The following is a 57671-nucleotide window of genomic DNA, read 5'->3' on the forward strand; positions in this document are numbered from 1 at the left end:
GGTTTAAGAAACAAACAAAATAATAAAGAAGGAAAAATCATCGCTTTTCCTTCTTTATCCGTTTGCATGCGTGTTACACGGCAGGAATATTGCGGCCGTAGTAGATTTCCCGCATCTCTTTCCAGAGCAGGTCGGTAATGGCCTTGCGCTCGTCTTCGCTCAAATCTTCTGGACGGGTGTGGAACATGTAGTGCTTAAGGTCAAACTCCTTAAGTAACATCTTGGTATGGAAGATGTTTTCCTGATACACGTTCACATCCATCATGTCATACAGCGACTTCATGTCGTCAGACATAAAGTTCTGGATGGAGTTGATCTCATGGTCGATGAAGTGCTTCATCCCGTTGATATCGCGGGTAAAGCCGCGCACGCGATAATCAATGGTCACGATGTCCGATTCCAGCTGGTGGATTAAATAGTTCAGCGCGTTCAGCGGGGAAATCACGCCACAGGTCGACACTTCTATGTCAGCCCGGAAAGTACACAACCCACCTTCCGGGTGGCTCTCCGGATAGGTGTGCACGCAGATATGGCTTTTATCGAGGTGCGCGACGACCACTTCCGGCAGCGGGCCCGGATGCTCCGTTTTGTCGATAAGCTTAGGGTCGACCGGCTCTTCGCTGACCAGAATGGTCACGCTGGCACCCTGGGGTTCGTAATCCTGACGCGCGATGTTCAGGATGTTGGCGCCAATGATTGAACAGGTTTCTGTCAGGATCTCGGTCAGACGGTTGGCGTTGTAGAGTTCGTCGATATAGGCGATGTAACCATCGCGTTCTTCCGCTGTTTTGGCATAGCAGATATCGTAAATACAAAAACTCAGGCTTTTGGTCAGGTTGTTAAAGCCATGCAGTTTAAGCTTTTTCAATTAGCTCACCCCCTTAGTGGATAATGCGTCTTGCAGGTACTGCGGCAGCGCAAACGCGGCGGTATGAATTGCCGGGTTGTAGTAGCGGCATGTGAGCCCAGCCTGATGGAAGCGGGCCTGAATAATTTCAGTCGAGAGGTGGCGCAGCACGTCGTTATCCGTCGCCCAGGCAAAGGTCATGATCCCGCCGTAATAGGTAGGAATGGCCGCCTGATAGAAGCTGACGTCAGAAAAATAGGTGCTGAGCTTGCGATGGCTGTCGAGCGCTTCATCCTGCTGCAGGAAGCAGACGCCGTTTTGTGCGACAAAGATCCCGCCAGGGTTCAGGCAGCGCTTACAGCCTTCGTAGAACGAGGAGGTAAACAGCGATGCACCCGGGCCGATAGGGTCGGTGCAGTCGGAGATAATGACGTCAAAGGTCTGCGAGGTCTGGTTAACGAAGTTAACGCCGTCGTCAATCACCAGGTTAAACCGCGGATCGTCATAGCTACCGGCATTGTGGTTGGGCAGGTACTGACGGCAGAAAGAGACCACACCCGCGTCGATCTCGACCATCGTAATGGTTTCAATCGATTGATGACGGGACACTTCACGCAGCATTGCGCCGTCGCCACCGCCGATAATCAGAACGTGTTTCGCGTGCCCGTGCGCCAGCAGCGGAACGTGGGTCATCATCTCGTGATAGATAAACTCGTCACGCTCGGTCGTTTGTACGACGCCATCCAGTGCCATGACGCGGCCAAAAGCGGCATTCTCAAAGATGATGAGATCCTGGTGATCGGTTTTCTCATAATAGAGCACGTTATCAACGGCAAAATACTGACCAAACTGGTCATGCAGTGTTTCATGCCACAACGTGTGGTCGGCCATACGCGGACTCCTCCTTTGTTAACATCCGTAACACTCATAAAAAATGAGCGAAACATGATAGCTAACTATAACCATGGTTGCACGGTTATAGGGTGAACAGGGGGCGTCGGGAAGATTATTTCACGTAGGCGAGCAGGCTAAGTGAATCACGAGCCAGCGCTTTGCATTTTTTAGCCGTGGGAATGCCAATACCGCTCAAGTCACGGTAACTGTCTTCACCGAGCGCCTTCATGTCAAAGCTGTCGTAGTTGCTGAGATCCCATTGGTTCTGCTGGGCGAAAAAGACCAGCGCACGGCGAATTTGCCCGTTGGGTAAATTCTGGTAGCCACAATCATTTTTCAGGAATACAAAAACCGCCGTCAGGTCGGCCATATCTTCCGCTTCATTTTCACTGAGCGCATAGCTGTTCGCACACATTGCCATCAGGCTACCGAACAAAATTGTCCTGAAAAACGTCTTCATTGCTTCTACCACTTCTTCACGGAAAATTAACGTTAGCATACTTGATGCCAGTGCGACGATCTTTATTATTGCCGCCCGACTTGACCTTCCGGTAAGGGGAGGGTTTATGCTCAAAAGATCGCCTGCTGGAAATAAGGAAATGAACATGCAACGTCGTGATTTTTTAAAATATTCCGTTGCGCTGGGGGCTGCCAGCGCACTACCACTCTGGAGCCGCGCCGTTTTCGCGGCTGAAAGACCTGCCTTACCCATCCCTGATTTACTGACCGCTGACGCCCGTAGCCGTATCCAGCTCGTTGTTCAGTCCGGTCAAACATCCTTTGGCGGGCACAACGCCACGACGTGGGGCTATAACGGCAATTTGCTCGGTCCGGCGCTTCAGCTACGTAAAGGGAAAGCGGTGACGGTGGATATCCACAACACGCTCGCAGAAGAGACGACGCTCCACTGGCACGGGCTGGAAGTGCCGGGTGAAGTCGACGGTGGACCACAGGGCATTATCAAGGCCGGTGGTAAACGTAGCGTGACTTTTACGCCCGAGCAGCGTGCGGCGACCTGCTGGTTCCATCCGCATCAGCATGGCAAAACCGGCCATCAGGTTGCGATGGGGTTGGCCGGGCTGGTGCTGATTGAAGACGATGAAAGCCGCCTGCTGCGTCTGCCGAAACAGTGGGGCATCGATGATGTGCCGGTGATTGTGCAGGACAAAAAATTCACCGCAGACGGGCAGATTGACTACCGGCTGGACGTCATGAGCGCGGCGGTCGGCTGGTTCGGGGATACGCTGCTGACCAACGGTGCGATTTACCCTCAGCACGCCGCGCCAAAAGGCTGGCTGCGTTTACGTCTGCTTAACGGCTGTAACGCGCGTTCCCTTAATTTTGCGACCAGTGATAAACGCCCTTTGTACGTGGTCGCCAGCGACGGGGGGCTTCTGCCCGAGCCAGTTAAAGTGGATGCGCTGCCGATGCTCATGGGGGAGCGCTTTGAGGTGCTGGTGGATATCAGCGACGGCAAGGCGTTTGACCTGGTGACCCTCCCGGTCAGCCAGATGGGGATGGCGGTTGCGCCATTTGATAAGCCGCATCCAGTGTTACGCATTCAGCCGTTACTGGTTACCGCGTCGGGCACGCTGCCGGATACGTTAACCACGCTGCCTGCACTCCCGTCGCTTGACGGGCTCACGCAACGCAAGCTTCAGCTCTCCATGGATCCGATGCTCGACATGATGGGCATGCAGGCGCTGATGAAGAAGTATGGCAATCAGGCAATGGCGGGAATGCATCACGGTCAGATGATGGGCCATATGAATATGGACCACGGCAAAATGGGCGGCATGGATCATGGCGGTCATGGCTTTGATTTCCACAACGCCAATAAGATCAACGGTAAAGCGTTTGATATGAACACGCCGATGTTTGCCGCTACAAAAGGGCAGTTTGAGCGCTGGGTGATTTCAGGCGAAGGCGACATGATGCTGCACCCGTTCCACATCCACGGCACGCAGTTCCGCATTCTTTCTGAGAACGGCAACGCGCCGGATGCGCATCGCGCAGGCTGGAAGGACACCGTGAGAGTGGAGGGCGGCGTGAGCGAGGTGCTGGTGAAGTTTGACCACGACGCGCCGAAGGAGTTTGCCTACATGGCGCATTGCCATCTGCTGGAGCATGAAGATACGGGGATGATGCTCGGTTTTACCGTATAAAAAAAGCCGGGTGGCGGCTTCGCCTTACCCGGCCTACTTTTCGCTGGTGCGGCCTGATGCCCTCACCCTGACCCTCTCCCACGGGGAGAGGGAACACACACTAAAAACGGCAACTTTCGTTGCCGTTTTGCTTTTACCTTGCGTCGTCAGGCAGCGCATACGCGACGATATAGTCGCCCATCTTCGTGCCAAACGAACCGTGACCACCCGCAGAGATGACAACGTACTGCTTGCCATTCACTTCATAGGTCATCGGCGTTGCCTGTCCACCCGCAGGCAGACGGCCTTGCCACAGTTTCTCACCATTGGTCATGTTGTACGCGCGCAGGTAGTTATCTGCGGTTGCCGCGATGAACAGCACGTTACCGGCGGTAGAGATTGGGCCACCCAGCATTGGCATACCCATATTGAACGGCACCGGAACCGGCATCGGGAACGGCATGCTGTCCTGTGGCGTACCAATACGTTTTTTCCACACAATCTGGTTGGTTTTCAGATCCAGACCGGAGATGTAACCCCAGGCAGGCTGTTTACACGGCAGACCAAACGGTGACAGGAACGGGTTCAGGGTCACGCCATACGGTACGCCATACTGCGGCTGGATACCGGCTTCGGTACCGCTACCTTTCGCATCTTTCGGCTGCTCCATTGGGTTGCCCGGACCGCGTGGGATCAGGCGGGAAACGAACGGCAGCGCCATTGGGTTGGCGATAGCAACCTGACGGTTCGGGTCGACGGAAATACCGCCCCATTCGAACATCCCCAGGTTACCCGGGAAGACCAGCGTGCCCTGCTCAGAAGGTGGTGTGAAGATGCCTTCATAGCGCAGCTGATGGAACATCACGCGGCATACCAGCTGGTCAAACATGGTGGCACCCCACATGTCTGCCCCGCTCAGGTCTTTCTTCGGACGGAAGCTCAGGTCAGAGAACGGCTGCGTTTTAGAGACGTAATCGCCTTTCGCCGCGCCCTGCGGAACCGGTTTTTCCGGCGCAGGCACAACCAGCTTGCCGTTGCTGCGATCCAGCACGAAGATGTTGCCGGTTTTCGCCGGGGCGTAAATCACCGGCACGGTTTTGCCGTTAACGGTAATGTCGGCCAGCGTCGGCTGGGACGGCATATCCATATCCCACAGATCGTGGTGAACGGTCTGGTAGCTCCATGCCAGCTTACCGGTCGTCGCGTTCAGCGCCACGATGGCGCTCGCATAGCGCTCCTGCTCCGGCGTACGGTTACCGCCCCAGATATCTGGCGTGGTCACACCCATCGGCAGGTACACCAGGTCCAGCTTCGCGTCATACGCGGCAGGCGCCCAGGAGTTTGGCGAGTTGAAGGTAAACGTGTGTTCGTCTGACGGGATCGCGTTAGGATCTTTCGCGCCCGGATCGAAGGCCCACAGCAGTTTACCGGTATTCACGTCGAAGCCGCGGATCACGCCCGAGGTTTCACGCGTGGAGAAGTTATCCGTCACTGAACCGGCAATCACGATGGTTTTATCGGTGATGATTGGCGGAGAAGTCGGTTCATACAGACCCGGCGTGGTGTCCGGCATGTTGGTCTGCAGATTCAGGATACCTTTGTTGGCGAAGGTTTCGCACAGCTTGCCGGTTTCTGCGTTGATGGCAAACAGACGGCCATCGTTCACAGGCAGCATAATACGGCGAGGACAGTCGGCAACCACTTCCGGGCTCGCATTATCCGCACGCGCTTCGTGGTAAGAGACGCCACGGCAGGTCACGTGCTGGAATGACGGGTTGGAATTCAGCTGTGGATCGAAGTGCCATTTTTCTTTACCGGTGGCCGCGTCGAGCGCGAACAGACGCTGGTGCGCCGTACACAGATAAAGCATGTTGCCGACTTTAATTGGCGTCACTTCGTTGGTCAGTTCGCCCGGATCGTTCGGCATCTTCAGGTCGCCGGTGCGGAATACCCAGGCTTCTTTCAGGTTTTTAACGTTGTCCGCGTTGATCTGCTTAAGCGGGGAGTAACGCTGACCTTCCTGGTTACGGCCATAGGCCGGCCAGTCACCGTCAGCAACCTGCGAGATAGCCGCCGCAGGGGTAGACTCCGCATTCAGCGTCCCGTTGATCTCCTGCGGATCGTTAAAACCGGCCCAGGTGAGCATACCGCCGCTGATGAGCAACGCCACCAGCAGTGCCGCCACGGCACCGCGGGAAGGCACAATCAGGCGACGCCAGACGAACGGCAGGATCAGCCAGATACCGAAGAAGACCAGGATGTCGCTGCGCGGCGTCAGTGCCCAGAAGTCGAAGCCGACTTCCCAGACGCCCCAGATCATGGTTGCGAGGAGTAAAACTGCATACAGCCACAGTGCAGATTGTTTTCTACGCCAGAGCAGGACGGTTACGCCAAGCATAACCAGGCCCGCGATTGGGTAGTACCAGGAGCCGCCGATCGCGACCAGCCAGACGCCACCGATTAACAGGTACAGGCCGCAGAAGGCGGCGAATAACGCTGTTAGTGTCACCAGTAGACGCGGCTGTTTAGAGTGTGTTTCAGCCATAGAAAGTGTACTCGTCAGTTTTTGTTAATAATTTGCTAGCAACTAATTATAGGTATTAACAAGTGTGATCGGAATCACAATATTTGCTTTTTATAACTCATACGCCAGGCTTATCCATTTGCTGATATAATGGCTGGCTTGCGTATCAATGCCTGAAGTGAGTTCATCTGCATTGAGAGATTTTCATTAAAATCATATGGTTAGTAATATGAAACATACTGTTGAAGTGATGATCCCGGAAGCCGAGATCAAAGCGCGTATCGCCGAACTGGGTCGTCAAATCACCGAACATTACAAGGACAGCGGCAGCGAAATGGTGCTGGTTGGTCTGTTGCGTGGCTCTTTCATGTTCATGGCGGACCTGTGCCGTGAAGTGCAGGTGCCTCACGAGGTCGATTTTATGACCGCCTCCAGCTACGGCAGCGGCATGTCCACAACCCGTGATGTGAAAATCCTGAAAGATCTGGATGAAGATATTCGTGGCAAAGACGTGTTGATCGTGGAGGATATTATCGACTCCGGTAACACGCTCTCTAAAGTGCGCGAGATCCTGAGCCTGCGCGAGCCGAAATCACTGGCAATTTGTACGCTGCTGGATAAACCTGACCGTCGCGAAGTGCAGGTCCCGGTAGAGTTTGTCGGTTTCTCCATTCCGGACGAATTCGTGGTGGGTTACGGCATCGACTACGCACAGCGTTATCGTCATCTGCCGTATGTGGGAAAAGTGGTATTACTGGACGAGTAAACGAGTTGGGTGCGGCCTGATGCCCTCACCCCGGCCCTCTCCCACAGGGAGAGGGAGCAAACCCAAAAAACGGCAACCTGGTTGCCGTTTTGCTTTTACCTCGGCGCCACCCGGCTTTTTAACGTGCACTTATTTGTGGTTCACATGCTTAAGCTTGAGGTTGGCAATCCCTGAGCGGTAACGCTGTTCCAGCGTTTCGCGGTTGGTGGCGGTGACTTCCAGATTGCGCAGCAGACCATCGTGAATACCGTACGCCCAGCCGTGGATAGAGACCTTCTGCCCGCGTTTCCACGCTGACTGCATGATGGTCGAATGCCCAAGGTTATACACCTGCTCCATCACGTTGAGTTCGCACAGAGTGTCCATGCGACGCTCCTGCGGCATTTCGCCCAGCAGTGAGCTATGTTTGAACCAGATATCGCGGATGTGCAGCAGCCAGTTATCAATCAATCCCAGTTCCGGGTTTTCAACCGCCGCCTGCACGCCGCCGCAGCCGTAGTGGCCACAAATAATGATGTGCTCGACTTCCAGAACGTCAACGGCATACTGAACCACAGACAGGCAGTTGAGATCGGTGTGAATCACCAGGTTGGCGACATTACGGTGAACAAACAGTTCTCCTGGCTCAAGGCCAGTCAGACGTTCCGCCGGCACGCGGCTGTCGGAACAGCCAATCCAGAGAAAGCGCGGGTTCTGGGCTTGTGCGAGTTTTCCAAAAAATCCGGGGTCTTCCTCCACCAGCATTTTTGACCATAGTGCATTGTTGCTAATGAGTGTATCTATGTCGTTCATGGAGGTTAGCGACCTGTAACCAAGTAATTGCGTTGCGCTACTATAGGGTAACCCGACTTTTAATGAAACCACACAACGTGTGTAAGAACTGAAGGTAAGTTAAATTCATGGCAATTGCACTGGAGCTTGAGCAGCTTAAAAAAACCTATTCGGGTGGCGTTCAGGCGCTACGCGGGATAGATCTTAAAGTAGAGGCCGGGGATTTTTACGCGCTTCTGGGGCCGAATGGGGCAGGGAAATCTACCACCATCGGGATCATCAGCTCGCTGGTGAACAAAACCTCCGGCCGCGTTAGCGTGTTCGGATACGATCTGCAAAAAGATGTGGTTAACGCCAAACGCCAGCTGGGGCTGGTACCGCAGGAGTTCAACTTCAACCCGTTCGAGACGGTGCAGCAGATCGTCGTTAACCAGGCGGGTTATTACGGCGTTGAGCGCAAAGAGGCGCTGGAGCGCAGCGAAAAGTACTTGAAGCAGCTCGACCTGTGGGAAAAACGTAACGAACGTGCGCGGATGTTGTCCGGCGGGATGAAACGTCGCCTGATGATTGCCCGTGCGCTGATGCATGAGCCAAAACTGCTGATCCTCGATGAACCGACCGCGGGTGTGGATATCGAACTGCGCCGCTCGATGTGGGGCTTCCTGAAGGATCTGAACGATAAAGGCACCACCATTATTCTGACTACCCACTATCTGGAAGAGGCTGAAATGCTGTGCCGCAACATCGGCATCATTCAGCACGGCGAGCTGGTGGAAAACACTTCGATGAAAAACCTGCTTTCCAAGCTGAAATCAGAAACCTTTATCCTCGACCTGGCGGCAAAAAGCCCGCTGCCGAAGCTGGAAGGGTACCAGTATCGTCTGGTGGATACCTCGACGCTGGAAGTGGAAGTGCTGCGCGAGCAGGGGATCAACAGCGTGTTCTCTCAGCTGAGCGCGCAGGGGATTCAGGTTTTAAGTATGCGTAACAAAGCGAACCGACTGGAAGAGCTGTTTGTCTCTCTGGTGCAGGATAAACAAGGAGACAAGGCATGACGCATCTTTATTGGGTCGCGCTGAAAAGCATCTGGGCGAAAGAGATTAACCGCTTTATGCGTATCTGGGTGCAAACCCTGGTGCCACCGGTGATCACCATGACGCTCTATTTCATCATCTTCGGTAATCTGATTGGTTCCCGGATTGGTGAGATGCACGGTTTTACCTATATGCAATTTATCGTGCCGGGTCTGATCATGATGGCGGTGATCACCAACGCCTACGCGAACGTGGCGTCGTCGTTCTTTAGCGCCAAATTCCAGCGCAATATTGAAGAGCTGCTGGTGGCACCCGTGCCGACGCATGTGATTATCGCCGGGTACGTGGGCGGCGGCGTGGCGCGCGGTTTGTGCGTGGGGATCCTGGTGACGGCGATTTCACTGTTCTTCGTCCCGTTCCAGGTCCACTCCTGGCTATTTGTCGCGCTGACGCTGCTTCTGACGGCAATCCTGTTCTCGCTGGCCGGTCTGCTGAACGCGGTATTTGCCAAAACGTTTGACGACATCAGCCTGATCCCGACCTTCGTGCTGACGCCGCTCACCTACCTCGGCGGGGTTTTCTACTCCCTGACGCTGCTGCCGCCCTTCTGGCAGGCGCTGTCGCACCTGAACCCGATCGTCTACATGATCAGCGGCTTCCGCTTTGGCTTCCTCGGTATTACCGATGTACCGCTGTTTACGACGGTGGCGGTGCTGGGGGTATTCATTGTCGCGTTCTACCTGCTGTGCTGGTATCTGATTCAGCGCGGTCGCGGTCTTCGCAGCTAACCTTTTGCCCGGCGACGCTCTGTTTGCCGGGCGCTTTCTTTGACAGTTATCACCGTAAGCTAACCTTCACTCCGCTAAACTACTTGCCTGCTAAGGAGAGAGTTATGCTGGGATGGGTTATCACCTGCCACGATGAACAGGCGCAGGAAATGCTGGACAAGCTTGAGGCCAGATTGGGTCCGCTGGTGCAATGCCGGGCGGTTAATTACTGGCGTGGGTTAAGCACCAACATGCTCAGCCGGATGATGTGCGATGCGCTGCATGAAACAGACACCGGCGACGGGGTAATTTTTCTGACGGATAAATCAGGCGCTGCACCTTATCGGGCCGCCGCGTTGCTGAGCCACAAGCACGATAATTGTGAAGTGATCTCCGGTATCAGTCTGCCTTTACTCGAAGCCATGTATCCCCTTCGCGCCTCATTAAGCAGCGCGGAGTTTCGTCACGCCATTGTGGGGGAGGGAATGCCTGGAGTGAGCAGCTTGTGGCACCAGCAGCAGAAGAATCCGCCTTTCGTTCTGCTTCACGATCTGTATAAACATTAAACATTGGTATTGATGTCGCTTTTGCTACAATGGCGACTGATTTTCCGTGTCGATTTATATCCTATGTTCATGCGCGTTATCTTTATCCTTTTGCTGCTGGTGTCCGGTGGGGCGTCTGCCAGCCTGGTGAGTCAGCAAGGTCTCCCTGCTCACTATATGCAAACCACTGAGGATGCAGCCATCTGGGCCCAGGTGGGTAACGACGTGGTTAACGTGGGCAATGTGCGCGCCGGGCAGATCCTCGCGGTCTTTCCCGCCGCGGCGGATTATTATGAATTTCGCTTCGGGTTCGGCACGGGGTTTATTGATAAAGCGCACCTTGAAAACGTGCAGGGAAAGCAGCGTGTAGAGGACAGTCTGGGGGATCTGAATAAGCCGCTCAGTAACCAAAACCTCATCACCTGGAAAGATACGCCCGTCTATAACGCGCCCAGTAGCGGAAGTGCGCCCTTTGGCACCCTTAGTGCCAACCTGCGTTACCCCATTCTGAATAAGCTCAAAGACCGTCTGAATCAGACGTGGTATCAAATCCGCATTGGCAATCGCCTGGCGTGGATCAGCAGCCTGGATGCGCAGGAAGATAACGGCATCCCGGTTCTCACCTACCACCATATTCTGCGCGACGAAGAAAACACCCGTTTTCGCCATACCTCCACGACCACCAGCGTACGTGCGTTCAGCAACCAGATGACCTGGCTTCGCGATCAGGGATACGCGACGCTGACGATGTACCAGCTGGAAGGCTACGTGCGTAACAAGATGAACCTGCCCGCGAAGGCGGTGGTGATTACGTTTGACGATGGGCTGAAGTCGGTGAGCCGTTACGCTTACCCGGTTTTGAAAGAATATGGCTTCAACGCGACCGCGTTTATCATTTCGTCACGCATCAAAGGTCATCCGCAGAAGTGGGACCCAAAATCGCTGCAGTTTATGAGCGTTCAGGAAATTAAGGGCATACAGGACGTGTTCGACATTCAGTCTCACACTCACTTCCTGCATCGCGTGGATGGGTATAAACACCCGATTTTATTGAGCCGCAGCTATCACGTGATCCTGTTCGATTTTGAACGTTCCCGCCGTGCGCTGTCGCAGTTCAACCCGCGCGTGCTGTACCTTTCTTACCCGTTTGGCGGCTATGACAATAAAGCGATCAAGGCAGCGAACGACGCCGGTTTTCATCTGGCGGTAACGACGGTGAAAGGGAAGGTCAAGCCGGGGGATAATCCGTTCCTACTGAAACGCCTCTATATCTTAAGAACGGATTCGCTGGAGACGATGTCGCGGCTGATCAGCAATCAGCCGCAGGGGTAGGATTAATTGTAGGAGATGGTGAACACGCCGGAGGCGCTAAACGCGCCGGGGGTGATCATGCTGCCATCTGCGATCAGTTGGGCCACGAAGTTTATCTGCGTCGACGTGGGGACGCCTGTTTCCGTCATAACATATGACGAGTTCGCATCATTGGGAATAAGCTGCGAGTTTCCGTTGTTATACAAGATCTTCACGCCCGCACCTTGCGCCCCTGTTGAAAGCGTATTGCCGAGAAGGTCATGGTCTATACCCGTCAGTTTGGTTGTCGTGAGCTTAGTGGTATATTGCGCCACGCTGGTGCAGTCGTTGAAATTTATGCTAAAAGGCACGTCCTTGACGCGCTTGTATCTGATGTCGGAAACAAAATAATCTCCCAGATCCACCGTGTGCGTGCCGTTACCCAGCATGACGATATCACAGGTAGGCAATACGATAGGTACCTGGAATGAGTTCTCGTCCACTGTGAACGTCCAGGGCTTGTTATTGCTGTCCGCGGGATCGCCTATCGACATTTTCCCCAGAGTACCCGGTTTCGGTTTTATGACGGTTTCCCTGTTCGGGTTACCTTGGTAGTCATAACCGACGTAGAGGTATACGAAAGTGTTAATCCATCTGTCCTGTATAGGGGTATTTTGCCCCCATGCTGCAGTGGTATACCAGCCGGAAGTATTCGTTCCAAATAGGCCGCCGATTCCAGTGTCGGAGGTTTTTACCTTCACGCTGTAATAGATGCCGGGGATATTGGTCGCAAACATGCCCTCGTTGTACTTGCTGCCTGCCAGTAGTTCAGGGCTGGTTTGCGCCATCAGATTGTAACCGTCATTCCCGGGGCCACAATGTATCTGGATGCCCGGCGTGATGTTAACGGTAAAGATTTCATTGATATACGCCCCCTGATCGGGTAAGCGAATTGTTGCCCCCGAGTATTCAGAGTTGACCAGTTTTGTTGTACCGCCATAGCCATCACCCATTCGGCATTCTGCTGCCCAACCTGACTGGCAAAAAGAGAAAAGCAGGCCGGTTAAGGCAACCTTCGCAGCACCGCTAATAATGGGGCTGTGTGTGAATTCTTTGAACATTCTCATCCATTTCCTGTTCTGGTTATTATTCATAAGTGACGTCAACGCGTATTTTGCTGGTCACCGTCCCGCCAGTAACAACGCCTGTGTTTTGATATCTGACGTAGAATTCATAATCCGTTATATATGCAGAACCCTCACCACTCACGTCGTAAACGACTTTTGACGTTCCGTCGTTATTTAATACGTTGGCTTTATTTTTTCCGGAAAAAATCACCACGCCGACGTTTCTCGCCGTTCCTGCAGCAGTATCATCGCTTTTAAATACCTGGTTTTGTCCCGGCCAGAATCCTGATTGAGGAGAGAAGCTGAAATTCAGCTTTGCAGGGTTGCCGCTTTCACCATAGCAGTCATCGACATGAATCTTAAAAGGTGTGCCGCCTGCATCATCTCCAGGAACATAGCGATCGCTACCATCAGCGTTATAAAACCAACTACGTATAACCGTGGGGAGATAGATTTCTCCTCCATTATCAACGGTTACCTTACAACTGCTATTAACAATGTTGGCGGTAATGTTCGTATCCAGGCCTGAATTTGCCCGGCCTACGTCAGGTAAAAGCCCACCAGCCAGGCCGACAAGCAACACAAGACCGGGCTGGCGAAAGAGAATCGGTAATTGTTGCATGACAATTCCTGTATTACTGATAGGTTACGGTGAAGGTCACAGGCGCAGTTACCGAGCCTGTACCCACATCAGCGATGGTCTTATCCTTCGCGATCACGATACGGGAGTTCATCGGGAACTCACCCACGCCGCTGGTGATGGTAACCGCCTGCGCTGCGGGGGGTGTTTTACAGTTCAGTTGAAGGCCGGAATCCACCGCGCCAGACCAGAGCTCAAAGGCGGTGTTCTGGCCGGCGGCATAAGCGTCACCGTCCAGGTTATTACCTGAGCATGAGCCGCCTGTACCGGACGCCGCAGACACCATGGCTTTTTTCACGCCTGCACAGCCAGTAAATGAGATCTTCAGCGGTTCTACGCGACTTTTGTTTTCCAGGTCAGCTTTATACACATCACCAAAGTTCACCTCAGTGGCATCCGCGCCCGCGCTGTTGGTCATTTTCGCCGTACAGGTGCCAGCGGTGATGGTTGACTGGACGGTTAGCTTTGCGCTGGGGGTGCCTGTAATCGCTGCATTTGCCGTGCCGGTAGCGAAAAGGGCAGCAACGGACAGGGCGAGTAAAGTTGAGTTAAATTTCATTTGAGTGCTCCGTTATCTGCACAAATCATTCGTAGCTGAATTCAAACGTCACTATGGCTTCGAAATCGCCTGTGGTCATTTTGCCGGTTTGGGTTTCTTTCAGAGTCGCCACCAGGGGGATTTCCTTGCTGGTGATTTCCGCCGCGGACCAGACCAGACGCTGAGCATCGTTGGTCGAGTTAATGGTGAACGGTGCGTCCGGGTCGGATGCACGGGCAATGGTGACGGCTGCATAATCTGCACCGCCGCTGGCGGTCGTTTTCGAGTTACTTACACCCGTTAACAGATCGGTGTTCTGCGTACCCTTCACCGTGGTTTTCAGGTCGCTCAGCGAGGACGGACATTCAACGATGGCCAGCTTGAATTCAGCTGTCGCTGTACCGGCCTGCACCTGGTCGAGACGGATTTTGCCCTGTGAGTCTCCGATTTTAAGCGTCTGCTCGGTATTGGAACCTGAGCCGCCAACCAGCTTCATATCACAGGTCGTTTCACGAAGGTTGGCGGTAAAGTTAACCGTAAGATCGGTACTGTGTGCCGTCCCTGAAAGCGTCAGCGCTGTCATGACAATGACAGACAGGCTGAGAAGCATCTTTTTCATATGATTTCTCTTAATTTCCCGGATTACATTTCACATGTTTGGTTATTGAGGAGGGTAATGAGCCCGGCTTTCTCTAAATCGGGTTTCAGCTGATAGCGCACTGTGCAGGAGCCGTCCTTGTCACCGCTCCAGACCACGCGGAGCACGCCGCTGTTCTCGATACCGCGAACATAGGCCTGACCGGCCTGGCCCACGGAACCCACCGATTCATTTTTTTCATTCAGCACGTCAGCGCCCAGTGGAATAAAGCCGTTATCGTTACGCTTAAGCTCAAGAACGACCGAACGTCCTTCGTCGGTTTCAAAATTCACCAGCACGACAGAACCGCTGCGCGGTACGGTGGTGGTGGTGGTATTTTTCACTTCAACGTCGTTTTCGAGGGTCCTGATATCCAGCGAAACCCGGTTTTCCCGATACGCGGACATATACGGCAGAATGCCGTAGCCGGAGTCGTCAATTGTGCCTGCGCCGTAGCCCACACCCGCGCCCTTCGCACCGCTGGCCTTGACTACCGCGATGGCATCGTTATCGCCAATGCTGCCCGGTGCGAAGGCGATGCCGCCCGCGTGTGCGACCATCCCGCCGCTGTAAGAGGCGGAGAACTGCTTGCTATTGTCGTCACCAAACGAGGCGGAAACGCCGAGCGGACCATAGCTGCTATTTAGCGAGCTATAACCACTGATTTGGTTCAGGTTGCCGTAGTTACCGCTGCTGGACGACGTACTGACGGAGTAGCTGACCTTGTTATCCTGAGTGTTGCCACTCGCGGAGCTGTTGAAGTTAGTACCGCCTTTAAGATCGGAACGCAGGCCCATGTTGACGTTCGAGAACCCAGCTAAACGCGAGTTGTCCTGCGAGAAGACGCTCAGCGGCACGCTCAGGCTGAGGTAAACGCTGTCATCCTGTTGACCGCGCTGGTCGTAAGTCCGCTGTAACGACAGGCTATAGCTACCGTAGGCGAAGCTGTTGTTGTAGCCCACGTTGTAGTTAGAGTTAGAGCCTTCCCCGTTCCAGTAATCTTGCCAGGTTCCGCTGACGTACAGCGAACCGTAATCCTTTTCAGCCGCCCTCAGAGGCTGGTTGAGGCTGATTTGGATCTGGTTTTTAGTACGCTGGTAGTCATCGTAAAGAGCCGTATTTGACTCATAGCTACGGTTGGCATAGTTCTGCTGTTTGATGCTGTTACGCAGTTGCGCGGCATCGTTCAGGCTCAGATAGTCTTCGGTAGAGAAGCGATAGGCCGCCACGTTGAACGAGGTGTTCGTGGCTTCAATGCGCTTACTGTATGTCAGACGATAACTCTGCCCACTGCGCGTGCCCAGGTCTTCGATATCCGCGTGCGACTGGGTGATGTCCAGCGCGAAAGCACCGATGGGGGTGTTCATGGCCAGGCCGAGGATGCCTGCATAGAAGTCCATGTCGGTGTACTGGGCGCCAGCATAACCCGTGAAGGTATTGTTGAGGCCGTAGTAGAGCGTACCGTAGCCTACCTGGGGCTTGTCGATCAGCGAGTCGTCATTCAGTTCACCCATGCCAACGTCCCAGCGTGAGGATCCAGGGCGTAGCATCTGGGTCACGGACGAGAACGGCACCGTGAACGTGCGCTTGCTTCCGTCCGCCTCTTCAATGGTGACCAGCAGATCGTTACCGTAGCCCGTGGTGCTCAAATCGTTGATCTCAAACGCGCCCGGCGGCACTGAGGTCTCATAAATTTTATTGCCGCTCTGCGTGACGCTGACTTTGGCATTGCTGTTTGCCACGCCGCGAATCACCGGTGCATACCCCGTCGAACCGTTTGGCAGCATACGTTCGTCGCTATACAGACGTGTTCCGCGCAGGCTCAAGGAGTCGAAGGCTTCTCCGTTGGTAAAGGAGTCACCGAGTACCCATTGCGCGTCAAGAGAGGTGATGTCACGCTGAAGATAAATATCCTGGCTGCTGTAGTGCGTGCCGTTGTCTTTATCCCAGTTCAGACTGCCGCGCGATCGCAGGCGCCATGGTCCCATGTTGAGACCATAGCGCAGGCCCGCATAGGCGCTTTCAGAGGTTGAACCGCTGTTTTCGCTGTGCCAGCCGTTGAGATCGTAAGACAGAAGCGCCGCCGGAATGCCGTTATCCCAAAGGGACGGGTCGACATAGCCTAACGGGCGCTTAACCACGTAAATTTGCGGGAAGTTGAGGTTCAACACCTGCTTAGCACTGTCGTAGTTGACCGACGCTTCAGGATAGAATTTTTTTACATCGATGCAGGTCTCGTTGTCGTCGTCGTCCAGCTCGTCTCCGAGTGCGCGGGTATCCACACCGGACTGAGAGAGCAAAAGCCTCGTAATACAAGGTGTCGCGCGCGGCGTCCCGTTATCTTTAAAGATAATGTCAACCGTCGATTTTAACGTGCCGTTTAAATTGACCCTGGTACGGTACGTACCCGGCGCCACCGGGTTACCATGCGCAAAGCGGCTTACGTCAATATTTGCGCTTCTTGAGAGAAGAAACTGTTCGTTAAATTCGACCGCATCTTCGTTTTCCTGCGCGGTGTCATTAGCTGCGTGACTGTCTGCACAAACATGTAAGGGGAATGCCGTGCCGATCGCAAGGCATAAAAGAGAACGTCGGAACACCATGGCACATCCATTTATCAGTGCGGATAAACATATCCGCAGAGCTCATGCTATCTATTGTTATGTTGTCGGGTGGCAAATTACTTCAACGTAGTTTCGTGGTTGTCGACCCCACCGTTATCGTTAATTGTTTCGTATGCCACTTTGCCGGTTGTGGTGGTGGTTAATCCTTTGACCAGCATGGCTTTCTCGCTGAAAGGCAGAACAGACTGGTGGGCTACCTCATAGGTCTTTTGGCCCGACTTAAGTTTGACCATTGAAATCGCTACGTTGTACGGGGACTCGTTATGGGCGACGAGGCTGACGCCGTTGCCGTCTTTCTTCATGGTCCAGGTGACATGGTCGGCGGCTTCCAGCGCTGAGCCTTTCAGTCCGTCTGGACGGAAGAAGAATTTAATGCGGGTGCGGAACGCCAGCTGAAGCTGGTTTGTATTTTCGGCGTTGGCATTTTTAGGTTTTGGCGGAATTTCTAATACGTTAAACCAGAACAACGATTCGCGGTCTTTTGGCAGCGAATGACCCATGTAGGTAATACGCAGAGACTGACCTTGCTTAGGGTCGATACGTGAAACTGGCGGGGTGATCACGAACGGGAGCTTAAGTTCTTCCGGGCTTTTTTCGTCGCGACCGTCGTCCAGCCAGGACTGAACCAGCAAAGGTTTTGCACCACGGTTATCCAGGTTAACGATGACGTCTTTTGATGACTCAGGGTAAACAATGCGGGTGCCAGAAATAACAATATCGGCACTGGCGTGTGATGCTGAAAATAAAACAGCAGTAAACAGCGCGGTCTTTAATCCTTTAATTACGGATGCGTTAAACATAATTTTTCCACTTCCTGTTGGAATGATAAGAATAATCCCCCAGAAGCGGGGGATTATTTAAAACCTGCAAAACAAAGAGGTTTATTCGTAGTTCATGGTGAAGGCAACTTGTGCCTGCACGGTACCGGCGGATACTGGGTTAGTGGTTTGATCCCAACCCTGGCCCTGGGTATAAGCTACTTTGTAGTACAGCTTAGCCGCGCCGCTTGTATCAACAGTGGCCTGCTGAGTGTTGTTAGTCTGGTCGATTTTCACCAGATCGGTTTTGGTGTTGCCATCGTTGCTCAGTACGAGGTTAACGTTCTTCGCAGAACCCTGAGCGTTTGCTGGTGGAACCAGCAGGCCGCCTTCGGTAGAAGTAGAACCCGCCCAGGAGTTGAACTGTGCAGATGCTTTAGCCACGGTAGCAGTATCACAACCGGTCAGCGCCAGGTTGAATTTTTTCTGGCCCAGGGTGCTGGTAGTACCCAGTGCAGTGGTGCCAAAATCAGCAACAGATACGGTGTCCAGGGTGACATCGAAATCGTTACCACTCTGGTCAATTTTCTGATCCAGGGAAACTTTACAAGTGGTGTTAGACACCATGCCGTGGAAAGTTATCGTACCTGTGTCACCTGGAACAGCTGCAATTGCGGAACCTGCGCTCAGAGCCAGTGCAATTGCCATACCCATGCTAACTTTTTTAAAAGACATACCAATATCCATATTTTGAAGTTAAAACATTTAAATCAATAATTTTTTTTTGGAACTATTGATTTAAAATCTGAAATGTTATTTCGTGGCGGATTCTAGAGATTTATTTAGGATAAGACTAGTCAACGGGGGTGATTAAAACTGCAGGTTGGTTTAAGTTTTTCTTAATGGGTGGGAGTTATGATTTGAGAATTATATAATATAATTCTCTGAGATTTCTTTGGTTATTTATTTAAATCCTATTAAATGCGCTATAATTGATCGTGGCTTGCACAAAAAAGACTGGACTCATTTTGATAGTGAATGGGATAAAAATGAGTCCAGGGAAAAGAAATCAGGCGACCTGAACAGGAATAGCTTTTGCCGTGCGCTTCATTTCGTTATCGCCTTCAAAATAGGCTACTCTGGGCTGCCAGCGACGCGCTTCTTCGTCAGACATCATCACGAAGCTGGCGATGATCACGATATCGCCCACCTCTGCGCAGTGTGCTGCCGCGCCGTTGACGGAGATGATTTTGGACCCGCGTTCGGCGGCAATTGCATAGGTAGAGAAGCGTTTGCCGTTATTGACGTTCCAGATATCGATCGCTTCGTTCTCAAGAATACCCGCCGCGTCGAGGAAATCCTGGTCAATGGCGCAGGAGCCTTCATAGTGCAGGTCTGCCTGAGTCACTTTCACACGGTGAAGCTTACCTTGCAGCATTTTGCGAATCATTACGTTTACCTTTCATCTTCCGGGTAGAAAAACTACGCCAGCTCAACCACTTTGTTGTCAATCAGGCGAGCCTGGCCAAGCCATGCCGCCACCAGAATTACCGCACGTTTGCTTGTCTCTGCAAGTTCGAGCAGCGTATCAGCATCGCGGATTTGTACATCGTCAGCCCGGAGACCTTTGTCGTTCAGCGCCTGTTCCGCAAGAGCAATAATCTCTTCTGCGGTTAATGCTTTCGCCAGAAGCTGATCTGCCATGCTGTTCATGACCTTGCTTAACGCCGGGGCGATTTTACGCTGCTCGGCGGTCAAATAGCCATTGCGGGAGCTGAGCGCCAGCCCGTCTTTAGCGCGCACGATCGGCACGCCCACAATCTCAATATCATATCCCATGTCCGCCACCATTTTGCGGATCAGCGCCAGCTGCTGGAAATCTTTCTCGCCGAAGCAGGCGATATCCGGCTGCACCAGGTTAAACAATTTGCTGACGATGGTGGAGACGCCGCGGAAATGGCCCGGACGGCTGGCGCCTTCCAGCATGGTCGAAATTCCCGGAACGTCCACGTAGGTTGCTTCGCCGGTTCCCTGAGGATAAACGTCTGCCGGAGACGGCGCGAAAACAATGTCCGCCTGACGCTTTTTGAGCTTCTCGCAGTCTTCCTGCAGGGTTCGCGGGTAGCGCGCCAGGTCGTCTGCGCGGTCAAACTGCATGGGGTTTACGAAGATACTGACCACCACGATATCTGCACGGGCTCTTGCTTCGTCGACAAGCTTCATATGGCCGTCATGCAGGTTGCCCATGGTCGGGACCAGTGCAATACGTTTACCTTCCTGACGCGCGCGACGGATGTGCTGGCGAAGCAGCGGCAGGGTTTCAATGATTAGCACAACGAGACTCCTTAATGGAAACTGTGTTCTTCACCCGGGTAAACACCGGATTCAACGTCGGCAATATACTGCCTGACCGCGGCGCGCATGTCGCCCGCTTCGGTAAGGAAATTTTTCGCAAATTTCGGGATATGCCCGCCGGTAATACCAAAGGCGTCGTGCATCACTAAAATTTGCCCGTCGGTCACGTTGCCAGCACCAATACCAATCACCGGAATCGACAGCGCTTCAGTGATACGTTTCGCCAGTTCAACAGGCACGCACTCCAGCACCAGCAATTGCGCGCCTGCAGCTTCCAGCGCCAGGGCATCATCAAACAGCGTCTGTGCCGCATCGCCACGGCCCTGCACCTTGTAGCCGCCAAAGATGTTGACGGACTGCGGCGTCAGGCCCAGATGGCCGCACACCGGCACGGCGCGTTCGGTGAGCATCTTCACCGTATCCACCAGCCAGGCTCCGCCTTCAATTTTGACCATATTGGCCCCGGCCCGCATGACCGCCGCCGCGTTTTCGAATGCCTGCTCCGGTGTGGCATAGGCCATAAACGGCAGATCGGAAAGCAGGAGGCAGGCTGGCGCACCGCGGCGCACGGCGCGGGTATGGTAAGCAATATCCTCAACCGTGACCGGCAGGGTGGAATCATGTCCTTGTACCGTCATCCCTAACGAATCTCCGACCAGCATGACGTTGATACCCTCTTCGGCAAACAGTTTGGCGAAGCTGTAGTCATACGCGGTGATGGTGGCGAAGCGTTTTTTTTCCTGTTTGCATTTCTGCAGTAAGGAGATGGTGGTTGGTTTCATACTGTTTCCTGATAGCCCAAAGCGAATCTTTGCGCATTCTAACAGTAACATTCCGGGGAACAATGATTTTAGGCAACCGATTAACCACAATTATTTAGCGGCCAACCGGTGGGGGAGAGGTTTACCAGCGAGCGGGTTTTTCCGCGTTCAGGTTGTCCAGAACGGTCTTTAACGAGGTACCGTCCGGGAAGGTGATATCGGGGGCGACTTCAAAGAGCGGCCAGAGCATAAATCCGCGATTTTTCATATCATAATGCGGTACGGTGAGGCGATCGGTATGAATCACCTCCTGGCCAAACAGCATGATGTCGAGATCGAGGGTGCGCGGTCCCCAGCGTTCGGCTTTGCGCACGCGGCCCTGCTGGAGCTCAATGCGCTGGGTATTATCCAGCAGCGCTTCTGCATCAAGGGCTGTTTCCAGCAACACGGCAGCGTTCAGATAATCAGGCTGATCCTGTGGGCCGAGCGGCGGGGTACGATAAAACGACGAGACGGCGACGATCCGGCTTTGCGGAATCTCGCCCAGCGCCTTTACGGCAGCGTTAACCTGCTCCAGCGGAGAGGCTAAGTTACTGCCGATGGCGATACAGGCGAGTGTCATGCTGAACCTTCACGACGCGGCGCACGTTTGCGCGGACGACGATGACGGCGACGCGGTGCGGGCTCTTCATCCAGCCCGGTCAGCATATCCTTCTGTTCCGGCGGAGCGGAAACCTGGAATTCAGCCCACCACTGCGCCAGACGCTGCAGCTCCTGATTGCGTTCAATTTCCGCACGCAGGGACAGCAGATCGAACGCGGCGCGGAACTTTGGATGTTCCATCAGTTTCCAGGCGCGTTTGCCCTGGCGACGGGACATGCGCAGCTGAAGCTGCCAGATGTCGCGCACCAGCGTGGTAATACGTTTCGGGATCGCCAGCGTACGGCACCCTTCGTCCAGCACGTCGTTTGCGGCCAGCGCGAAGGCATCGTAATAGGCCAGGCCGCTCTCCTGAGTAATTCTTTGCGCGGTTTCCAGCAGGGGATACCAGAACATCGCCGCAAACAGGAATGCCGGGTTCACGCGCATGTCATTCTGGATGCGGGTGTCGGTATTTTTCAGCACCTGCGCAATCATGCGCTCCATCGGGCTGTCACCGTTTTCGGTAAAGTAGCGCGTAATGGTCGGGAACAGCGGCTGGAACAGGTTGTATTCGCGCAGCAGCTTGTAGGTTTCAAACCCGTAGCCAGCCTGCAATAGCTTCAGCGCTTCTTCAAACAGACGGGCAGGCGGCACGTCGTTGATCAGCGTCGCCAGACGCGGGATCGGCTCTGCCGTCTCCGGGCTGATGCGCATGTTGAGCTTGGCGGCGAAACGCACGGCACGCAACATACGCACAGGATCTTCGCGATAACGCGTTTCTGGCGTGCCGATCAGGCGGATCAGGCCCTCTTTCAGGTCCTGCATACCGCCCACGTAATCACGCACGGTGAAATCCGCCACGCTGTAATAGAGGCTGTTGATGGTGAAGTCGCGGCGCTGGGCATCTTCTTCGATAGAACCGAAAATATTGTCACGCAGCAACATACCGTTCTGGCCGCGCTGGGAGGTCGTGCGATCGGATGCGCCCGCTTCGTGGTGGCCGCGGAAGGTCGCCACTTCGATAATTTCTGGCCCAAACATGACGTGAGCAAGACGGAAACGGCGGCCAACAAGACGACAGTTACGGAATAACTTGCGCACCTGCTCAGGCGTGGCGCTGGTCGTCACGTCGAAATCTTTTGGTTTTTTGCCCAGCAGTAAATCACGCACCCCACCGCCAACGAGATAGGCCTCGTAGCCCGCTTTATTCAGACGATAGAGCACCTTGAGGGCATTTTCACTGATATCTTTGCGGGAAATAGTGTGCTGCTCACGCGGAATAACCGACATGTGTGGCTGTGCAATAGCATCGTTCGCCATGCTCTCTTCGCGGCTTAGCACTTTACGGCAAAAATTAGCGACTCGGGTAAAAATGGTACACCTCGTAGTGTGTTTTGTTATGAAAAAAGCGGCTAATCATAGCTCAGCGCAACGCATTTGAGAATGCTGGATTTTTGGCACCGCCGTGAGCGTCCATTGCGCGATGGCCATTTTCAGCAGTTCGTCAATACGCAGATCCTGCCATTCGTGGGTTACATTTTGGTTGAGAAATCGCAGCGCGTCGATCAAAACAGGACGCGGATCGCCGTCTGGCAGGGCTGGGGCGTGGTTTTGCTTGGACAGTTTAATGCCCTGCGCATTGACCGCCAGCGGCAGATGAAGATAACCCGGTACCTTCCAGCCAAACTGCTGATACAGCGATATTTGCCGCACGGTAGGTTCGACCAGGTCTGCCCCACGCACAATTTCCGTGACGCCCTGGAAATGGTCGTCGACGACCACGGCCAGGTTATAAGCAAACAGACCATCACGACGGTGAATAATAAAATCTTCGCGCGCCAGACGTTCATCGGCACGGATCTCTCCGGAGAGCAGATCGTGGAAACGGATGACGGGCGCACGTTGCAGCAGGCGCACGGCGGCGTTCTCCGGGGGATGATTGAGCGTACGGCAGTGCCCGTCATAGACGCCGCCAACGCTCTGGATACGCGCGCGGGTGCAGGTGCAGTTGTAGGAAAGCCCTTGCTCAGCGAGCCAGGCCAGACGCTCCCGATACGCCTCGTGGCGTTTTGATTGCCAGAGAACCTCGCCGTCCCAGTGCAGGCCGTAATGTTCCAGCTGACGCAGTATGGTCTCTGCAGCACCGGGAACTTCACGCGGCGGGTCAATATCTTCTATGCGGACGAGCCATTTGCCCTGGCTGGCGCGAGCCTGCAGGTAGCTGCCGAGCGCGGCAATTAATGAGCCGAAGTGTAATTCACCGGAGGGAGATGGCGCGAAGCGCCCGATATAGTGTGATTCAGACATATCAACGTTAACAAGGCGGGAGAGACTCCCGCCTTTGGAGTGGGTAAACAGCGCTGGTATTAACCGGCCATCTGTTTTTCGCGGATTTCGGCCAGCGTTTTACAGTCGATGCACAGATCGGCGGTTGGACGCGCTTCCAGGCGACGAATACCGATTTCAACACCGCACGATTCGCAGTAGCCAAAATCTTCGTCTTCGACTTTTTTCAGCGTTTTCTCGATCTTTTTGATCAGTTTGCGTTCGCGGTCACGGTTACGCAGTTCGAGGCTGAACTCTTCTTCCTGAGCGGCACGGTCTACCGGATCCGGGAAGTTTGCAGCTTCATCCTGCATATGCGTAACGGTGCGATCGACTTCATCCCTGAGTTGATTACGCCATGCTTCAAGAATACGCTTGAAGTGCGACAGCTGGGCTTCGTTCATATACTCTTCGCCCGGTTTCTCTTGATACGGCTCCACCCCAGCGATGGCGAGAATACTCAGGGACGATGTTTTACGGTTTTGCCCTTCTTGCATGTTGCTTCTCCTTAACACGCACTATCGATCCCCGTGTTGGGGGAAAAATCAGGTCGCTATAAATAGCAGATGCTTTTCCGTATGGCAATTATCTAAACGTAACACTTGACAAGCCTGTGAGGAAAAGCGTATTTGCGCACGCGGCCAGAACACATAATCATCAATCGTCTAATCCCTTATAAGACAATGGGAAGAGAGGATCTCAGAGTCATATTATCGGCAGAAAGTTCCGCCTTATAAGCGAAAACCTCTACCCCCTGCTTTTGTGCCTCATTCAACAATTGCGCGTATTTAGGGTCAATATGGCGGGCAGGTGAGAACCGTTCAATGGCTGAATGCAGTACCGCAAACAGCAGTACGGCGCGTTTGCCCGCCGCCGCAACACTCATTAGCTCCCGCAGGTGCTTCTGTCCACGTAGCGTAACCGCATCCGGGAAGTAGCCATTTTCCTGTTCCGCTAACGTCACTGATTTTACTTCAATATAGCACTCCGGCCTGTCTTCCGCCTGTAACATGAAGTCAATTCTGCTGCTTTCATCGCCATATTTCACTTCACTTTTATGCGTACCATAACCCACCAGTTCGGGAATAGTGCCATGGGTCAGCGCTTCCTTAACCAGTTGATTGGCGCGCAGGGTATTAACGCAAATAAATGCCCCACTTTGTGTCTCAGTTATTTCCCAGGTATGGGGATATTTGCGTTTAGTATTTTCTGAAGTGGAATACCAGACCGTGTCACCCGGCGTGGCGCAACCGGTCATGGCTCCGGTGTTGGGGCAGTGCAGAGTGAGCGTTTCCCCCTCAGGTGTCACCACGTCGGCGAGGAAGCGTTTGTAGCGTTGGATCAGCGTGGCGGGCTGGAGTGCAGGGCTAAACTTCATCAGGATTCCTTCATCGTGTCGCCCAGCGTCCAGCGCTGTAGCGGCGCGTAGCGTGTGCGTCCTTGAGCAAAGACAGATTCATAAAGCGCGAATGCATTGACCGGGAAAGCCCAGTGAAAACCCGGGGCCGGGAGGGCAACGGCCTGACCGGCATCGCGCAGCAGCGTGATATGCGGATGAAATGGCTGCGGGCTCTGATAACAGCCGCTGCGCGCCGCCTGCGCACGTAGCATATTTGCCAGCTGCAATAATCCGCGCGGTGGCTGGCGCGTGCCCAGCCAGACCACGCGCGAACGTAGCCATTGTCCTGCATCGTCGAGGTGCAGCGTAAACGGCGGCTGAGAAATCCGCCCGGCCATGGCGGCTAACGCCCGCTGTTTCCCGGCACTTACGTCGCCCAGGAATGCCAGCGTCAGATGCAGGTTCGCGGCTGCAACGGGCCGACCTGCTTCCGGTGGAAAATGTTCAGCGCGCCAGCGAACGATTTGCCGCTGAACAGGGGCGGGCAGCTCAATGGCAAAAAACAGTCGTTTTGACTCAGACATACGGGGGACTCGGTAATGATATGCGCCGATGCTACAATGTACGCCGACTAATGTTAACCCTCTGGAGCTGTTAGTGTCCTCATTGCCGGTCGCCGTCGTCCTTCCCGAGCTTCTTGCTGCCTTACACCACGCCCCGCAGGTTTTGCTTAACGCGCCTACGGGGGCGGGCAAATCCACCTGGCTGCCGCTACAGATCCTCAAAGAAGGGAAGATTGCCGGAAAAATCATCCTGCTGGAGCCGCGCAGGCTCGCCGCACGCAACGTGGCGCAGCGACTGGCGGAACTGCTGAACGAAAAACCAGGCGAAACGGTAGGTTATCGGATGCGTGCCGAAACCTGCGTTGGCCCGTCCACGCGCCTTGAAGTGGTTACCGAGGGCATTCTCACCCGCATGCTGCAAAACGATCCGGAACTGACCGGCGTGGGGCTGGTGATCCTGGATGAATTCCACGAACGCAGCCTGCAGGCGGATCTGGCCCTGGCGCTGTTGCTGGACGTCCAGCAGGGGCTGCGCGACGACCTCCGGCTGCTCATTATGTCGGCGACGCTGGATAACGCGCGGCTGCAGCAGACGCTGCCTGATGCCCCAGTGATTGCCTCCGAAGGTCGTGCATTCCCGGTGGAGCGGCGCTATCAGCCGCTACCTGCCCATCAGCGTTTTGACGAAGCGGTGGCTGTCGCCACGGCTGAACTGCTTCGTCAGGAGCCGGGGTCGCTGCTGCTATTTTTACCCGGTGTGGGAGAAATCCAGCGCGTACAGGAGCAACTGGCATCACGGGTGAGTAGCGACATTATTCTGTGTCCGCTCTATGGCGCGTTGTCGCTGGCCGATCAGCGTAAAGCGATCCTTCCCGCCCCGGCGGGGCAGCGCAAAGTGGTGCTGGCGACCAATATCGCGGAAACCAGTTTGACCATCGAAGGCATTCGCCTGGTGGTGGATAGCGCCCAGGAGAGGGTGGCCAGTTTTGACCCGCGCACCGGGCTGACTAAGCTGCTCACGCAGCGCCTCAGCCAGGCGTCGATGATCCAGCGTGCGGGCCGTGCCGGGCGTCTTGCGCCGGGCATTTGTCTGCATTTGACCAGCGCGGAGCAAGCTGAGCGTGCCGCACAGCAAAGCACGCCAGAAATTTTACAAAGTGATTTGTCTGGCCTGGTGATGGATCTCCTGCAATGGGGCTGTCCTGATCCTGCCCAGCTCACATGGCTCAACCCTCCGCCAGCGGTTAACCTCACGGCGGCGCGCAGCCTGCTGACTCAGCTTGGCGCGCTGGAAGGCGAGCGTCTGACGGCGCGCGGGCAGAAAATGGCGGCGCTGGGTAACGATCCGCGTCTGGCTGCTATGCTGGTGGCCGCGCAGGGGAACGATGAAATTGCCACGGCGGCAAGGCTGGCGGCTATCCTTGAGGAGCCGCCGCGCGGTGGCACTAGCGATCTGGGACAGGCATTTTCGCGTAATCAGGGGAACTGGCAGCAGCGGGCGCAGCAGCTGGCCAAACGCCTGAATAGCCGGGGCGGTTCACCTGACAGCGATAAAATTGCCTCCCTGCTGTCAGAGGCCTTCCCGGACAGAATTGCCCGCCGCCGCGGGCTGGACGGGCGCTATCAGCTGGCAAACGGCATGGGGGCGATGCTGGACAGCGATGATGCATTAACGCGTCACGAATGGCTGATTGCCCCGCTTTTGCTTCAGGGGAGCCACTCTCCTGACGCACGTATTTTACAGGCGTTTGCCGTAGACATTGATGCGCTGACCCGCGCTTGTCCGCAGCTGCTGCAGCAGTCCGATATCGTGGAATGGGATGAGACTCAGGGCACGCTAAAGGCGTTTCGCCGCAGTCAGATTGGCAAACTGACGCTCGGGACGAAACCGCTGGCGAAGCCGTCAGAAGAAGAGTTACACCAGGCGATGCTGAACGGCATCCGGGAAAAAGGGCTGAGCGTACTGAACTGGACGCCGGAAGCTGAACAGTATCGTATACGCCTGCACTGCGCCGCGAAGTGGCTGCCGGAACACGGCTGGCCAGCGGTGGATGATGAGACGCTGCTGGCTACGCTTGAGCACTGGCTACTGCCGCAAATGAGCGGCGTACACTCCTTGCGTGCGCTCAAGGCGCTTGATGTTAAGACCGCGTTACAGAATTTACTGGACTGGTCATTACGTCAACGTCTGGATAGTGAGCTGCCTGGGCATTACACTGTGCCCACCGGGAGCCGGATTGCCATTCGTTATCATGAGGATAATCCTCCGGCGCTGGCGGTACGGATGCAGGAGATGTTTGGTGAAGCCACCACACCGTCTATCGCAGAAGGGCGTGTGCCGTTGGTGCTTGAGCTGCTGTCGCCTGCGCAGCGTCCGCTGCAGATCACCCGCGATCTGGGCGCGTTCTGGGCGGGAAGTTACCGGGACGTGCAGAAAGAGATGAAAGGGCGCTATCCCAAACACGTCTGGCCGGACGATCCGGCGAACACGGCGCCGACACGGCGGACGAAGAAGTATTCGTGAATCAGGGGAAGAGGGGAGTGCGGCCTGGATTGTGCGGGCTGGATTGTGCGGCCTGATGCCCTCACCCCGGCCCTCTCCCATGGGGAGAGGGAGAAAACACTAAAGACTTTCCTGCAAGGAAAGTCTTGCTGTTTATTTTGAGAGATTTCTTCTTTCACAGGTCAGTGGAAGAAATGAGAATCGGGCCTTTGCGCCTGAACGTTGCGGAGAAAAAGCATGGCGGGGAATGACCGCGAGCCAATAGGACGTAAGGGAAAACCCACGCGTCCGGCGAAAGAAAAGGTAAGCCGTCGTCGCCTCAGAGATGAGGACTATGACGATGACTATGAAGACGATTATGAGGATGAAGAACCGATGCCGCGTAAAGGAAAAGGCAAAGGGCGCAAGCCTCGGGGCAAACGCGGCTGGTTCTGGCTGCTGCTGAAGCTGTTCATTGTTTTTGTTGTGCTGATGGCGATTTACGGCGTTTATCTGGATCAGAAGATCCGCAGCCGTATCGACGGTAAAGTCTGGCAGTTACCTGCGGCAGTGTATGGCCGTATGGTGAACCTTGAGCCAGATATGTCTATCAGTAAGAACGAGATGGTGAAACTGCTGGAAGCGACCCAGTATCGTCAGGTGTCGAAGATGACGCGCCCTGGCGAATTTACCGTTCAGGCGAAAAGCATTGAGATGATCCGCCGTCCGTTCGACTTCCCGGACAGCAAAGAGGGGCAGGTGCGCGCGCGTCTGACCTTTGACGGCGATCGTCTGGATACCATCGAGAACATGGATAACAACCGTCAGTTCGGTTTCTTCCGTCTCGATCCGCGTCTGATCACCATGCTCTCGTCGGCTAACGGCGAGCAGCGCCTGTTTGTAGCGCGTAACGGCTTCCCGGATCTGCTGGTGGATACGCTGCTGGCAACCGAGGACCGTCACTTCTACGAGCACGACGGCATCAGCCTTTACTCTATCGGCCGTGCGGTACTGGCGAACCTGACCGCGGGTCGTACCGTGCAGGGGGCGAGTACGCTGACTCAGCAGCTGGTGAAGAACCTGTTCCTCTCCAGCGAACGCTCCTACTGGCGTAAAGCCAACGAAGCGTACATGGCCGTGCTGATGGATGCGCGTTACAGCAAGGATCGTATTCTTGAGCTGTACATGAACGAGGTTTACCTCGGTCAGAGCGGCGATAACGAAATCCGCGGCTTCCCGCTGGCAAGCCTGTACTATTTTGGCCGCCCGGTGGAAGAGCTGAGCCTTGACCAGCAGGCATTGCTGGTGGGCATGGTGAAAGGGGCGTCCATCTACAACCCGTGGCGTAACCCGAAACTGGCGCTGGAGCGTCGTAACCTGGTCCTGCGTCTGCTGCAACAACAGCAGGTGATCGATCAGGAACTGTACGACATGCTGAGCGCGCGTCCGCTTGGCGTGCAGCCGCGCGGTGGGGTGATCTCTCCTCAGCCTGCGTTTATGCAAATGGTGCGTCAGGAGCTGCAAAGCAAGCTCGGTGATAAGGTCAAAGATCTCTCCGGCGTGAAGATCTTCACCACCTTTGACTCCGTGGCCCAGGATGCAGCAGAAAAAGCCGCGGTGGAAGGTATTCCGGCACTGAAGAAACAGCGCAAGCTGAGCGATCTGGAAACCGCCATGGTGGTGGTTGACCGCAACACTGGCGAAGTACGCGCGATGGTGGGCGGTGCCGAGCCGCAGTATGCGGGCTATAACCGTGCCATGCAGGCGCGTCGTTCGATTGGTTCTCTGGCAAAACCGGCGACCTATCTCACCGCCCTGAGTCAGCCGAATCTGTATCGTCTGAACACCTGGATTGCCGATGCGCCAATCTCACTGCGTCAGCCTAACGGTCAGGTCTGGTCCCCGCAGAACGATGATAAACAGTTCAGCGGCCAGGTTATGCTGGTGGATGCGTTGACCCGTTCCATGAACGTCCCCACGGTTAACCTCGGTATGGCGCTGGGCCTGCCTGCGATTGTCGACACCTGGCAGAAACTGGGCGTGTCGAAAGATCAGCTGCATCCGGTTCCGGCGATGATTCTGGGGGCACTTAACCTGACGCCGATCGAAGTGGCACAGGCGTTCCAGACCATTGCCAGCGGCGGTAACCGTGCGCCGCTTTCGGCCCTGCGCTCGGTGATTGCCGAGGATGGCTCCGTGCTGTATCAGAGCTTCCCACAGGCAGAACGTGCGGTGCCTGCGCAGGCGGCCTATATGACGCTGTGGACCATGCAGCAGGTTGTGCAGCGCGGTACTGGCCGTCAGCTGGGGGCGAAATATCCGGGTCTGCATCTGGCGGGTAAAACCGGGACCACCAACAACAACGTCGATACCTGGTTTGCCGGTATTGATGGCCGTGAAGTGGTGATCACCTGGGTAGGCCGTGATAACAACCAGCCAACCAAGCTGTACGGTGCAAGCGGGGCGATGTCGATTTACCAGCGCTATCTGGCGAATCAGTCTCCGGTGCCGCTGAACCTGGTTGCGCCGGAAGATATCGTCGATATGGGCGTGGACGGTTCCGGTAACTTTGTTTGCGGCGGTGGGATGCGTACCCTGCCGGTCTGGACCACCAATCCGGACTCCCTCTGCCAGCAGAGCCAGCCTGAACAGCCAACGGGCAACCCGTTCGATCAATCTTCTCAGCCTCAGCAGCCGCAGCAACAACAGCCGCAGCAGCAGAATGAGAAGAAAGACAGCGATGGCGTAGCCGGCTGGATTAAGGACATGTTTGGCGGGAATTAATTAATTCCCTGAATAAAAGGCCGCTTTATTTTTAAAGCGGCCTTTTTTATTGTTTACAGTCCGCAATCCTTTAAAAAAAGTTAATTCAAAATTAAGAATTCCTAAGATTCATTATTTTTTATTTAAAACATAGTCTTGTGCGCCATTATGTGCAGGAGGTTTTTAGGCTATCTGGACACTGGTAAGAATGATCTGATTTAATCGCCTCAAGGAATCACAGGCTTTCCTGAAACATGGCTGGGTTAATTACCCCTGTATGAGTGATATGAGCGCTTAAATAACATTCTGACGCACAGTATTGGGGCGGGAATGGATGACTGCATCGATATATATAAGGATATGATTATGAGTAAGTATGTTCTTTCTTCATTTTTGGCTGCAAGCATAATGGCAGCGCTGTCTCTGCCAGCATTTGCCGGAAACGATTCTGGCACGGTGAACTTTGCCGGGAAAGTGGTGGCCGACACCTGTGAAATTAATGTTGATGGCTCCGGTACGACCTCGTCAACCGTCACGTTCCCCGATACCTATGCGTCGGACTTTGGCACTGATGGCGCAGTGGGCACCAGCAAAACGTTTAATATTGAAGTGAAAAAATGTGACCCGCTGGTTGCCAAACTCAACCTCAAATTCAGCGGAACGACAACGGATGCCGCGCATAAACGTCTGAAGAACGACCTCAGCGGCGCCGGTAATGCCACCAACGTTGGCATCATCGTCAGCAATGAAAACGGCACGAAAGACGATGTGGTATTTGATGGCTCCCTACCTTCGACGGGAACGGATGTGGCTAACGATGCGACGGGAACAAATGCGTCAGTCTTTAACTACATCGCGAAGGTGATTCAGATTGGTGATACTGCACCCACCGCAGGCCGCTATTCTTCTTCGGCAACTTTCGAGGTTGTCTATCGCTAAGTCATTACTGGCAGCCTTTATGGCTGCCTTTTGGAACGTTGTATGAAGACTTTATTTAAATTGTTATGTGGTTGTTTAATTATTTCTTGTCTGTCAGCGCAGGCCAGCGTGGTTCTGGGTGGTACGCGTATTATTTATCCATCAAATAAAGCTGAAGTACAAATAGCCCTTAAAAATAAAGATCCCCATACGCGTTATCTGGTACAAAGCTGGGTCAGCTACGCCAATAATGCAAAAGCGCCTTTCGTTATTACGCCTCCTGTTTATAAGCTGCAGGAAAACCGTCAAACCCTTTTACACGTTATTTTTACTGGCGATAAAAAAAGCCTGCCATCAGACCGTGAATCGCTGTTCCTGGCGAATGTGAAATCGGTCTCCGCGCTGTCGCCTGAGCTGAAAGAGAAAAATACCCTGCAGTTCGCGATGAAAACGCGGCTGAAGCTTTTCTGGCGCCCGTCTCAGTTAAAAGAGGCCGATGCGCTGGTGGCGGATGAAAAAATCACGTTCCGTCGTCAGGGCGACACGCTTATTGCTAAAAACCCCACGCCGTTTTACGTCTCCTTTGGCGAGCTGGCCGTGGGCGGGAAAAGCGTACCGGTGAAAGAGACCGAAACCACGCCGGGGGCTATTTCGATGATGGTTGCACCGTTTAGCGAGCAGCATTTTGCGTTGCCAAAAGGGGCGACGGGTGCGGTGACCTGGACGGCAATCAATGATTTTGGGGCGCAAACCCCTCAGCGCAAGCAGGCCCTTTAACGGGATCGTGTTGGAATGCTATGTCCTCTCCCTCTCGCCAAAAACAGGTATGGTCCGGGATCGTGCTCGCACTGTTCGTCGCGATCCCACCTGCGTGGGCTGATGACGAATTCAACCTGCGGATCCTTGAGCTGGATACGCCGCTGGAAAATACCGCTACGCTCAAAAACTTCATTAATGATAACGGCTTGCTGGCAGGGCGCTATCTGACCACCATCATGTGGGATCGGGACGTCGTGGATAAACGCGAGGTCACCTATGTGCTTTCTGACGATAAGCAGCAGCTTCTGCCGGAGCTGACCAAAGCGGATCTGCGTGAATTTGGCGTTAACGTCGACGCGGTGCCGGATCTCAAAGATATGGACGATGCGGCCTGCATTCGGGATATCTCCCATTTCATCGAACATACTCGCTACGATTACAATCAGGATAACCAGACCCTGACGCTGGTCATTCCCCAGGCCTACCGCAACCGCGCGGCTGCGGGCGCCATTAACCCGAAATTCTGGGATGACGGTGCTCCGGCGGCCTGGACAAGCTATCAGCTCAGCGGTTCTCAGCAGCACTACAGCACGGGCCAAACCTCATCAACCTGGCTTGGCCTGACATCGGGTCTTAATCTGGGCGCGTGGCGGCTGCGCAACAACAGTACCTGGAGTGACTCTTCGGGCTGGGAAGCCATCGCCACCACCCTGCAGCGCGATATCAAAGCGCTGAAAAGCCAGCTTGAACTGGGCCAGACGTACACTAACAGCGAGCTGTTCGACAGCGTGCAGATGACCGGCCTGACGCTGGAAACGGATACGGCGATGCTACCGGTCAGCCAGCAGGGGTTTGCGCCTGTCGTGCGGGGGATTGCCAACAGCGATGCAAAAGTCACCATTAAGCAAAACGGCTACACCCTTTATCAAACCAACGTCTCGCCGGGGCCATTTGAGATCCGTGATTTAAGCCAGGTCGCCTCCGGCGCGGATCTGGAAGTCACCGTTGAAGAGGCGGATGGCTCGGAGCATAGCTTCATACAGGCCAGCGCGTCGGTGCCGGTCCTCCAGCGTGAGGGCGGGTTTAAGTATTCGCTGGCGGCCGGGCGTTATCGCGGCAATGAAGGGGAAGATGAGCCCACCTTTGTGCAAGGTACGGCTATTTATGGTCTGCCGTATGGCGTGACGGCCTACACCGGCGCTCAGGGTGCGTCGATGTATCATGCACTATTGCTGGGGGTTGGCGCGGATTTGGGTCACCTGGGCTCAGCCTCGGTGGATATCACCACCGCGAGAACCGCCTTTGATGACGGACGTGATGACGCAAATGGACTCTCATGGCGAGCGCAGTATTCAAAAGATATTCCCGACACAGATACCACCGTCACGCTTGCCAGCTACCGCTATTCCACCTCCGGGTTTTATACCTTTCAGGAGGCTATCGATCAGCGCGACAGCGAGATTGATGACGGCATTTATACCTATCGCAGAACCAACAACCGCCGAAGCCGCATGCAGGTAAACCTTTCCCAGCGGCTTTCTGACTGGGGCTCGGCGTATCTTAACGGCTATCAGCAGGATTACTGGGATATGGACGGCCACGAGCGCAGCGTCAGCGCCGGGCTGAGCTCCAGCTGGCGGGATATTACCTGGTCGATAAGCTACAACCTGACCCGCACGCCAGATGCCGATTCCGATCGGCAACTGGCGCTGAACGTCAATATCCCGTTATCGCACTGGCTCTCTAACGCGTGGGCAAACTACAGCGTAAATACCGCAAGCGGCGGGTATGTCTCGCATCAGGTGGGGATCGGGGGGACCGCGCTTGAGGATAACAAGCTGAGCTATAACCTCCAGCAGACCTACGCCAACAAAGATACGGGCTATGGCGGCAGCGTATCCGGGCGCTATCGCGGCTCGTCCGGCGAAGTTGGCATGGGGTACAGCTACGGCGGGGATAACCGCCAGTGGAACTATAACGCTCAGGGATCCATCGTGGCTCACGGTCAGGGCGTTACGCTGGGGCAGCCCGTGCGGGACGCTTTCGCGATTGTACACATCAACGACGGAGAGGATGTCAACGTTCAGAGCGGCCGCGGCATTTATACCGATGCGTTTGGTAATGCCATCGTGCCGTCGCTTACCGCTTACCGACACAACACCCTCACGGTAAACACGCAGGAACGCAGCGATATTGATATTGACGCGGCAACGTTAGATCTCGTGCCGACAAAAGGCGCGGTGATACTGGCGAACTTCGAGGCCCGCGTTGGGCGCCGCGCGCTGGTCACGCTGCGTCATCAGGGTAAACCAGTGCCGTTTGGTGCCATCGTGGCGCTTGATAACACCACCGCGATTGTCGGGGATGATGGCGAGGTCTACCTCTCAGGGCTTAATGGACACACATCGTTCAGCGCGCAGTGGGGAGAGGCGGGCGACGAACAGTGTCATGGCGTCATCGATTTACCCGATGACAATGGCGAGGGAATCATTAATACCGCGGTCAATTGCCAATGAGGCTGGAGAGAAAATGCGCGTGACTATTCTGGTGAGAACCGTTATCTCTGCCGTACTGCTGGTCGCCGCCGCGCGGGTACATCCGGCATTTGCTCAATGTACTTTCAGCGGCGGGGATGGATCTGGCGGCATTGTTACCTTTCAGCTTCCAGCGGTCTTTATGCTCGATCCCGATACCCCTGTGGGGACCGTAATTTATGACAATGCCGTCGAATCCAATGAAATTACGGTGCACTGTGGCGGAGCTGACGCGCAAATCCGGCGCGGCTATTTGACCCTGACGGATGCCGACGCGCGTGAGGACGTTCTGCCGGGAGTCTATAAAACCAACGTGCCGGGGATTGGCATCCGTGCGGCGGCGTCAAGCGAACGGTTGCCCGACTATATAGAGGAGGACCTCATTCGTCCCTGGCAGTATTATGGCTACAAACATGGCGGGTCTGATGGCACCCACGTCTTTCGGGCCGCCGCTCAACTGGTGGTCATCGGCCAGGTCCAGGACGGGATGCTGGATACCTCGCGCCTGACCTCGCAGGATACGCTCGGCGGTGTCGTGGTCGGTGAAATGCGTTTTTCGCCCACCAGCGTCCATATTACGACCAATTCCTGTAATCTGGTTGACCGTAACATTTTTGTTCCTCTCAAAACGGTCAATTCTCAGGATTTTGACGGGCAATACTCAGAGATACTGACTGATGGTAGCTTTAAGATCGCAATAAACGACTGCGCGGCGGGAACAAAGATTGACTATCAGTTCACCCGCACGGGGTCGACGGGGGTGACCAACGGCTCGGTTTTGGGCATTGCATCCGGTGATGCTGCCGCACAAGGGTTGGGGATTCAAATTCTCGACAGCAACGATACCGTCCTTCAGTTTGACCAGACCTATACTGCGATATCCGCTACGCAGGACAAGGTGCCCGCAGAGATCCCCCTGAAGGCCCGCTACGTAAAAACGGGGGAGGTCAAACCCGGAAAAGTCGAGGCGGTCGCCACGTTCGAGCTGTTTTACCGCTAATGCTTCCCGCCCGCTCCGGCGGGTTTTGGCGATCCTTTCGCTAACATCATTAACCCCCTGTTTTCATCTGGTTAATTCTTAATCCCTCAATTCTCGTAGGGCCGCTTATTGCTTGCTATGCAACCGGCGTTTCGCCTATTATTCTTGCGCTCATAATAATAATTCTCGTTTACGTTATCATTAACCTTTCCATCAGAGATACAACATGGCGCTTTCCAATACTGCTCAGCCAATCAACACGTCGCTGCGAAAAGTCGCGGTCGTCGTAGCCACAGCGGTTGCCGGCATGTCGGCTTATGCACATGCTGCCGAAACCCCGAAAAAAGAAGAAACCATTACGGTAACCGCAGCGCCTGCGGCACAGGAAAGTGCCTGGGGACCGGCACCCACGATTGCGGCCAAGCGCACCGCCACGGCGACCAAGACCGATACGCCAATTGAGAAAACCCCGCAGTCTATTTCCGTAGTCACTCGTGAAGAGATGGACATGAAGCAGCCGGGGACGGTGAAGCAAGCGCTGGCCTATACGCCGAGCGTTTTTGCTACTCGCGGTGCATCAACAACATATGATGTAGTTTCTATCCGTGGTTTCACCACTTCCACTACCGTGAATACTAACCAGTACCTGGACGGGATGAAGCTACAGGGTGATAACTATTCTGAAGCGTCAATGGATCCCTATTTCCTTGAGCGTGTCGAACTGCTGCGTGGCCCAACATCCGTTCTGTACGGTAAAAGCCACCCGGGCGGCGTGGTCAGCATGGTCAGCAAGCGCCCAACCACCGAGCCACTGAAAGAAATCCAGTTCAAAATGGGTACCGATAACCTGTGGCAAACCGGGTTTGATTTTAGCGATGCGATTGATGATGACGGCGTGTGGTCATACCGCCTCACCGGTCTGGGGCGCAGCGAAAATGCACAGCAGGAAATGGTTAAGTCCACCCGCTACGCCATTGCACCCGCTTTCAGCTGGCGTCCTGACGATAAAACGGATTTCACCTTCCTGAGTAATTTCCAGAGCGATCCGGATGCAGGCTATTACGGCTGGCTGCCGCGGGAAGGCACCGTTGTGCCGTACTATGATGCCAATGGCAATGCGCACAAGCTGCCGACAGACTTCAATGAAGGTGACGAAGACAACAAGATCTCCCGTCGCCAGAAGATGGTGGGCTACAGCTTCTCACATGAGTTTGACGATACCTTTACCGTACGTCAAAACCTGCGCTATACCAAAGTTAATACACTCTACCGTTCTGTTTACGGCAACGGCTATATCGCGCCGGGGAAAATCAGCCGGGCCTATGTACGTTCTGATGAAAACCTGAATTCGTTTACAGTTGATACTCAGCTGCAATCCAAATTTGCGACCGGTGCAGTGGATCATACCCTGTTAACGGGTGTCGATTACTTGCGCATGCGTAACGATATCGATGCTGATTACGGCACCGCTGACCCTATCAGCATGAGTAATCCGCAGCATAACAATGCCAATATCAACGTGAACTTCCCATATGCCGTGCTCAATCGTCAGGAACAAACGGGCCTGTACGCGCAAGATCAGGTTGAATGGGATAAGTGGGTCATGACCCTTGGCGGACGCTATGATTTCGCCAAAACGTCCACGTTGACGCGTTCCTCTGACACGACGGCTGAAATCAACGATCGGGCGTTCACCTGGCGCGGCGGGATCAACTACCTGTTTGATAACGGTATTACGCCGTACTTCAGCTACAGCGAATCCTTCGAGCCTATTTCCGGTGCAACCCAGGGCGGTAAACCGTTCGATCCGGCTCGTGGCAAACAGTATGAAGCGGGCGTGAAGTATGTACCGAAAGATCTGCCAGTGGTTGTGACTGCAGCGGTATACCAGCTGACTAAAAACAACAACCTGACGGCCGATCCGGCGAACCCGACCAGCGGCTTTAGCGTACAGGGCGGTGAAATTCGTTCCCGCGGGTTCGAACTGGAAGCTAAAGCGGCAGTAACGGCAAACGTTAATGTGACGGCATCCTATAGCTTTACTGATGCAGAATACACGCACGATACCTGGTATGAAGGCCGCCGTCCGGCGGAAGTGCCGCGTAATATGGCGTCTCTGTGGGCAGATTACACCTTCCACGAGACGGCGTTGAGCGGTCTGACGGTAGGGGCGGGAACCCGATACATCGGTAATACCGTTTCTTACTACTCTGCCTCGTCGCCAAAAGCCTACCAGTCGTTCAACGTCGCGGGCTATGCGCTGGCGGATGCGACCGTGAAGTACGACCTGGCTCGCTTTGGGCTGCCGGGCTCTTCTGTCGGTGTCAACGTAAACAACATCTTCGACCGCGAATACGTCTCCAGTTGCTACAGCGAATATGCGTGTTACTGGGGAGCAGGACGTCAGGTTGTCGCCACCGCGACCTTCCGCTTCTAATCTCTCTTTGGGCACGGTTCGCCGTGCCCTTTTTATTTAAGTTGGCTGATATGCAGGATAATCAAACGCAATCCGACACCACCTTCACGCTCAATCATCTCTCCTTTCGCGTACCCGGACGCACGTTGCTGCATCCGCTCTCTCTGACGTTCCCGGCCGGTAAAGTGACGGGCCTGATTGGTCACAACGGTTCCGGTAAATCCACGCTCCTTAAGATGCTGGGACGCCATCAGCCGCCGTCTGAAGGGGATATCCTGCTGGACGGACAGCAACTGGAGAGCTGGAGCAGCAAAGCCTTTGCGCGCAAAGTGGCCTATCTGCCGCAGCAGTTGCCGCAGGCGGAAGGGATGACGGTGCGTGAGCTGGTGGCGATTGGGCGTTATCCGTGGCACGGGGCGCTTGGGCGCTTCGGCGCGGCTGACCGGGAGAAAGTGGAAGAGGCGATTGCGCTGGTTGGGCTAAAACCGCTGGCGCACCGTCTGGTGGATAGCCTGTCTGGCGGTGAGCGTCAGCGGGCGTGGATTGCAATGCTGGTGGCTCAGGACAGCCGTTGCCTGCTACTGGATGAGCCTACCTCTGCGCTGGATATTGCCCATCAGGTCGACGTGCTGGCGCTGGTACACCGGTTAAGCCAGCAGCGTGGCCTGACGGTGATTGCGGTCCTGCACGATATCAACATGGCGGCTCGCTACTGCGATTATCTTGTCGCGTTACGCGGCGGCGAAATGATTGCGCAGGGAACACCGTCAGAATTGATGCGCAGCGAAACGCTGGAACACATTTACGGTATTCCAATGGGTATCTTGCCTCACCCGGCTGGGGCTGCACCGGTGAGCTTCGTGTACTGATGCTGGACAACACATTTATCAGCCGTCGTCGCCTGTTGACGGCAATGGCGCTCTCACCCCTGCTGTTTAACATGACGACGGCGCGTGCTGCCGCAGTCGATCCTCACCGCATTGTGGCGCTGGAGTGGCTGCCGGTAGAGCTGATGATGGCGCTGGGCGTCACGCCCTATGGCGTGGCGGACATCCCTAACTATAACCTCTGGGTGAACGAGCCGAAGCTGCCGGACTCGGTGATTGACATCGGCCTGCGTACGGAGCCAAACCTCGAACTGCTTACCCAAATGAAACCGTCATTCCTGTTCTGGTCTGCGGGCTATGGCCCGTCAGAAGAGACCATGGCACGTATTGCGCCAGGGCGCGGTTTTTCCTTTAGCGACGGTAAAAAACCGCTGACCGTGGCGAAAAACTCGATCAACGAGATGGCGCATTTCCTCAACCGTGAAACGGAAGCCAAAAAGCATCTCGATGAATTCGATGCCCTGATTGACGCCCTGAAGCCGCGCTTTGCCGGGCGGGGCGATCGCCCGCTGCTGATGGTGACGCTGCTGGATGCCCGCCATATGCTGGTATTCGGTAAAAACTGTCTGTTCCAGGAGGTGCTGGACAGCTTTGGCATTCGCAATGCGTGGGAAGGGGAGATGACCTTCTGGGGCAGTACCGCCGTCGGTATCGATCGTCTGGCGGCGTTTCGTGATGTGGATGTGCTGTGTTTCGACCACGGCAACGAGCGCGAAATGCAAACGCTGATGGCGACGCCGCTCTGGCAGGCGATGCCGTTTGTGCGCGAGAAGCGCTTCCAGCGTGCGCCCGCTGTGTGGTTCTACGGCGCGACGCTATCGGCCATGCATTTTGCCCGCGTACTGGATAACGCGCTGGGAGGTAAAGCATGAGTACCCGTATCGCGCGTTTCCCGGTTTTACTGCTGTCCGTGCTTTTTCTGGCTGCACTGTCATTCACCGGGTTCAATCTCTCGACGGCGTTACCGCGTGCGCAGTGGGGAGCCGCGCTGGTCTCGCCGGATATCGACAATATTCAGCAGATGCTGTTCCACTACAGCCTGCTGCCGCGTCTGGCGATCTCCCTTTTGGTCGGGGCCGGTTTAGGCCTGGTAGGCGTCTTATTCCAACAGGTATTACGTAACCCGCTGGCGGAGCCAACCACGTTGGGCGTCGCTACCGGGGCGCAGCTTGGGATCACGATCACCACGCTGTGGGCATTGCCCGGCGCGTTAACCTCGCAGTTTGCGGCCCTCGCGGGGGCGTGTGTCGTAGGGGCGCTGGTCTTTGGTGTGGCCTGGGGAAAACGCCTTTCTCCGGTAACGCTGATTCTGGCCGGGCTGGTTGTCAGCCTCTATTGCGGTGCGATTAACCAGCTGCTGGTGCTGTTCCATCACGATCAGCTGCAAAGTATGTTCCTGTGGAGCACCGGCACGCTCACCCAGACCGACTGGAGCATTGTGCAGCGTCTGTGGCCGCAGCTGGCGGGCGGGGTCGTGCTGACGCTGCTGCTCCTGCGTCCGCTGACGCTCATCGGGCTGGATGATGGCGTGGCGCGCAACCTGGGGCTGGCACTGTCGCTGGCACGCCTGGCGGCGCTCACGCTGGCGATTGTGCTGAGCGCTCTGCTGGTTAACGCGGTGGGCATTATCGGCTTTATCGGTCTCTTTGCGCCGCTGCTGGCAAAAATGCTCGGGGCGCGTCGGCTGCTGGCGCGTCTGCTGCTCGCACCGTTGATCGGGGCGCTGATCCTCTGGCTTTCCGATCAGATCATTCTCTGGCTGGCCCGCGTCTGGATGGAAGTGTCTACCGGGTCAGCAACGGCGCTTATCGGTGCGCCGCTGCTGCTGTGGTTGCTCCCGCGTTTGCGCAGCATCAGCGCGCCTGCGATGGACGCGGGCGATAAGGTCTACGCGGAACGTCAGTCGGTACTGTGGTTTAGCCTTGCCGGTCTGGGAGTCTTGCTTCTCGCCTCGTTTGCCGCACTCGCGTTTGGGCGCGATGCCGCAGGCTGGCACTGGGCAACGGGTGATTTACTCAACGAATTACTGCAATGGCGCTGGCCGCGGATCCTCTCCGCGCTTATTGCCGGTGTGATGCTGGCGGTTGCGGGCTGTATTATTCAGCGTCTGACCGGTAACCCGATGGCGAGCCCGGAAGTGCTGGGGATCAGCTCCGGTGCCGCCTTTGGCGTGGTGCTGATGCTGTTCCTGGTGCCAGGGAACGCGTTTGGCTGGTTGATGCCTGCCGGGAGTATCGGTGCGGCGGTGACGCTGATGATTATTCTGATTGCCTCTGGCCGCGGCGGATTTTCCCCGCACCGGATGTTGCTGGCCGGGATGGCGCTCAGCACGGCCTTTACGATGCTGTTGATGATGCTGCAGGCGAGTGGCGATCCGCGAATGGCGAAGATCCTGACCTGGATTTCTGGCTCAACCTACAACGCGACCGCCAGCCAGGTTGTGCATTCCGGGATCGTAATGATTGTGCTGCTGGCGATTGTGCCGCTGTGTCGTCGCTGGATGACCATTCTGCCGCTCGGCGGCGAAACGGCGCGGGCTGTGGGCATGGCGCTGACGCCTACGCGTGTCGCACTTCTCCTGCTGGCAGCGTGCCTCACGGCAACGGCAACCATGACTATTGGCCCGCTGAGCTTCGTCGGGTTGATGGCACCGCATATCGCCAGAATGATGGGGTTCCGCCGGACAATGCCGCACATTGTGATGTCAGCCCTGACGGGCGGAGTCATTCTGGTATTTGCGGACTGGTGTGGAAGGATGGTGCTGTTCCCTTACCAGATCCCGGCGGGACTGCTGTCGACCTTTATCGGCGCGCCGTATTTTATTTATCTGTTGAGAAAGCAGAGTCGGTAATAAAAGTAAACGGCAATCCTTAGATTGCCGTTTTAGGGTTTGCTCCCTCTCCCTGTGGGAGAGGGTTGGGGTGAGGGCATCACCTCGCACGGACCTTAAAGCTTCGCAAACACCTTACGCGCCGCGTCGATGGTGTTATTGATATCTTCTTCGCTGTGCGCCACGGACATAAAGCCCGCTTCAAACGCCGACGGCGCCAGGTACACACCTTCTTCCAGCATCAGGTGGAAGAAGCGCTTGAAGCGTTCAACATCGCACTTCACGACGTCCTGATAGCAGGTCACGGTTGGCGCATCGGTGAAGAAAATCCCGAACATGCCGCCGACGTGATTGACCACCAGTGGGATACCCGCCTCTTCTGCGGCTTCCAGCAGACCGTTAGCCAGTTGAGTCGTCAGGTCGGTCAGGGTTTCGTGAATACCTGGTTGCGCCACTTCGGTCAGGCAGGCGAAGCCTGCGGCCATCGCAATCGGGTTGCCGGAAAGGGTACCTGCCTGGTAGACCGGGCCCGTTGGCGCCAGCGCTTCCATCACATCCTTACGGCCGCCGAATGCGCCAACAGGCATGCCGCCGCCGATGATTTTGCCGAGGCAGGTCAGGTCCGGCTCAACGCCATAATAAGACTGGGCACCCGCCAGCGCTACGCGGAAGCCGGTCATCACTTCGTCGATGATCAGCAGGGCACCAAACTCATCGCACAGGGCGCGCAGGCCCGGCAGGAAGTCCGGCTGCGGTGGAATGCAGTTCATGTTGCCCGCTACCGGTTCAACGATGATGCAGGCGATCTCCTGCGGATACTGCTCGAACGCCGCGCGAACGGTGTTCAGATCGTTATAGGTACAGGTCAGGGTATGCTTAGCGAAATCCGCCGGCACGCCAGGCGAGTTTGGCTGGCCGAGGGTCAGCGCGCCGGAGCCTGCTTTCACCAGTAAACAGTCTGCGTGACCGTGGTAGCAGCCTTCGAATTTAATGATTTTATCGCGACCGGTAAAACCGCGCGCCAGGCGGATCGCGCTCATGGTCGCTTCTGTACCGGAGTTCACCATACGTACCATGTCCATGGTCGGCACCAGTTCGGTCACCAGCTCCGCCATCTTCACTTCCATTTCGGTTGGCGCACCGAAGCTCAGGCCACGCTGAGCGGCTTCAATGACCGCGTTACGAATGGCTGGGTGGTTGTGCCCGAGCACCATCGGTCCCCAGGAACCGACATAATCGATATAGGCTTTGCCATCGACATCATACAGATACGCGCCGTCAGCACGTTCAATAAACAGCGGCGTACCGCCCACGCCGGTAAAGGCGCGAACAGGCGAGTTCACACCACCTGGAATAAGCTCCCGGGCTGCACTGTAGAGGTTTTCAGACTTGCTCATGGCGTCGTTCCTGGTTCGTATAAAATGATTAAGCACACTATTCTAAGTGATTCGCAGTATGTTATGAAATTTTTAGCCAGATAATGCTTTAAGATTTGTTAAGTATTTTTAAGGGGACGGAGGGAAGGTCTCTGGTAAAATCTCCTCGGCTTTTTGTATGACGAATAAGAACAGGACATGAAATCAGATTCTCCGTCTTTTGAAGAACAACAGTTTACGCGCGCTCAGCACCGGATCAGTATTCGGCGGCTGCTCAATCGCGATAAAACGCCGCTGGCGATCCTGCTGGCTGCAGCCGTGGTGGGGACTCTCGCCGGTCTGGTTGGCGTGGCGTTTGAAAAAGCGGTCAATGCCGTACTCAACTGGCGAGTGGGCACCGTCGCGGGTTTTGCCGATAGCCGGTGGCTGGTCTGGGTCGGGGCATTTGGACTGTCGGCGCTGTTTGCCATGGTGGGGTATGTTCTGGTGCGTAAATTCGCCCAGGAGGCCGGCGGGTCTGGCATCCCGGAAATTGAAGGTGCACTGGAAGAGTTGCGCCCGGTGCGCTGGTGGCGCGTGATCCCGGTTAAATTCATCGGCGGTATGGGGACGTTGGGCGCGGGGATGGTGCTGGGCCGGGAAGGGCCAACGGTACAACTGGGGGGCAACGTCGGACGCATGGTGGGCGATCTGTTCCGGATGCGAAGCGCCGAAGCGCGCCATACGCTGCTCGCCACCGGTGCGGCGGCGGGCCTTTCAGCGGCGTTTAACGCACCGCTGGCGGGCATATTGTTCATCATCGAAGAGATGCGCGCGCAGTTCCGCTACAACCTGATCTCCATTAAAGCCGTGTTTACCGGCGTTATTATGTCGAGCATTGTTTTCCGTCTCTTCAATGGCGAAGGGGCGGTAATTGAGGTGGGTAAACTGACCAACGCGCCGGTCAACACCCTGTGGCTTTACCTGATCCTCGGCATGATTTTTGGCGTGGTGGGGCCGCTGTTTAACACCTGCATCTTACGTGCTCAGGATATGTTCCAGCGTATTCATGGCGGCAATACGACGAAATGGGTGCTGATGGGCGGCCTGCTGGGCGGGATGTGCGGCGTGCTCGGCTTTATTGAGCCGAATGCCGCAGGCGGCGGCTTCGGGCTGATCCCCATCGCCGCAGCGGGAAATTTCAGCGTCGGTCTGCTGCTGTTTATGTTTATCTCCCGGGTTATCACAACGGTTCTGTGCTTTTCCTCCGGTGCACCCGGCGGGATTTTCGCCCCGATGCTGGCGCTTGGTACGCTGCTGGGCACCGCGTTTGGTATGGCAGCCAAAGTGGGCTTCCCGGCGTATCATCTTGATGCTGGCACCTTCGCGGTGGCCGGTATGGGGGCACTGCTGGCAGCGTCTCTGCGTGCACCGTTGACCGGTATCGTGCTGGTGCTGGAGATGACAGATAATTACCAGCTCATTTTGCCAATGATCATTACCTGTCTCGGGGCGACACTATTAGCCCAATTCCTGGGCGGGAAACCGCTATACTCCACCATCCTCGCGCGTACCCTGGCAAAGCAAGAGGCGGAGCGGGCCGCCGCGCAGAATACTTGAATGAATTACCAGGGTATTAGATAATGACGAAAAGAATTGGGTGAATTTTACCCAATAGCAGTATTCATGGGAGCATAAGATGAGTGATGACGTAGCTGTGCCGCTGGAATTTACCGAAGCAGCAGCCAACAAAGTGAAAACCCTGATTGCCGACGAAGACAATCCGGATCTGAAACTGCGTGTCTATATTACCGGTGGCGGCTGCAGCGGCTTCCAGTACGGTTTTACTTTTGACGATCAGGTGAACGATGGTGATATGACCATCGAGAAGCAGGGCGTTGCGCTGGTGGTTGACCCGATGAGCCTGCAGTATCTCGTCGGCGGTTCAGTGGATTACACCGAAGGTCTGGAAGGGTCACGCTTTGTGGTGACTAACCCGAACGCAACCAGCACCTGCGGGTGTGGTTCTTCGTTCAGTATTTAAGCCTGAATGCGGATTTGTAGGCCCGGTAAGCGAAGCGCCACCGGGCTTATAAACGACGCCTATCTTGAATTTTCATCCAGCGCAAACGTCGGCAGCTTCAGGTGCCAGCGTATTGCCGCCAGACGAATCACCAGCGTCACGACCATCCCCAGCATCGCAGCATTTTCCAGCGGCACCGCAAAGGTGTAATACGCCGTGGCGTGCACAATCCCGCCAATAATACAGGCAGTAGCATAGATCTCGGTACGCAGGATCATCGGTACTTCACGCGCCAGAATGTCGCGAATAATGCCGCCGCCCACGCCGGTTAATACGCCCATGCAGATCGCGACCATCGGGCCGGTTCCGGCATTGAAGGCTTTATTGACGCCAATACCGACAAACACGGCCAGACCCACGGCATCCAGCACCGGGAGTATCCATTTCGGTAATCTGCGGGGCTGGCGAACCAGCACAATGGTTAACAGACAGGTCACCATGGCTACCACCAGATCGGTCGGATCTTTCACCCAAAACACCGGGCCATTCGCCAGCGCCATATCACGGATAGTCCCGCCGCCAACGGCAGTGACTACGCCAAGCACCAGCACGCCAAACGGATCCATGCGTAGTTTTCCGGCGAGCAGAACGCCGGAGATAGCAAAAACGGCTGTGCCAAGAATATCCAGCCAATAAACGAGCATCGTTAAATCCTCGAAAAAGGTCTTCTGTTAGTGACTCTCTGCCAGTGCGGCACAGAGCTGTTTTGCGGCGAGGATAATACGCGGGCTGGCGCGTTCAAACCAGTCACTGTTGAGTGGGATCACCGGAATTTTTAGCTGGCTTTGCCAGAATTGTTTAATTTTAGGAATCTCGCTCGCATTTCCGACCACGACGATGGCCTGCGGCTGGCGCGCCAGAACCTGCTCACGGCTAACCTGCGGCCACGGTACCCGGCTGGCAGCAAAGATATTTTCACCGCCACACACTTCCAGGACCTGGTTCTGAATTGACCCTTTACCTGTGGTAAACAGCGGCTGACTGCCAAACTGCAGGAAGATGCGCTTTTTAACGGACGTATCGTATTGAGCTTTCAGCGCAGCATAGTCATTGAGCATCTGGCTCGCCGCATGCCTGGCTTTTTCAGGCGCAGGGCTATAAGGGGCAAGGGCTCGCAGTGCCTGAGCGACTTGCTCAATACTTACGGCGTCAACCCACATGACCTTGATGCCAAGCGAGGTAAGCTGATTGACCTGCCGTTCGGCGTTACCGCCACGCCAGGCCAGCACGAGATCGGGTCTCAGCGCCACGATGCGCTCAAGGTTCATCCCTTGCCAGGTCGCAACGTGTTCAATGTTGGCCGCCTGGGGGGGGTAATCCGAAAAGCTACTCACGCCAACGGGGGTGATGCCAGCGGCAAAGGCCAGCTCGGTGTTAGCGGGAGAGAGCGTAATTACGCGAGGCGCGGCACAGAGCCACGCTGAAGCAAGCAGAAGCAGGGCGGCGAGCGCCCTGAGGGATGGTTTAGCCACGTGCCAGGTTCTGCACCAGGCGTTCCACCATCACGGTGGACTGTTTTGCCGCAACGGTCAGGAACTCGTCGAAGCTGATGTGAGACTGCTGGTCTGCGACGTCAGAGATGGCGCGAACCACCACGAACGGTACGCTGAAGTTGTGGCAAACGTGCGCAATCGCGGTCGCTTCCATCTCAACGGCAACCGCCTGCGGGAAGTTATGACGGATTTTTGCCAGACCGACGGAGCCATTGATGAACGCATCACCGCTGACAATCAGGCCGCGTACCGCGTTAAGATTGAGCTCAGCAATACAGGTTTCAGCCGCCGCAATCAGTTTGTCGTCAGCTTTAAACCCTGCCGGGCAGCCCGGGAGTTGACCGTATTCGTAGCCAAACGCGGTGACGTCGGCATCGTGATAACGCGCTTCGTCGGAGACAACGATATCGCCCACTTTCAGCGTCGGCGCCAGGCCGCCAGCCGAACCGGTGTTCACGATCACGTCCGGCTTGCAGCGCTCAAGCAGCAGGGTCGCACCCAGCGCAGCAGCCACTTTACCGATGCCTGATTTCAGCAGAGCCACGTCAACACCGTTAAGCTGACCGGTGTAGATCTCACACCCCCCCAGAGAGAGGGTCTGACGGTTCTCAATTTTGTCACGCAGGAGCGTAACTTCTTCTTCCATTGCACCAATAATGCCGATTTTCATAGATTTACTCGCGATGTGCCTTGTTAAGATGCATAGTCTATCATGCGGTTAAGGGGAAACGCATTCTCACGCGGGGGAGCACATGTCACCAATCGATTTTCGTACCAAAATTAACTGGCACCGACGTTTCCGCTCGCCACAGGGCGAGAAGAGCGAACATGAGATCCTGCGTATCTTCGAAAGCGATCGAGGAAGGATTATTAACTCGCCCGCCATCCGGCGTTTGCAGCAAAAAACGCAGGTGTTTCCGCTGGAGCGTAATGCCGCTGTACGCACGCGCTTAACCCACTCAATGGAAGTGCAGCAGGTCGGGCGGTATATTGCCAAAGAGATTTTAAGCCGTCTCAAAGAGCTACGTTTACTGGAAACCTATGGTCTGGACGAGCTGACGGGGCCCTTCGAGAGCATCGTTGAGATGGCCTGCCTGATGCATGACATCGGCAATCCGCCTTTTGGTCACTTTGGCGAGGCGGCAATTAATGACTGGTTTAAACAACGCCTTCATCCGTCGGATGCGGCAAGCCAGCCGCTCAGCGATGACCGCTGCATCGTGCGGGATTTACGTCTGCGTGAAGGTGAAGAAGGGCTTAACGATCTGCGTCGCAAAGTGCGTCAGGATCTCTGTCACTTCGAGGGCAATGCCCAGGGTATCCGACTGGTACATTCTCTGATGCGCATGAACCTGACCTGGGCGCAGGTCGGCTGTATCCTGAAATATACGCGTCCCGCGTGGTGGACGGGAGAGACGCCTGCATCCCACAGCTATTTAATGAAGAAACCGGGCTACTACCTTTCCGAAGAGGCCTATATTGAACGGCTGCGTAAAGAACTTTCATTGACGCCAAACGGTCGCTTTCCATTAACCTGGATTATGGAAGCCGCGGATGATATTTCCTATTGCGTCGCTGACCTGGAAGATGCCGTTGAGAAAAGAATATTCAGCGTCGAGGAGCTTTACCAGCACCTTTATGCCGCCTGGGGAAACCACGAAAAAGGTTCACTGTTTGCTCAGGTTGTCGAAAATGCCTGGGAAAAGTCGCGCTCAAATACATTAAGCCGCAGCACGGAAGACCAGTTCTTTATGTATTTGCGCGTCAATACATTAAATAAACTGGTGCCCTACGCAGCCTCGCGCTTTATCGATAATCTGCCGCAGATTTTCAGCGGGGAATTCAATCACGCGCTGCTGGAAGATGACAGCAGTTTCAGTCAACTCCTTGAGCTCTATAAACATGTGGCGATGCGGCATGTGTTCAGCCATCCGGATGTCGAGCAGCTCGAACTGCAGGGCTACCGGGTAATCAGTGGGTTACTGGAAATTTATTCTCCGTTGCTTCAGCTGTCGGTCGACGAATTCAGTGAGCTGGTGGAAAAAGAACGCGTGCGACGAATTCCCATCGAATCCCGGCTTTATCAAAAACTTTCAACCCGTCATCGGCTGGCCTATGTCGAAGCGATAAGTAAGCTGGATCGTCACGCTACGCAGTGGCCGGTAATGGAATATTATTATCGCTGCCGTCTTATCCAGGACTATATCAGCGGCATGACGGATTTGTATGCCTGGGATGAATACCGCAAGCTAATGGCTGTGGAATAAACGCTGAGTTTTGTAAAGACAGCCAATAAATTTTTACCTTTTCCATAAACTTATGGCCGGAACTAAGCGGTATAAAATGAATCTGAGTTACACAGCAATTTTGCGTTACCTGTAAATCGAGATTGAGAAACATGAAAAAAACCACATTAGCAATGAGTGCACTGGCTCTGAGTTTAGGTTTAGCGCTGTCTCCTCTGACTGCTACCGCAGCCGAGACCGCGTCATCGGCAGCAACCGCGCAGCAGATGCCAAGCCTGGCACCGATGCTCGAAAAAGTGATGCCATCGGTGGTGAGTATTAACGTTGAGGGGAGTACGACCGTCAATACGCCGCGTATGCCGCGTAACTTCCAGCAGTTCTTTGGTGACAACTCACCGTTCTGCCAGGACGGTTCGCCATTCCAGAGTTCCCCGTTCTGTCAGGGCGGTGGTGCAGGGGATGACAGCCAGGGCGGCGGCCAGCAACAGAAATTCATGGCGCTTGGCTCGGGGGTCATTATCGATGCAGCGAAAGGCTACGTCGTGACCAACAACCACGTGGTTGATAACGCGAACAGCATTAAGGTTCAGCTGAGCGATGGCCGTAAGTTCGACGCAAAAGTGGTCGGCAAAGACCCGCGTTCCGATATTGCGCTGATCCAGATTCAGGATCCGAAAAACCTGACGGCGATTAAAATTGCCGACTCTGATGCGCTGCGCGTAGGTGACTACACAGTGGCTATCGGTAACCCGTTCGGTCTGGGCGAAACCGTGACCTCAGGTATCGTCTCTGCGCTGGGCCGTAGCGGCCTGAACGCAGAGAACTATGAAAACTTTATTCAGACGGATGCGGCCATCAACCGCGGTAACTCCGGCGGTGCGCTGGTGAACCTGAACGGCGAGCTGATCGGTATTAACACCGCGATCCTGGCGCCGGACGGCGGCAACATCGGGATCGGCTTTGCTATCCCGAGCAACATGGTGAAAAACCTGACCGCGCAGATGGTGCAGTACGGCCAGGTGAAACGCGGCGAGCTGGGCATTTTGGGCACCGAGCTGAACTCTGAGCTGGCAAAAGCGATGAAAGTGGATGCCCAGCGCGGCGCGTTCGTCAGCCAGGTGATGCCGAACTCCTCTGCGGCGAAAGCAGGGATTAAAGCGGGTGACGTGATCACCTCCCTGAACGGTAAGCCGATCAGCAGCTTTGCAGCCCTGCGTGCGGAAGTCGGCTCTATGCCGATTGGCAGCAAAGTGACCCTCGGTCTGCTGCGTGACGGTAAGCCGGTCAACGTGAGCCTGGAGCTGCAGCAGAGCAGCCAGAATCAGGTTGATTCCAGCACCATCTTCAGCGGTATTGAAGGTGCTGAGATGAGCAATAAGGGCGCAGACAAAGGTGTGGTAGTGAATAACGTGAAGGCGAATTCACCTGCTGCCCGTATCGGCCTGAAAAAAGGGGATGTGATCATGGGCGCTAACCAGCAGCCGGTGAAAAACATCGCTGAACTGCGCAAAATTCTCGACAGCAAACCGTCCGTGCTGGCGTTGAATATTCAGCGTGGTGATACCTCTATCTACCTGCTGATGCAGTAATCCTCTTAAGCCCCTGTACGCAGGGGCTTTCTTGTTTCTGTGACTTTTCCCACAACTCCATACTTCTTCCGCTCTCTTTGTGCATTCGCACAATGCAGCCGTCACTGAACTTCCCTATGCTTGAGCTCTGCTCAGAGGAGGGTGACATGGCTGGCTGGCATCTTGATACCAAAATGGCGCAGGATATTGTGGCGCGCACGATGCGCATCATTGATACCAACATCAATGTAATGGATGCCCGTGGGCGCATTATTGGTAGTGGCGATCGTGAGCGCATTGGTGAATTGCACGAAGGCGCGCTTTTGGTGCTCTCTCAGGGGCGTGTGGTTGATATCGACGATGCGGTTGCGAAACACCTGCACGGCGTGCGCCAGGGCATCAATTTACCGCTGCGCCTTGAAGGCGAGATTGTGGGGGTTATCGGCCTGACCGGCGAGCCGGAGTCCCTGCGTAAATATGGCGAGCTGGTCTGTATGACGGCGGAAATGATGCTGGAGCAGTCGCGCCTGATGCATCTGCTCGCCCAGGACAGCCGCCTGCGCGAAGAGCTGGTGATGAACCTTATTCAGGCGGAAGAGCTTACGCCTGCACTCAGCGAATGGGCGCAGCGCCTGGGGATCGACCTCAATCAGCCGCGCGTGGTGGCGGTGATCGAGGTCGATAGCGGTCAGCTTGGCGTAGACAGCGCGATGGCCGAACTGCAGCAGCTGCAAAATGCGCTGACGACCCCGGAACGCGATAACCTGGTGGCGATAGTCTCGCTGACGGAAATGGTGGTGCTCAAACCCGCGCTCAATCCGTTTGGCCGCTGGGATGCCGAAGATCATCGTCGTCGCGTGGAACTGCTGATTTCCCGGATGCAGGAGAACGGTCAGCTGCGTTTTCGCGTTGCGCTCGGCAATTACTTTTCCGGGCCGGGCAGTATTGCCCGCTCCTGGCGCACCGCGCGCACCACCATGATGGTGGGTAAGCAGCGGATGCCGGAGAGCCGCAGTTATTTCTATCAGGACCTGATGCTGCCGGTGCTGCTCGACAGCCTGCGCGGTGGCTGGCAGGCCAACGAGCTGGCGCGGCCCTTAGCGCGCCTGAAAGCGATGGACAACAACGGCCTGCTGCGCCGGACGCTGCAGGCGTGGTTCCGCCATAACGTGCAGCCGCTGGCGACGTCGAAGGCGTTGTTTATTCATCGCAATACGCTGGAGTACCGGCTTAACCGGATTTCGGAGCTAACGGGGCTGGATCTGGGGAATTTTGACGACAGGCTGCTGCTGTATGTGGCGTTGCAGCTGGATGAGCAGAGATGACTGAGTGCGGGCTGGTGCCCTCACCCCATCCCTCTCCCACGGGGAGAGGGCGCAAACATTAAAAACGGCAATCAGGGACTGCCGTTTTGCTTTTATTTCCGAGTTAACTTCTCAAGATCCGCTTCAATCTCGCTGATCTTATTGGTAACAACGCTTTCAAGGTGACGCAGATCGTCAAGGATCTTACGCTTGAGATCGACTTCAGTGCGGTCGCGCTGACAAATCTGATCGAGTTCATCGATCACATAGCGCAGGTTAGGGCTGATTTCCTGAACTTCTTTGTACCCCTGGCCTACGCCGTCCGCGACGACGGTCTTACGCTGGCGTGGATATTTAAACTTCACGCTTTTGGCGAAAAACTCGCCTTTATCCTTGTGAAAATAAATTTTTAAGATGTCGTTGTTGGCTTCCTGGCGGAGGCTGTAACGATCAATTTCATCAGGATTGGTAATGCCCAGACTTTTCAGATTATCGTACATAGCGGTACCCTTATCTCAACATAACCTTTGAATAATTAATGAAAAAATTCCTTTTTGCCACCCTCGGGTTCAAAAAAAGCGGGGTCGATCCTGATTACCTTTCACTGACATTACCGAGCAGGGAAAATAAATGCTCCCACTCGTTTATTGTTGTTTTTAACGACCACGTCAAGCGGAAATCAATGTAATAAGGTAATCATTTCTCTCAACGTTAATGCAGCATCGTGAGAGTCATGAGAAAAGGCGAGCGAGACGGTATTCAAAGCCGGGGAATTCAGGCAAAGTTATCGCACGAAAGCGTAGGCTGCGGGGATAATGACATGTCAGGACGCATTGATTATCAAATTGAAAAATATAGCTTTGGTGCCGTAGAAGAGAACCAAAGACTCACGCATCAGTGGGCAGAAGTCGCCGCTGAATGCCGCCAGCTTCAGGCGGGGGCGGAGGAGCGTTTACGCATTGCCTTGCTCAACGTGGATTATGTCACCAGCTTCGAACTGCCATTTCGGCTGATACTGACCCGCGCCCCGCAGCTAATCGCCGGGCTGCGCGATGAGTTTCAGCTAAACCAGAAGAACGTCATCTTCAACGGCAAGCGCTTTGGCTGCGTTTACAGCCTGAAGGGCGATCTGGATGCGATCCCCGACGCTTTTCAATACCGCATGACCACCCGCATTCGACGGGTCGATCCCACCGGGCTTACGGCGGAGCCATTCCGGCAGATTGCCAGAGAGGTCAAAGCGCCGCGTGAGCGACTGACGCTGGCGCTGGAATCGGGTCTGGCTGTGACTGCGCTTGACGGGCTTTTCTGGTTGGGGAGCCAGCGTATGGCGGCGGATATTGCAGGGTTGAGAAGAAAGGGAATGGCAATCGTGACTGCGGAAACGGACGTCTTTGATGATTACACCGGGACGCACAGGCGGGTCCCGGTGTATCAACGGGTCAGCGATTAGTCGATGGTGCGCAGCAGTTCGTTGATACCGACTTTACCGCGGGTTTTCGCATCCACTTTCTTCACGATAACGGCACAGTACAGGCTGTATTTGCCATCTTTCGACGGCAGGTTACCGGAAACGACCACGGAGCCCGCCGGAACGCGGCCGTAGTGAACTTCGCCGGTTTCGCGATCGTAAATACGGGTGCTCTGGCCGATGTAAACGCCCATGGAGATCACGGAACCCTCTTCCACGATCACGCCTTCAACCACTTCTGAACGCGCGCCGATGAAGCAGTTGTCTTCGATGATGGTTGGGTTAGCCTGCAGTGGCTCCAGAACACCACCGATGCCCACGCCGCCGGACAGGTGAACGTTTTTACCGATTTGGGCACAGGAACCGACGGTAGCCCAGGTATCCACCATGGTACCTTCGTCAACGTAGGCACCGATGTTCACGTAGGATGGCATCAGCACGGTGTTGCGTGCGATGAACGCGCCCTGACGCACTGCAGCAGGCGGCACCACGCGGAAGCCTTCTTTCTGGAAACGCGCTTCGTCGTAATCCGCGAATTTCATTGGGACTTTATCGAAGTAGCGGCTTTCTGCTCCGTCGATAACCTGGTTATCGTTGATACGGAAAGAGAGCAGCACCGCTTTCTTCAGCCATTGATGAGTAACCCACTGACCGTCGATTTTTTCTGCCACGCGCAGCGCGCCGGAATCCAGCAGGGAAATCACCTGGTTTACCGCTTCACGGGTTACGGTATCCACATTTGCCGGGGTAATCTCGGCGCGACGCTCAAAAGCGGACTCAATAACGTTCTGTAACTGCTGCATTGTTTACTCTTTCCATTTCACTAAAAAACACGTCACCCTTTATCGTTTGGATTGAGGGCTGCTGTCAACCGTTGTTGCACTTCAAGTTGCAGGTCATTATTAAGGGCACGCCGGTCGGCGGTGGCGATTATAAATAAATCTTCTACTCGCTCGCCAATAGTTGTAATTCGGGCGCCATGAAGCGAAATTCCCAGATCGGCAAAAACCTGGCCGACGCGGGCGAGCAGCCCTGGCTGGTCGAGCGCGATCAGCTCCAGGAACGATTTACGGTCGGTGTGGGTCGGCAGGAAATTGACCTCGGTATCGACGGTAAAGTGGCGCAATTTCGCCGGCTGGCGACGCGGCTGCGGTGGCTGCCAGCTGCGCTGAGTGATCGCCTGTTCCAGACCGAAGCGTATCCCTTCATGTCTGTCCGACGAGAGCGGACTGCCGTCCGGCTCCAGTACGATAAAGGTATCCATCGCCATGCCGTCGCGGGTGGTAAAAATCTGCGCGTCGTGAACGCTCAGGTTACGCCTGTCCAGCTCGGCGCAGACCGCAGCAAACAGATAAGGCCGATCCGGGCTCCAGATGAAGATCTCCGTCCCGCCGCGCGTCGCCTGTGGGCTAAGCAGGATCATCGGCTGCGACAGATCGTGCTTCAGCAGATGTCGCGCGTGCCAGGCAAGCTGGTTTGGGCTGTGGCGGACAAAATAGTTGGCACGGCAGCGGGCCCAAATCTGATGCAGTGCTTCTTCATCAATGTTATCCATCCGCAGCAGCGCCAGGGCCTGCAGCTGGTGATGTCGCACGCGCTCGCGCATGTCCGGGGTGTTTTGCATTCCGCGACGCAGCTGTTTTTCGGTGGCGAAATAGAGCTCGCGCAGCAGGCTTTGCTTCCAGCTGTTCCACAGGGTTTCATTGGTGGCACAAATATCCGCGACCGTCAGGCACACCAGATAGCGCAGACGGTTCTCCGTCTGGACCTCTTCGGCGAATTGCTTAATTACCTCTGGATCCTGAATATCACGACGCTGGGCAGTGACTGACATCAGCAGGTGATGGCGTACTAGCCAGGCGACCAGCTGCGTTTCGCGCGAGTTGAGCCCATGCAGCTCGGCAAATTTCAGCACGTCCTGCGCACCCAGCACCGAGTGGTCTCCACCGCGGCCTTTGGCGATGTCGTGGAACAGGGCGGCAATCAGGATCAGTTCCGGATGGGTGAGGCGCGGCCACAGCTCCACGCAAAGCGGGTGGCGGGATCGCGTCTCTTCTTTCGCAAAGCTTTCCAGCTTGAGCATGACGCGGATCGTGTGCTCATCCACCGTGTAGGCGTGGAAGAGATCGAACTGCATCTGTCCGACGATGTGCGACCACTGCGGCATATAGGCCCACAGCACGCTATGACGGTGCATTGGCAGCAGACCACGGCTGACGGCGCCAGGATGACGGAGCATACTCAAAAACAGCGAGCGCGCTTCCGGGATATAGCACAGCGGCTGCGTCAGATGACGGCGCGCATGGCGCAGATGGCGCAGGGTGGTGGAGTAGATCCCGGTAATTGTGCTGTTGCGCACCATCGTGTAGAACATTCGCAGGATCGCTTCCGGCTCGCGGATAAACAGCGTTTCGTCCCGCAGGTCGATAAGCGTGCCGCGCAGCTGGAATTCGTCATCAATTGGGCGCGGCTTTTCGTCCGCCGTCAGGGCCAGAATGGCCTCGTCGAACAGCTGCAACAGCATCTGGTTCAGCTCGGTCACCCGGCGGGTGACGCGGAAGAAATCCTTCATCATCTGCTCAACCGGTTCGTTACCTTCGCCCTGATAATTCAATCGCTGCGCCACGCTGAGCTGGCGGTCAAACAGCAGGCGGTTATCGTAGCGGGTCACTTCCAGATGCAGGGCAAAACGGATGCGCCACAGCAGATGCAGGCACTCGTTCAGTTCGTTACGTTCGGCCTCGGTTAAAAAGCCAAAGCCGACCATCTCGTCCATTGAGGTGGCGCCAAAGTGGCGGCGGGCCACCCACTGTAGCGTGTGGATGTCGCGCAGGCCGCCGGGGCTGCTTTTAATATCGGGTTCAAGATTGTAACTGGTGCCGTGGTAGCGCTGATGGCGCTGATTTTGCTCCTCGACCTTCGCGGCGAAGAATTTTTCTGACGGCCAAAAGCCGTCGCTGAAGATGTGCTTTTGCAGCTCCAGGAACAGCGCCACGTCACCGATCAGCAGACGAGTTTCAATCAGGTTGGTGGCGACGGTCAGGTCAGATAAGCCCTCCAGCAGGCACTCTTCCAGGGTTCTCACGCTGTGTCCCACTTCCAGCTTCACGTCCCAGAGCAGGGTCAGCAGCTCGCCAATCTTCTGCGCCTGTTCGTCCGGTAGCTTTTTACGGCTTAAGATCAGGAGATCGATATCGGAAAGTGGATGAAGTTCACCGCGGCCATAGCCCCCGACGGCAACCAGCGCGATGTCGCTCACCTGCCCGAAACCGTAGTCGATCCACAGACGTTGCAGGAGCTGGTCGATAAATTCGGTGCGCGCTTCAATAAGTTGCTCGGCTGAGACCCCTGCGTCGAACGCGCTGCCCAGCCAGCGATGGAAAACATCCATATGGGCTTTGATATGCGCGCAGGTCAGCTCGTGCGACGGCCAGACGCCCGGGTTATCGGGCTGGTCGGGAAGGGTGGGAAGTGCTGTGTTAGCATACTGTTCGGGTAAGAGATTACTCATCGTGCGCCACCCATAAGAAAAAGCTATCGCCATTAAAAAAGCCGGCATTTGCCGGCTTCTTATCACTCAATGTTCGTCAGTATCGCCGGGATGGTGTCATCCTTGCGCAACGTCATAATTTCGCAGCCGTTGTCTGTTACCACAATAGTATGCTCGTACTGAGCAGACAAGCTTCTGTCTT

The 57671-nt window shown here is 55.3% G+C and carries 52 protein-coding genes (2 of these 52 cut by a window edge); 23 read left to right on the plus strand and 29 right to left on the minus strand.

The genetic code is table 11. The annotated features are described in order from the left end of the window. Positions 1-7 carry the end of a LuxR C-terminal-related transcriptional regulator gene (locus ACOTXR_RS13670; RefSeq protein ID WP_014882579.1) on the plus strand. 614 nt of this gene lie to the left of the window's left edge, so 7 of the gene's 621 nt are visible here — the last part of the coding sequence; its start codon lies off the left edge, out of view; it ends in the stop codon at positions 5-7. 66 nt (positions 8-73) lie between these two features. On the opposite strand, the gene speD is transcribed toward ACOTXR_RS13670, so the two are convergent. The 3 genes from speD to ACOTXR_RS13685 form a co-directional block, all read right to left on the minus strand. Beyond that, a complete protein-coding gene (gene speD / locus ACOTXR_RS13675) occupies positions 74-868 on the minus strand; it encodes an adenosylmethionine decarboxylase (RefSeq protein WP_014882580.1) in 795 nt (264 codons plus the stop codon). Then, positions 869-1738: a polyamine aminopropyltransferase gene (gene speE, locus ACOTXR_RS13680; RefSeq protein ID WP_200923830.1), complete on the minus strand. Its 870-nt coding sequence runs from the start codon at positions 1736-1738 to the stop codon at positions 869-871. A 115-nt stretch (positions 1739-1853) separates the two neighbouring features. Further along, the gene (locus tag ACOTXR_RS13685; RefSeq protein WP_014882582.1) at positions 1854-2201 is read right to left on the minus strand and encodes a YacC family pilotin-like protein; all 348 of its coding nucleotides are present in this window, start codon (positions 2199-2201) and stop codon (positions 1854-1856) included. Between the two features lie 145 nt (positions 2202-2346). On the opposite strand from ACOTXR_RS13685, the gene cueO reads away from it, so the two are divergent. After that, entirely contained in the window at positions 2347-3906 is a 1560-nt protein-coding gene (gene cueO / locus ACOTXR_RS13690; RefSeq protein ID WP_058690739.1) for a multicopper oxidase CueO, read from the plus strand. Positions 3907-4039: 133 nt separating this feature from the next. On the opposite strand, the gene ACOTXR_RS13695 is transcribed toward cueO, so the two are convergent. Next, positions 4040-6430: a glucose/quinate/shikimate family membrane-bound PQQ-dependent dehydrogenase gene (locus ACOTXR_RS13695; protein WP_032637492.1), complete on the minus strand. Its 2391-nt coding sequence runs from the start codon at positions 6428-6430 to the stop codon at positions 4040-4042. Positions 6431-6638: 208 nt separating this feature from the next. Between ACOTXR_RS13695 and hpt the strand changes: the two genes are divergently transcribed. Further along, positions 6639-7175 (plus strand): hypoxanthine phosphoribosyltransferase, encoded by a 537-nt coding sequence (gene hpt / locus ACOTXR_RS13700; protein ID WP_014882585.1) that lies wholly within the window; start codon positions 6639-6641, stop codon positions 7173-7175. A gap of 129 nt (positions 7176-7304) precedes the next feature. On the opposite strand, the gene can is transcribed toward hpt, so the two are convergent. After that, entirely contained in the window at positions 7305-7967 is a 663-nt protein-coding gene (can, locus tag ACOTXR_RS13705) for a carbonate dehydratase (RefSeq protein WP_014882586.1), read from the minus strand. Positions 7968-8074: 107 nt separating this feature from the next. Between can and ACOTXR_RS13710 the strand changes: the two genes are divergently transcribed. The 4 genes from ACOTXR_RS13710 to ACOTXR_RS13725 all read left to right on the plus strand — a co-directional run bounded on the left by ACOTXR_RS13710 (position 8075) and on the right by ACOTXR_RS13725 (position 11624). Continuing rightward, on the plus strand, positions 8075-9001 hold the full coding sequence (locus tag ACOTXR_RS13710; RefSeq protein WP_023332105.1) for an ABC transporter ATP-binding protein: 927 nt from the start codon (positions 8075-8077) through the stop codon (positions 8999-9001). Continuing rightward, complete coding sequence (locus ACOTXR_RS13715; protein WP_023332106.1) at positions 8998-9768, plus strand: ABC transporter permease; 771 nt, start codon at positions 8998-9000, stop codon at positions 9766-9768. The genes ACOTXR_RS13710 and ACOTXR_RS13715 overlap by 4 nt, the downstream gene beginning before the upstream one ends. A gap of 104 nt (positions 9769-9872) precedes the next feature. Next, on the plus strand, positions 9873-10313 hold the full coding sequence (locus ACOTXR_RS13720; RefSeq protein WP_014882589.1) for a PTS sugar transporter subunit IIA: 441 nt from the start codon (positions 9873-9875) through the stop codon (positions 10311-10313). A 63-nt stretch (positions 10314-10376) separates the two neighbouring features. After that, complete coding sequence (locus ACOTXR_RS13725) at positions 10377-11624, plus strand: polysaccharide deacetylase family protein (RefSeq protein WP_014882590.1); 1248 nt, start codon at positions 10377-10379, stop codon at positions 11622-11624. 2 nt (positions 11625-11626) lie between these two features. Here ACOTXR_RS13725 and ACOTXR_RS13730 read toward each other — a convergent pair whose 3' ends face one another. The 16 genes from ACOTXR_RS13730 to thpR form a co-directional block, all read right to left on the minus strand. Next, a complete protein-coding gene (locus ACOTXR_RS13730) occupies positions 11627-12703 on the minus strand; it encodes a fimbrial protein (RefSeq protein ID WP_172971200.1) in 1077 nt (358 codons plus the stop codon). Between the two features lie 25 nt (positions 12704-12728). Further along, on the minus strand, positions 12729-13331 hold the full coding sequence (locus tag ACOTXR_RS13735) for a fimbrial-like protein (protein ID WP_014882592.1): 603 nt from the start codon (positions 13329-13331) through the stop codon (positions 12729-12731). 13 nt (positions 13332-13344) lie between these two features. After that, entirely contained in the window at positions 13345-13908 is a 564-nt protein-coding gene (locus tag ACOTXR_RS13740; RefSeq protein WP_058690741.1) for a fimbrial protein, read from the minus strand. Between the two features lie 25 nt (positions 13909-13933). Beyond that, on the minus strand, positions 13934-14506 hold the full coding sequence (locus ACOTXR_RS13745; protein ID WP_058690742.1) for a fimbrial protein: 573 nt from the start codon (positions 14504-14506) through the stop codon (positions 13934-13936). A gap of 23 nt (positions 14507-14529) precedes the next feature. Further along, positions 14530-17127: an outer membrane usher protein gene (locus tag ACOTXR_RS13750; RefSeq protein WP_058690743.1), complete on the minus strand. Its 2598-nt coding sequence runs from the start codon at positions 17125-17127 to the stop codon at positions 14530-14532. 77 nt (positions 17128-17204) lie between these two features. Then, positions 17205-17948, minus strand: coding sequence for a fimbrial chaperone (locus ACOTXR_RS13755; protein ID WP_045269066.1), 744 nt, complete (start codon positions 17946-17948; stop codon positions 17205-17207). 81 nt (positions 17949-18029) lie between these two features. Continuing rightward, positions 18030-18641 (minus strand): fimbrial protein, encoded by a 612-nt coding sequence (locus ACOTXR_RS13760; RefSeq protein ID WP_047344010.1) that lies wholly within the window; start codon positions 18639-18641, stop codon positions 18030-18032. Positions 18642-18975: 334 nt separating this feature from the next. Continuing rightward, the gene (panD, locus tag ACOTXR_RS13765; RefSeq protein WP_045134592.1) at positions 18976-19356 is read right to left on the minus strand and encodes an aspartate 1-decarboxylase; all 381 of its coding nucleotides are present in this window, start codon (positions 19354-19356) and stop codon (positions 18976-18978) included. Positions 19357-19388: 32 nt separating this feature from the next. Further along, complete coding sequence (gene panC, locus ACOTXR_RS13770) at positions 19389-20240, minus strand: pantoate--beta-alanine ligase (protein ID WP_047344009.1); 852 nt, start codon at positions 20238-20240, stop codon at positions 19389-19391. An 11-nt stretch (positions 20241-20251) separates the two neighbouring features. Next, complete coding sequence (gene panB, locus ACOTXR_RS13775; protein ID WP_014882600.1) at positions 20252-21043, minus strand: 3-methyl-2-oxobutanoate hydroxymethyltransferase; 792 nt, start codon at positions 21041-21043, stop codon at positions 20252-20254. Positions 21044-21164: 121 nt separating this feature from the next. After that, a complete protein-coding gene (gene folK / locus ACOTXR_RS13780) occupies positions 21165-21644 on the minus strand; it encodes a 2-amino-4-hydroxy-6-hydroxymethyldihydropteridine diphosphokinase (RefSeq protein WP_045134593.1) in 480 nt (159 codons plus the stop codon). Further along, positions 21641-23038, minus strand: coding sequence for a polynucleotide adenylyltransferase PcnB (pcnB, locus tag ACOTXR_RS13785; protein WP_072093610.1), 1398 nt, complete (start codon positions 23036-23038; stop codon positions 21641-21643). The genes folK and pcnB overlap by 4 nt, the downstream gene beginning before the upstream one ends. Before the next feature lie 42 nt (positions 23039-23080). Then, positions 23081-23971: a tRNA glutamyl-Q(34) synthetase GluQRS gene (gluQRS, locus tag ACOTXR_RS13790; protein WP_421767043.1), complete on the minus strand. Its 891-nt coding sequence runs from the start codon at positions 23969-23971 to the stop codon at positions 23081-23083. A gap of 59 nt (positions 23972-24030) precedes the next feature. After that, positions 24031-24486: an RNA polymerase-binding protein DksA gene (dksA, locus tag ACOTXR_RS13795; protein ID WP_001155232.1), complete on the minus strand. Its 456-nt coding sequence runs from the start codon at positions 24484-24486 to the stop codon at positions 24031-24033. 176 nt (positions 24487-24662) lie between these two features. Then, on the minus strand, positions 24663-25367 hold the full coding sequence (sfsA, locus tag ACOTXR_RS13800; protein ID WP_014882604.1) for a DNA/RNA nuclease SfsA: 705 nt from the start codon (positions 25365-25367) through the stop codon (positions 24663-24665). Then, on the minus strand, positions 25367-25912 hold the full coding sequence (gene thpR, locus ACOTXR_RS13805) for an RNA 2',3'-cyclic phosphodiesterase (RefSeq protein WP_058690746.1): 546 nt from the start codon (positions 25910-25912) through the stop codon (positions 25367-25369). The genes sfsA and thpR overlap by 1 nt, the downstream gene beginning before the upstream one ends. Positions 25913-25985: 73 nt before the next feature. On the opposite strand from thpR, the gene hrpB reads away from it, so the two are divergent. The 10 genes from hrpB to fhuB all read left to right on the plus strand — a co-directional run bounded on the left by hrpB (position 25986) and on the right by fhuB (position 42480). Next, positions 25986-28415, plus strand: a complete 2430-nt coding sequence (gene hrpB / locus ACOTXR_RS13810; RefSeq protein ID WP_058690747.1) for an ATP-dependent helicase HrpB — start codon at positions 25986-25988, stop codon at positions 28413-28415. 216 nt (positions 28416-28631) lie between these two features. Further along, positions 28632-31157 carry a bifunctional glycosyl transferase/transpeptidase gene (gene mrcB / locus ACOTXR_RS13815; protein ID WP_014882607.1) on the plus strand — a complete coding sequence of 842 codons (2526 nt, stop codon included), beginning with the start codon at positions 28632-28634 and terminating at the stop codon, positions 31155-31157. A 345-nt stretch (positions 31158-31502) separates the two neighbouring features. Beyond that, the gene (locus tag ACOTXR_RS13820) at positions 31503-32075 is read left to right on the plus strand and encodes a fimbrial protein (RefSeq protein ID WP_023332117.1); all 573 of its coding nucleotides are present in this window, start codon (positions 31503-31505) and stop codon (positions 32073-32075) included. Between the two features lie 42 nt (positions 32076-32117). Further along, positions 32118-32831, plus strand: coding sequence for a fimbrial biogenesis chaperone (locus tag ACOTXR_RS13825; protein ID WP_023336768.1), 714 nt, complete (start codon positions 32118-32120; stop codon positions 32829-32831). 20 nt (positions 32832-32851) lie between these two features. After that, positions 32852-35329, plus strand: a complete 2478-nt coding sequence (locus ACOTXR_RS13830) for a fimbria/pilus outer membrane usher protein (protein WP_058690749.1) — start codon at positions 32852-32854, stop codon at positions 35327-35329. A gap of 13 nt (positions 35330-35342) precedes the next feature. After that, complete coding sequence (locus tag ACOTXR_RS13835; RefSeq protein ID WP_222834782.1) at positions 35343-36347, plus strand: fimbrial protein; 1005 nt, start codon at positions 35343-35345, stop codon at positions 36345-36347. A gap of 205 nt (positions 36348-36552) precedes the next feature. Then, positions 36553-38763: a ferrichrome porin FhuA gene (fhuA, locus tag ACOTXR_RS13840; RefSeq protein WP_058690750.1), complete on the plus strand. Its 2211-nt coding sequence runs from the start codon at positions 36553-36555 to the stop codon at positions 38761-38763. A 50-nt stretch (positions 38764-38813) separates the two neighbouring features. Continuing rightward, complete coding sequence (gene fhuC / locus ACOTXR_RS13845) at positions 38814-39611, plus strand: Fe3+-hydroxamate ABC transporter ATP-binding protein FhuC (RefSeq protein ID WP_045134598.1); 798 nt, start codon at positions 38814-38816, stop codon at positions 39609-39611. Beyond that, a complete protein-coding gene (gene fhuD / locus ACOTXR_RS13850) occupies positions 39611-40501 on the plus strand; it encodes a Fe(3+)-hydroxamate ABC transporter substrate-binding protein FhuD (RefSeq protein ID WP_014882614.1) in 891 nt (296 codons plus the stop codon). The genes fhuC and fhuD overlap by 1 nt, the downstream gene beginning before the upstream one ends. Continuing rightward, entirely contained in the window at positions 40498-42480 is a 1983-nt protein-coding gene (gene fhuB / locus ACOTXR_RS13855) for a Fe(3+)-hydroxamate ABC transporter permease FhuB (protein ID WP_058690751.1), read from the plus strand. The genes fhuD and fhuB overlap by 4 nt, the downstream gene beginning before the upstream one ends. Positions 42481-42575: 95 nt before the next feature. On the opposite strand, the gene hemL is transcribed toward fhuB, so the two are convergent. Next, positions 42576-43856, minus strand: coding sequence for a glutamate-1-semialdehyde 2,1-aminomutase (hemL, locus tag ACOTXR_RS13860; protein WP_014882616.1), 1281 nt, complete (start codon positions 43854-43856; stop codon positions 42576-42578). A gap of 177 nt (positions 43857-44033) precedes the next feature. Here hemL and clcA point away from each other — a divergent pair, with 177 nt between their 5' ends. Then, positions 44034-45434: a H(+)/Cl(-) exchange transporter ClcA gene (gene clcA, locus ACOTXR_RS13865; RefSeq protein WP_078309352.1), complete on the plus strand. Its 1401-nt coding sequence runs from the start codon at positions 44034-44036 to the stop codon at positions 45432-45434. A 79-nt stretch (positions 45435-45513) separates the two neighbouring features. Next, positions 45514-45858, plus strand: coding sequence for an iron-sulfur cluster insertion protein ErpA (gene erpA / locus ACOTXR_RS13870; RefSeq protein ID WP_008501923.1), 345 nt, complete (start codon positions 45514-45516; stop codon positions 45856-45858). A 59-nt stretch (positions 45859-45917) separates the two neighbouring features. On the opposite strand, the gene ACOTXR_RS13875 is transcribed toward erpA, so the two are convergent. Genes ACOTXR_RS13875 through mtnN form a run of 3 tightly spaced genes read right to left on the minus strand, consistent with a single transcriptional unit; the run spans position 45918 to position 48060 of the window. Next, positions 45918-46541 (minus strand): TRIC cation channel family protein, encoded by a 624-nt coding sequence (locus ACOTXR_RS13875; RefSeq protein WP_014882618.1) that lies wholly within the window; start codon positions 46539-46541, stop codon positions 45918-45920. Positions 46542-46568: 27 nt separating this feature from the next. Then, positions 46569-47369 (minus strand): vitamin B12 ABC transporter substrate-binding protein BtuF, encoded by an 801-nt coding sequence (btuF, locus tag ACOTXR_RS13880; protein WP_023332124.1) that lies wholly within the window; start codon positions 47367-47369, stop codon positions 46569-46571. Then, entirely contained in the window at positions 47362-48060 is a 699-nt protein-coding gene (mtnN, locus tag ACOTXR_RS13885) for a 5'-methylthioadenosine/S-adenosylhomocysteine nucleosidase (protein WP_014882620.1), read from the minus strand. The genes btuF and mtnN overlap by 8 nt, the downstream gene beginning before the upstream one ends. 82 nt (positions 48061-48142) lie before the next feature. Between mtnN and dgt the strand changes: the two genes are divergently transcribed. The 3 genes from dgt (at position 48143) to cdaR (ending at position 52529) form a co-directional block, all read left to right on the plus strand. Beyond that, complete coding sequence (dgt, locus tag ACOTXR_RS13890; RefSeq protein WP_047625872.1) at positions 48143-49657, plus strand: dGTPase; 1515 nt, start codon at positions 48143-48145, stop codon at positions 49655-49657. Between the two features lie 131 nt (positions 49658-49788). Next, on the plus strand, positions 49789-51225 hold the full coding sequence (gene degP / locus ACOTXR_RS13895; protein WP_014882622.1) for a serine endoprotease DegP: 1437 nt from the start codon (positions 49789-49791) through the stop codon (positions 51223-51225). A gap of 146 nt (positions 51226-51371) precedes the next feature. After that, positions 51372-52529: a DNA-binding transcriptional regulator CdaR gene (gene cdaR, locus ACOTXR_RS13900; RefSeq protein WP_014882623.1), complete on the plus strand. Its 1158-nt coding sequence runs from the start codon at positions 51372-51374 to the stop codon at positions 52527-52529. A 92-nt stretch (positions 52530-52621) separates the two neighbouring features. On the opposite strand, the gene ACOTXR_RS13905 is transcribed toward cdaR, so the two are convergent. Beyond that, complete coding sequence (locus ACOTXR_RS13905; protein WP_014168696.1) at positions 52622-53008, minus strand: DUF3461 family protein; 387 nt, start codon at positions 53006-53008, stop codon at positions 52622-52624. Positions 53009-53328: 320 nt separating this feature from the next. Here ACOTXR_RS13905 and ACOTXR_RS13910 point away from each other — a divergent pair, with 320 nt between their 5' ends. Further along, positions 53329-53961 (plus strand): DNA-binding protein, encoded by a 633-nt coding sequence (locus ACOTXR_RS13910; protein ID WP_058690753.1) that lies wholly within the window; start codon positions 53329-53331, stop codon positions 53959-53961. Here the strand turns inward: ACOTXR_RS13910 and dapD are convergent. The 3 genes from dapD to map all read right to left on the minus strand — a co-directional run. After that, complete coding sequence (dapD, locus tag ACOTXR_RS13915) at positions 53958-54782, minus strand: 2,3,4,5-tetrahydropyridine-2,6-dicarboxylate N-succinyltransferase (protein ID WP_008501915.1); 825 nt, start codon at positions 54780-54782, stop codon at positions 53958-53960. The two genes, ACOTXR_RS13910 and dapD, sit on opposite strands and share 4 nt — an antisense overlap. A gap of 32 nt (positions 54783-54814) precedes the next feature. Beyond that, the gene (gene glnD, locus ACOTXR_RS13920) at positions 54815-57490 is read right to left on the minus strand and encodes a bifunctional uridylyltransferase/uridylyl-removing protein GlnD (protein ID WP_014882625.1); all 2676 of its coding nucleotides are present in this window, start codon (positions 57488-57490) and stop codon (positions 54815-54817) included. A gap of 62 nt (positions 57491-57552) precedes the next feature. Next, positions 57553-57671, minus strand: partial view of a type I methionyl aminopeptidase gene (gene map, locus ACOTXR_RS13925; protein WP_014882626.1) — the 3' portion only. The gene runs 676 nt beyond the window's last position; the window shows 119 of its 795 coding nt (coding positions 677-795); its start codon lies off the right edge, out of view; the stop codon is at positions 57553-57555.

Origin of the sequence: Enterobacter cloacae complex sp. IR53030, assembly GCF_049238365.1 — a bacterium.
In the GTDB taxonomy this organism is placed as follows: Bacteria; Pseudomonadota; Gammaproteobacteria; order Enterobacterales; family Enterobacteriaceae; genus Enterobacter; species Enterobacter kobei.

Excerpts from the sequence above, each read along its gene's own strand:
- speE (WP_200923830.1), bottom strand. The coding sequence starts at position 1,738 with ATGGCCGACCACACGTTGTGGCATGAAACACTGCATGACCAGTTTGGT.
- ACOTXR_RS13685 (WP_014882582.1), bottom strand. The coding sequence starts at position 2,201 with ATGAAGACGTTTTTCAGGACAATTTTGTTCGGTAGCCTGATGGCAATG.
- cueO (WP_058690739.1), top strand. The coding sequence starts at position 2,347 with ATGCAACGTCGTGATTTTTTAAAATATTCCGTTGCGCTGGGGGCTGCC.
- ACOTXR_RS13695 (WP_032637492.1), bottom strand. The coding sequence starts at position 6,430 with ATGGCTGAAACACACTCTAAACAGCCGCGTCTACTGGTGACACTAACA.
- hpt (WP_014882585.1), top strand. The coding sequence starts at position 6,639 with ATGAAACATACTGTTGAAGTGATGATCCCGGAAGCCGAGATCAAAGCG.
- can (WP_014882586.1), bottom strand. The coding sequence starts at position 7,967 with ATGAACGACATAGATACACTCATTAGCAACAATGCACTATGGTCAAAA.
- ACOTXR_RS13710 (WP_023332105.1), top strand. The coding sequence starts at position 8,075 with ATGGCAATTGCACTGGAGCTTGAGCAGCTTAAAAAAACCTATTCGGGT.
- ACOTXR_RS13715 (WP_023332106.1), top strand. The coding sequence starts at position 8,998 with ATGACGCATCTTTATTGGGTCGCGCTGAAAAGCATCTGGGCGAAAGAG.
- ACOTXR_RS13720 (WP_014882589.1), top strand. The coding sequence starts at position 9,873 with ATGCTGGGATGGGTTATCACCTGCCACGATGAACAGGCGCAGGAAATG.
- ACOTXR_RS13725 (WP_014882590.1), top strand. The coding sequence starts at position 10,377 with ATGTTCATGCGCGTTATCTTTATCCTTTTGCTGCTGGTGTCCGGTGGG.
- ACOTXR_RS13730 (WP_172971200.1), bottom strand. The coding sequence starts at position 12,703 with ATGTTCAAAGAATTCACACACAGCCCCATTATTAGCGGTGCTGCGAAG.
- ACOTXR_RS13735 (WP_014882592.1), bottom strand. The coding sequence starts at position 13,331 with ATGCAACAATTACCGATTCTCTTTCGCCAGCCCGGTCTTGTGTTGCTT.
- ACOTXR_RS13740 (WP_058690741.1), bottom strand. The coding sequence starts at position 13,908 with ATGAAATTTAACTCAACTTTACTCGCCCTGTCCGTTGCTGCCCTTTTC.
- ACOTXR_RS13745 (WP_058690742.1), bottom strand. The coding sequence starts at position 14,506 with ATGAAAAAGATGCTTCTCAGCCTGTCTGTCATTGTCATGACAGCGCTG.
- ACOTXR_RS13750 (WP_058690743.1), bottom strand. The coding sequence starts at position 17,127 with ATGGTGTTCCGACGTTCTCTTTTATGCCTTGCGATCGGCACGGCATTC.
- ACOTXR_RS13755 (WP_045269066.1), bottom strand. The coding sequence starts at position 17,948 with ATGTTTAACGCATCCGTAATTAAAGGATTAAAGACCGCGCTGTTTACT.
- ACOTXR_RS13760 (WP_047344010.1), bottom strand. The coding sequence starts at position 18,641 with ATGTCTTTTAAAAAAGTTAGCATGGGTATGGCAATTGCACTGGCTCTG.
- panD (WP_045134592.1), bottom strand. The coding sequence starts at position 19,356 with ATGATTCGCAAAATGCTGCAAGGTAAGCTTCACCGTGTGAAAGTGACT.
- panB (WP_014882600.1), bottom strand. The coding sequence starts at position 21,043 with ATGAAACCAACCACCATCTCCTTACTGCAGAAATGCAAACAGGAAAAA.
- folK (WP_045134593.1), bottom strand. The coding sequence starts at position 21,644 with ATGACACTCGCCTGTATCGCCATCGGCAGTAACTTAGCCTCTCCGCTG.
- gluQRS (WP_421767043.1), bottom strand. The coding sequence starts at position 23,971 with ATGTCTGAATCACACTATATCGGGCGCTTCGCGCCATCTCCCTCCGGT.
- dksA (WP_001155232.1), bottom strand. The coding sequence starts at position 24,486 with ATGCAAGAAGGGCAAAACCGTAAAACATCGTCCCTGAGTATTCTCGCC.
- sfsA (WP_014882604.1), bottom strand. The coding sequence starts at position 25,367 with ATGAAGTTTAGCCCTGCACTCCAGCCCGCCACGCTGATCCAACGCTAC.
- thpR (WP_058690746.1), bottom strand. The coding sequence starts at position 25,912 with ATGTCTGAGTCAAAACGACTGTTTTTTGCCATTGAGCTGCCCGCCCCT.
- mrcB (WP_014882607.1), top strand. The coding sequence starts at position 28,632 with ATGGCGGGGAATGACCGCGAGCCAATAGGACGTAAGGGAAAACCCACG.
- ACOTXR_RS13820 (WP_023332117.1), top strand. The coding sequence starts at position 31,503 with ATGAGTAAGTATGTTCTTTCTTCATTTTTGGCTGCAAGCATAATGGCA.
- ACOTXR_RS13825 (WP_023336768.1), top strand. The coding sequence starts at position 32,118 with ATGAAGACTTTATTTAAATTGTTATGTGGTTGTTTAATTATTTCTTGT.
- ACOTXR_RS13830 (WP_058690749.1), top strand. The coding sequence starts at position 32,852 with ATGTCCTCTCCCTCTCGCCAAAAACAGGTATGGTCCGGGATCGTGCTC.
- ACOTXR_RS13835 (WP_222834782.1), top strand. The coding sequence starts at position 35,343 with ATGCGCGTGACTATTCTGGTGAGAACCGTTATCTCTGCCGTACTGCTG.
- fhuA (WP_058690750.1), top strand. The coding sequence starts at position 36,553 with ATGGCGCTTTCCAATACTGCTCAGCCAATCAACACGTCGCTGCGAAAA.
- fhuC (WP_045134598.1), top strand. The coding sequence starts at position 38,814 with ATGCAGGATAATCAAACGCAATCCGACACCACCTTCACGCTCAATCAT.
- fhuD (WP_014882614.1), top strand. The coding sequence starts at position 39,611 with ATGCTGGACAACACATTTATCAGCCGTCGTCGCCTGTTGACGGCAATG.
- fhuB (WP_058690751.1), top strand. The coding sequence starts at position 40,498 with ATGAGTACCCGTATCGCGCGTTTCCCGGTTTTACTGCTGTCCGTGCTT.
- hemL (WP_014882616.1), bottom strand. The coding sequence starts at position 43,856 with ATGAGCAAGTCTGAAAACCTCTACAGTGCAGCCCGGGAGCTTATTCCA.
- clcA (WP_078309352.1), top strand. The coding sequence starts at position 44,034 with ATGAAATCAGATTCTCCGTCTTTTGAAGAACAACAGTTTACGCGCGCT.
- erpA (WP_008501923.1), top strand. The coding sequence starts at position 45,514 with ATGAGTGATGACGTAGCTGTGCCGCTGGAATTTACCGAAGCAGCAGCC.
- ACOTXR_RS13875 (WP_014882618.1), bottom strand. The coding sequence starts at position 46,541 with ATGCTCGTTTATTGGCTGGATATTCTTGGCACAGCCGTTTTTGCTATC.
- mtnN (WP_014882620.1), bottom strand. The coding sequence starts at position 48,060 with ATGAAAATCGGCATTATTGGTGCAATGGAAGAAGAAGTTACGCTCCTG.
- dgt (WP_047625872.1), top strand. The coding sequence starts at position 48,143 with ATGTCACCAATCGATTTTCGTACCAAAATTAACTGGCACCGACGTTTC.
- degP (WP_014882622.1), top strand. The coding sequence starts at position 49,789 with ATGAAAAAAACCACATTAGCAATGAGTGCACTGGCTCTGAGTTTAGGT.
- cdaR (WP_014882623.1), top strand. The coding sequence starts at position 51,372 with ATGGCTGGCTGGCATCTTGATACCAAAATGGCGCAGGATATTGTGGCG.
- ACOTXR_RS13905 (WP_014168696.1), bottom strand. The coding sequence starts at position 53,008 with ATGTACGATAATCTGAAAAGTCTGGGCATTACCAATCCTGATGAAATT.
- ACOTXR_RS13910 (WP_058690753.1), top strand. The coding sequence starts at position 53,329 with ATGTCAGGACGCATTGATTATCAAATTGAAAAATATAGCTTTGGTGCC.
- dapD (WP_008501915.1), bottom strand. The coding sequence starts at position 54,782 with ATGCAGCAGTTACAGAACGTTATTGAGTCCGCTTTTGAGCGTCGCGCC.
- glnD (WP_014882625.1), bottom strand. The coding sequence starts at position 57,490 with ATGAGTAATCTCTTACCCGAACAGTATGCTAACACAGCACTTCCCACC.